The organism is Marinomonas hwangdonensis, from assembly GCF_003721245.1.
Lineage (GTDB): Bacteria > Pseudomonadota > Gammaproteobacteria > Pseudomonadales > Marinomonadaceae > Marinomonas > Marinomonas hwangdonensis.
Window position 1 is genome coordinate 576,717 of sequence record NZ_RIZG01000001.1, and the last position, 57,671, is coordinate 634,387.

51 protein-coding genes (2 of these 51 cut by a window edge) are annotated in these 57,671 nt (G+C 45.7%); 39 read left to right on the forward strand and 12 right to left on the reverse strand.

Annotation, left to right across the window (positions count from 1 at the left end; translation table 11 throughout):
• The 7 genes from paaC to EBI00_RS02700 all read left to right on the forward strand — a co-directional run.
• Positions 1 to 686, forward strand: the 3' portion of a protein-coding gene (paaC, locus tag EBI00_RS02670; protein WP_338322915.1) for a 1,2-phenylacetyl-CoA epoxidase subunit PaaC. Its footprint begins 79 nt before the window's first position; 686 of the gene's 765 nt are visible here — the last part of the coding sequence; the start codon falls outside the window, past its left edge; it ends in the stop codon at positions 684 to 686.
• Positions 673 to 1,206 carry a 1,2-phenylacetyl-CoA epoxidase subunit PaaD gene (gene paaD, locus EBI00_RS02675; RefSeq protein ID WP_123094364.1) on the forward strand — a complete coding sequence of 178 codons (534 nt, stop codon included), beginning with the start codon at positions 673 to 675 and terminating at the stop codon, positions 1,204 to 1,206. The genes paaC and paaD overlap by 14 nt, the downstream gene beginning before the upstream one ends.
• A gap of 37 nt (positions 1,207 to 1,243) precedes the next feature.
• Positions 1,244 to 2,317, forward strand: a complete 1,074-nt coding sequence (paaE, locus tag EBI00_RS02680; protein ID WP_123094365.1) for a 1,2-phenylacetyl-CoA epoxidase subunit PaaE — start codon at positions 1,244 to 1,246, stop codon at positions 2,315 to 2,317.
• A 60-nt stretch (positions 2,318 to 2,377) separates the two neighbouring features.
• Positions 2,378 to 4,432 carry a phenylacetic acid degradation bifunctional protein PaaZ gene (gene paaZ, locus EBI00_RS02685; RefSeq protein WP_123094366.1) on the forward strand — a complete coding sequence of 685 codons (2,055 nt, stop codon included), beginning with the start codon at positions 2,378 to 2,380 and terminating at the stop codon, positions 4,430 to 4,432.
• Between the two features lie 86 nt (positions 4,433 to 4,518).
• Positions 4,519 to 5,052 carry a TRAP transporter small permease gene (locus EBI00_RS02690; RefSeq protein WP_123094367.1) on the forward strand — a complete coding sequence of 178 codons (534 nt, stop codon included), beginning with the start codon at positions 4,519 to 4,521 and terminating at the stop codon, positions 5,050 to 5,052.
• A gap of 1 nt (position 5,053) precedes the next feature.
• Entirely contained in the window at positions 5,054 to 6,382 is a 1,329-nt protein-coding gene (locus EBI00_RS02695; RefSeq protein ID WP_123094368.1) for a TRAP transporter large permease, read from the forward strand.
• Positions 6,383 to 6,443: 61 nt separating this feature from the next.
• Positions 6,444 to 7,475, forward strand: a complete 1,032-nt coding sequence (locus tag EBI00_RS02700) for a TRAP transporter substrate-binding protein (RefSeq protein WP_123094369.1) — start codon at positions 6,444 to 6,446, stop codon at positions 7,473 to 7,475.
• A gap of 140 nt (positions 7,476 to 7,615) precedes the next feature.
• Here the strand turns inward: EBI00_RS02700 and EBI00_RS02705 are convergent, their stop codons facing one another.
• Positions 7,616 to 8,908 carry an NCS2 family permease gene (locus EBI00_RS02705; RefSeq protein ID WP_123094370.1) on the reverse strand — a complete coding sequence of 431 codons (1,293 nt, stop codon included), beginning with the start codon at positions 8,906 to 8,908 and terminating at the stop codon, positions 7,616 to 7,618.
• A gap of 200 nt (positions 8,909 to 9,108) precedes the next feature.
• On the reverse strand, positions 9,109 to 9,972 hold the full coding sequence (locus EBI00_RS02710) for a TraB/GumN family protein (RefSeq protein ID WP_123094371.1): 864 nt from the start codon (positions 9,970 to 9,972) through the stop codon (positions 9,109 to 9,111).
• Between the two features lie 213 nt (positions 9,973 to 10,185).
• Between EBI00_RS02710 and EBI00_RS02715 the strand changes: the two genes are divergently transcribed.
• From EBI00_RS02715 to EBI00_RS02770, 12 genes are all read left to right on the forward strand, one after another.
• Positions 10,186 to 10,710, forward strand: a complete 525-nt coding sequence (locus EBI00_RS02715) for an RNA methyltransferase (protein ID WP_123094372.1) — start codon at positions 10,186 to 10,188, stop codon at positions 10,708 to 10,710.
• A 72-nt stretch (positions 10,711 to 10,782) separates the two neighbouring features.
• Positions 10,783 to 11,814 (forward strand): CobW family GTP-binding protein, encoded by a 1,032-nt coding sequence (locus EBI00_RS02720; RefSeq protein ID WP_123094373.1) that lies wholly within the window; start codon positions 10,783 to 10,785, stop codon positions 11,812 to 11,814.
• Positions 11,815 to 11,990: 176 nt separating this feature from the next.
• Positions 11,991 to 13,796, forward strand: coding sequence for an acyl-CoA dehydrogenase C-terminal domain-containing protein (locus EBI00_RS02725; protein ID WP_123094374.1), 1,806 nt, complete (start codon positions 11,991 to 11,993; stop codon positions 13,794 to 13,796).
• Positions 13,797 to 13,906: 110 nt separating this feature from the next.
• Positions 13,907 to 14,221, forward strand: a complete 315-nt coding sequence (locus tag EBI00_RS02730; protein ID WP_123094375.1) for an SCP2 sterol-binding domain-containing protein — start codon at positions 13,907 to 13,909, stop codon at positions 14,219 to 14,221.
• A 105-nt stretch (positions 14,222 to 14,326) separates the two neighbouring features.
• The gene (locus EBI00_RS02735; protein ID WP_123094376.1) at positions 14,327 to 16,024 is read left to right on the forward strand and encodes an AMP-binding protein; all 1,698 of its coding nucleotides are present in this window, start codon (positions 14,327 to 14,329) and stop codon (positions 16,022 to 16,024) included.
• 45 nt (positions 16,025 to 16,069) lie between these two features.
• On the forward strand, positions 16,070 to 16,663 hold the full coding sequence (locus EBI00_RS02740) for a DUF2889 domain-containing protein (protein ID WP_123094377.1): 594 nt from the start codon (positions 16,070 to 16,072) through the stop codon (positions 16,661 to 16,663).
• Positions 16,656 to 17,408: an enoyl-CoA hydratase-related protein gene (locus tag EBI00_RS02745; RefSeq protein WP_123094378.1), complete on the forward strand. Its 753-nt coding sequence runs from the start codon at positions 16,656 to 16,658 to the stop codon at positions 17,406 to 17,408. Before EBI00_RS02740 ends, EBI00_RS02745 begins: the two co-directional genes overlap by 8 nt.
• Before the next feature lie 332 nt (positions 17,409 to 17,740).
• Positions 17,741 to 18,493, forward strand: a complete 753-nt coding sequence (locus EBI00_RS02750; RefSeq protein ID WP_123094379.1) for an electron transfer flavoprotein subunit beta/FixA family protein — start codon at positions 17,741 to 17,743, stop codon at positions 18,491 to 18,493.
• A complete protein-coding gene (locus tag EBI00_RS02755) occupies positions 18,490 to 19,419 on the forward strand; it encodes an electron transfer flavoprotein subunit alpha/FixB family protein (protein WP_123094380.1) in 930 nt (309 codons plus the stop codon). Before EBI00_RS02750 ends, EBI00_RS02755 begins: the two co-directional genes overlap by 4 nt.
• 144 nt (positions 19,420 to 19,563) lie before the next feature.
• A complete protein-coding gene (gene fadB / locus EBI00_RS02760; RefSeq protein WP_123094381.1) occupies positions 19,564 to 21,714 on the forward strand; it encodes a fatty acid oxidation complex subunit alpha FadB in 2,151 nt (716 codons plus the stop codon).
• 27 nt (positions 21,715 to 21,741) lie between these two features.
• A complete protein-coding gene (gene fadA, locus EBI00_RS02765) occupies positions 21,742 to 22,917 on the forward strand; it encodes an acetyl-CoA C-acyltransferase FadA (protein ID WP_123094382.1) in 1,176 nt (391 codons plus the stop codon).
• A gap of 196 nt (positions 22,918 to 23,113) precedes the next feature.
• Positions 23,114 to 24,088 (forward strand): D-2-hydroxyacid dehydrogenase family protein, encoded by a 975-nt coding sequence (locus tag EBI00_RS02770; protein ID WP_123094383.1) that lies wholly within the window; start codon positions 23,114 to 23,116, stop codon positions 24,086 to 24,088.
• Between the two features lie 4 nt (positions 24,089 to 24,092).
• On the opposite strand, the gene codA is transcribed toward EBI00_RS02770, so the two are convergent.
• Positions 24,093 to 25,352 (reverse strand): cytosine deaminase, encoded by a 1,260-nt coding sequence (gene codA, locus EBI00_RS02775; RefSeq protein WP_123094384.1) that lies wholly within the window; start codon positions 25,350 to 25,352, stop codon positions 24,093 to 24,095.
• A gap of 218 nt (positions 25,353 to 25,570) precedes the next feature.
• On the opposite strand from codA, the gene katG reads away from it, so the two are divergent.
• The 4 genes from katG to EBI00_RS16130 all read left to right on the forward strand — a co-directional run bounded on the left by katG (position 25,571) and on the right by EBI00_RS16130 (position 29,939).
• The gene (gene katG / locus EBI00_RS02780) at positions 25,571 to 27,790 is read left to right on the forward strand and encodes a catalase/peroxidase HPI (RefSeq protein WP_123094385.1); all 2,220 of its coding nucleotides are present in this window, start codon (positions 25,571 to 25,573) and stop codon (positions 27,788 to 27,790) included.
• 275 nt (positions 27,791 to 28,065) lie between these two features.
• Positions 28,066 to 29,214, forward strand: coding sequence for a PDC sensor domain-containing protein (locus EBI00_RS16120; protein WP_148039066.1), 1,149 nt, complete (start codon positions 28,066 to 28,068; stop codon positions 29,212 to 29,214).
• A 21-nt stretch (positions 29,215 to 29,235) separates the two neighbouring features.
• Positions 29,236 to 29,439: a hypothetical protein gene (locus EBI00_RS16125; RefSeq protein ID WP_148039067.1), complete on the forward strand. Its 204-nt coding sequence runs from the start codon at positions 29,236 to 29,238 to the stop codon at positions 29,437 to 29,439.
• Complete coding sequence (locus EBI00_RS16130; RefSeq protein ID WP_148039068.1) at positions 29,373 to 29,939, forward strand: methyl-accepting chemotaxis protein; 567 nt, start codon at positions 29,373 to 29,375, stop codon at positions 29,937 to 29,939. Before EBI00_RS16125 ends, EBI00_RS16130 begins: the two co-directional genes overlap by 67 nt.
• Positions 29,940 to 30,036: 97 nt before the next feature.
• Here the strand turns inward: EBI00_RS16130 and EBI00_RS02790 are convergent, their stop codons facing one another.
• Together EBI00_RS02790 and EBI00_RS02795 are read right to left on the reverse strand one after the other, a co-directional pair.
• Positions 30,037 to 30,897 (reverse strand): MurR/RpiR family transcriptional regulator, encoded by an 861-nt coding sequence (locus tag EBI00_RS02790; protein ID WP_123094386.1) that lies wholly within the window; start codon positions 30,895 to 30,897, stop codon positions 30,037 to 30,039.
• A 223-nt stretch (positions 30,898 to 31,120) separates the two neighbouring features.
• On the reverse strand, positions 31,121 to 32,080 hold the full coding sequence (locus tag EBI00_RS02795) for a sugar ABC transporter substrate-binding protein (protein WP_123094387.1): 960 nt from the start codon (positions 32,078 to 32,080) through the stop codon (positions 31,121 to 31,123).
• Positions 32,081 to 32,440: 360 nt separating this feature from the next.
• Between EBI00_RS02795 and EBI00_RS02800 the strand changes: the two genes are divergently transcribed.
• From EBI00_RS02800 to iolG, 9 genes are all read left to right on the forward strand, one after another.
• Entirely contained in the window at positions 32,441 to 33,649 is a 1,209-nt protein-coding gene (locus EBI00_RS02800) for an ABC transporter permease (RefSeq protein ID WP_174714885.1), read from the forward strand.
• A 51-nt stretch (positions 33,650 to 33,700) separates the two neighbouring features.
• Positions 33,701 to 34,498: an ATP-binding cassette domain-containing protein gene (locus tag EBI00_RS02805; protein ID WP_123094388.1), complete on the forward strand. Its 798-nt coding sequence runs from the start codon at positions 33,701 to 33,703 to the stop codon at positions 34,496 to 34,498.
• Between the two features lie 11 nt (positions 34,499 to 34,509).
• Positions 34,510 to 35,676, forward strand: coding sequence for a Gfo/Idh/MocA family protein (locus EBI00_RS02810; RefSeq protein ID WP_123094389.1), 1,167 nt, complete (start codon positions 34,510 to 34,512; stop codon positions 35,674 to 35,676).
• Positions 35,673 to 37,631, forward strand: a complete 1,959-nt coding sequence (locus EBI00_RS02815; protein WP_123094390.1) for a bifunctional 5-dehydro-2-deoxygluconokinase/5-dehydro-2-deoxyphosphogluconate aldolase — start codon at positions 35,673 to 35,675, stop codon at positions 37,629 to 37,631. Before EBI00_RS02810 ends, EBI00_RS02815 begins: the two co-directional genes overlap by 4 nt.
• Entirely contained in the window at positions 37,631 to 39,493 is a 1,863-nt protein-coding gene (gene iolD / locus EBI00_RS02820) for a 3D-(3,5/4)-trihydroxycyclohexane-1,2-dione acylhydrolase (decyclizing) (RefSeq protein ID WP_123094391.1), read from the forward strand. Before EBI00_RS02815 ends, iolD begins: the two co-directional genes overlap by 1 nt.
• Positions 39,494 to 39,560: 67 nt before the next feature.
• Entirely contained in the window at positions 39,561 to 40,493 is a 933-nt protein-coding gene (gene iolE, locus EBI00_RS02825) for a myo-inosose-2 dehydratase (protein WP_123094392.1), read from the forward strand.
• Between the two features lie 53 nt (positions 40,494 to 40,546).
• Positions 40,547 to 42,067 carry a CoA-acylating methylmalonate-semialdehyde dehydrogenase gene (locus EBI00_RS02830; RefSeq protein ID WP_123094393.1) on the forward strand — a complete coding sequence of 507 codons (1,521 nt, stop codon included), beginning with the start codon at positions 40,547 to 40,549 and terminating at the stop codon, positions 42,065 to 42,067.
• A gap of 20 nt (positions 42,068 to 42,087) precedes the next feature.
• Positions 42,088 to 42,903 carry a 5-deoxy-glucuronate isomerase gene (gene iolB / locus EBI00_RS02835; protein WP_123094394.1) on the forward strand — a complete coding sequence of 272 codons (816 nt, stop codon included), beginning with the start codon at positions 42,088 to 42,090 and terminating at the stop codon, positions 42,901 to 42,903.
• A 44-nt stretch (positions 42,904 to 42,947) separates the two neighbouring features.
• Entirely contained in the window at positions 42,948 to 43,946 is a 999-nt protein-coding gene (gene iolG, locus EBI00_RS02840; protein ID WP_123094395.1) for an inositol 2-dehydrogenase, read from the forward strand.
• Between the two features lie 89 nt (positions 43,947 to 44,035).
• On the opposite strand, the gene EBI00_RS02845 is transcribed toward iolG, so the two are convergent.
• On the reverse strand, positions 44,036 to 44,449 hold the full coding sequence (locus tag EBI00_RS02845; protein WP_123094396.1) for an acyl-CoA thioesterase: 414 nt from the start codon (positions 44,447 to 44,449) through the stop codon (positions 44,036 to 44,038).
• Positions 44,450 to 44,643: 194 nt separating this feature from the next.
• On the opposite strand from EBI00_RS02845, the gene EBI00_RS02850 reads away from it, so the two are divergent.
• The 4 genes from EBI00_RS02850 to EBI00_RS02865 all read left to right on the forward strand — a co-directional run bounded on the left by EBI00_RS02850 (position 44,644) and on the right by EBI00_RS02865 (position 47,814).
• On the forward strand, positions 44,644 to 45,183 hold the full coding sequence (locus EBI00_RS02850; RefSeq protein WP_123094397.1) for a hydrolase: 540 nt from the start codon (positions 44,644 to 44,646) through the stop codon (positions 45,181 to 45,183).
• 83 nt (positions 45,184 to 45,266) lie between these two features.
• Positions 45,267 to 45,551, forward strand: coding sequence for a hypothetical protein (locus EBI00_RS02855; RefSeq protein WP_123094398.1), 285 nt, complete (start codon positions 45,267 to 45,269; stop codon positions 45,549 to 45,551).
• Positions 45,552 to 45,882: 331 nt separating this feature from the next.
• On the forward strand, positions 45,883 to 47,187 hold the full coding sequence (fucP, locus tag EBI00_RS02860; RefSeq protein ID WP_123094399.1) for an L-fucose:H+ symporter permease: 1,305 nt from the start codon (positions 45,883 to 45,885) through the stop codon (positions 47,185 to 47,187).
• Between the two features lie 96 nt (positions 47,188 to 47,283).
• Positions 47,284 to 47,814, forward strand: a complete 531-nt coding sequence (locus tag EBI00_RS02865) for a lipocalin family protein (protein ID WP_123094400.1) — start codon at positions 47,284 to 47,286, stop codon at positions 47,812 to 47,814.
• Positions 47,815 to 47,835: 21 nt separating this feature from the next.
• Here EBI00_RS02865 and EBI00_RS02870 read toward each other — a convergent pair whose 3' ends face one another.
• Positions 47,836 to 48,384: a hypothetical protein gene (locus EBI00_RS02870; protein ID WP_123094401.1), complete on the reverse strand. Its 549-nt coding sequence runs from the start codon at positions 48,382 to 48,384 to the stop codon at positions 47,836 to 47,838.
• Positions 48,385 to 48,702: 318 nt separating this feature from the next.
• Here EBI00_RS02870 and EBI00_RS02875 point away from each other — a divergent pair, with 318 nt between their 5' ends.
• The 3 genes from EBI00_RS02875 to EBI00_RS02885 all read left to right on the forward strand — a co-directional run bounded on the left by EBI00_RS02875 (position 48,703) and on the right by EBI00_RS02885 (position 53,366).
• A complete protein-coding gene (locus tag EBI00_RS02875; protein WP_123094402.1) occupies positions 48,703 to 51,060 on the forward strand; it encodes a PAS domain-containing hybrid sensor histidine kinase/response regulator in 2,358 nt (785 codons plus the stop codon).
• 5 nt (positions 51,061 to 51,065) lie between these two features.
• Complete coding sequence (locus EBI00_RS02880; RefSeq protein ID WP_123094403.1) at positions 51,066 to 51,992, forward strand: GGDEF domain-containing response regulator; 927 nt, start codon at positions 51,066 to 51,068, stop codon at positions 51,990 to 51,992.
• A 78-nt stretch (positions 51,993 to 52,070) separates the two neighbouring features.
• Complete coding sequence (locus EBI00_RS02885; RefSeq protein WP_421930359.1) at positions 52,071 to 53,366, forward strand: DUF3422 family protein; 1,296 nt, start codon at positions 52,071 to 52,073, stop codon at positions 53,364 to 53,366.
• A gap of 99 nt (positions 53,367 to 53,465) precedes the next feature.
• On the opposite strand, the gene EBI00_RS02890 is transcribed toward EBI00_RS02885, so the two are convergent.
• The 5 genes from EBI00_RS02890 to EBI00_RS02910 form a co-directional block, all read right to left on the reverse strand.
• Positions 53,466 to 54,221: a GntR family transcriptional regulator gene (locus tag EBI00_RS02890; protein ID WP_123094405.1), complete on the reverse strand. Its 756-nt coding sequence runs from the start codon at positions 54,219 to 54,221 to the stop codon at positions 53,466 to 53,468.
• Positions 54,222 to 54,290: 69 nt separating this feature from the next.
• On the reverse strand, positions 54,291 to 55,406 hold the full coding sequence (locus EBI00_RS02895) for an ABC transporter ATP-binding protein (protein WP_123094406.1): 1,116 nt from the start codon (positions 55,404 to 55,406) through the stop codon (positions 54,291 to 54,293).
• Positions 55,407 to 55,470: 64 nt separating this feature from the next.
• Positions 55,471 to 56,334 (reverse strand): carbohydrate ABC transporter permease, encoded by an 864-nt coding sequence (locus EBI00_RS02900; RefSeq protein WP_123094407.1) that lies wholly within the window; start codon positions 56,332 to 56,334, stop codon positions 55,471 to 55,473.
• Positions 56,335 to 56,344: 10 nt separating this feature from the next.
• Complete coding sequence (locus tag EBI00_RS02905; RefSeq protein ID WP_123094408.1) at positions 56,345 to 57,280, reverse strand: carbohydrate ABC transporter permease; 936 nt, start codon at positions 57,278 to 57,280, stop codon at positions 56,345 to 56,347.
• A gap of 116 nt (positions 57,281 to 57,396) precedes the next feature.
• Positions 57,397 to 57,671: the 3' portion of an ABC transporter substrate-binding protein gene (locus EBI00_RS02910; RefSeq protein WP_123094409.1), read on the reverse strand. Its footprint extends 1,009 nt past the window's final position; 275 of the gene's 1,284 nt are visible here — the last part of the coding sequence; its start codon lies off the right edge, out of view; the stop codon is at positions 57,397 to 57,399.

Sequence of the window (57,671 nt, forward strand, 5' to 3'; positions counted from 1 at the left end):
GCGAATGGACCGGTCGTGCGCCAGCGCTTGAAGAAGAAATGGGCATGATGAACGTGGGTTTGGATTTAGTGGGCCAAGCACGTAACTGGTACGAATACGCGGCGGAGCGGATTAACGACGGTACGGACGCGGATGCGCTGGCCTTTCGTCGTGATGAGCGTGCGTTTCGCAACCTACTCTTGGTCGAGCAACCCAATGGCGACTTTGCCGTCACTATGGCGAAACAGTTCTTCTACGATGCTTGGCAATTCCACCTTTTGACCTTGTTGAAGCAAGCCAGTGATGAGCGCATTGCCGCCATTGCCACCAAGTCTTTAAAAGAGGTGACTTACCATTTACGTCGTTCTACACAATGGGTTGAGCGCTTAGGTGATGGTACGCAAGAAAGCCATGAGCGTATGGAAAAAGCCGTTGATACGGTATGGCGTTTTACCTACGAGTTAATGGAAGAAGGTGACACTGAGCGCGCTTTGTCTGCATCAGGGATACTGCCTTCGTTGGCGACGCTGCCTGAGTTATGGCGGTCAACGGTAAAACACACATTATCGAACGCGACTTTGACGCTCCCTGAACCGGCGAGTTCGTTTTATTTGAATGCACGAGCAGGGGTTCACTCGGAGCATTTGGGAACGCTGTTAGCCGAAATGCAATTTTTACAAAGAGCTTATCCCGATGCCAGCTGGTGAGTTAATAACCACTGATCAGCGAGGTCGGTCAGGCGACGATCAGGACATTCAGCGTGCTTTTCAGATATTGCATGAGGTAATGGACCCTGAAGTGCCTGTTGTCAGCGTGATGGATCTTGGCATTGTCCGAGCTGTCCGCTGGCTCGATGGCCACATTCATGTGACGGTAACCCCCACGTATTCTGGTTGCCCTGCCACCGAATACATTGAATCGTCTATTTATGATGCGCTGCAAGAGGCCGGTTTTGCTAAGCCTAAAGTGATTCAGTCGTTAGATCCTGCGTGGACAACGGATTGGATTACCGAGCAAGGCAGAGAAAGACTGAAAGCCTATGGTATTGCGCCTCCGGTCGGCAGTTCCAGTAAACGTTCTTTGTTGTCTACCGTGACCTTGGTTGAGTGCCCCAATTGCGGCAGTCAGGACACGGAGCAGTTGAGCGAATTTGGCTCTACGGCGTGTAAAGCCTTGTATCGCTGCAAGTCTTGTTTAGAACCGTTCGACTATTTTAAATGCATTTGAGCCACACAAAAATAATCATGTGGCCATGGAGATCCAGATGAACCAATTTCATTCACTGACTGTTGCCGATTTGCGTCGTGAAACGCGCGACTCTGTTTCGCTTGCTTTCGATATTCCGGCTGAGCTGGCTCAGAGTTATCAATTTAAACAGGGGCAATTTTTGACCTTGCGCACCCAAATTGACGGCCAAGAAGTGCGTCGTTCCTACTCGATTTGCAGTGGCGTTCAAGAAGGTGAAATGCGTGTTGCCATTAAACGCGTTCCAGAGGGTGTGTTTTCTACTTATGCAAATGAAGTGGTAAAAAAAGGCGATCTCATTGATGTTATGCCTCCCCTCGGTAGCTTTACCGCTGAATTAGATTCACAGCGTCACGGTGATTATTTATTGGTGGCCGCAGGCAGTGGTATTACGCCTATCTTGTCTATTGCCAAAACCACATTGGCGGCTGAGCCTTTTAGCAAAGTGACTCTGCTGTACGGCAACCGTTCGACATCTTCTACTATGTTTCGAGAGCAACTGAGCGAGCTGAAAAACACCTACATGGAACGTTTCAATGTCATTTTTATTCTCAGCCGTGAGCAGCAAGACATTGATTTGTACAACGGTCATATTGATGAAGAAAAATGCCGCGCTTTATTTGCTCGCCATATTAATGTGAATCAGCTTACTGGGGCCTTTATTTGTGGTCCTCAGTTGATGACCGAAACCGTTCGAGATGTGCTCAAAGAAGCGGGCACACCAGAAGACAAAATACATTTTGAATTGTTCGCGGCAGCGGGCAATGAGCGTAAACGAGCAGAACGTGCGCAGGCAGCAAGCCATGCAGATGTCTCTGAAATCACGGTTATCCGAGATGGCCATGCCATGACCTTCGATCTGAAGCAAAACACAGAAAACCTGCTGAATGCCGGCAATGAGCATGGGGCTGATCTGCCTTATTCCTGCCGTGCTGGGGTGTGTTCAACGTGCAAATGTAAGGTCGTTGAAGGTGAAGTGGATATGGATGTCAGCATTGGTCTTGAGGATTACGAAGTGGAAGCCGGTTATGTCTTGTCTTGTCAGTCTTATCCTGTTTCTAAAAAAGTGGTTTTGGACTTTGATCAGATTTAGTCCTGTTTACATACCTAAAAATAATAATGCAATGGTGTTATATCACCCGTGGAGAACAAAATGAGCCAGAGCCCAATTTTACAAAGTTTTATCGCCGGCGAATGGTTAGGTAACCAAGTAGGGCAAGCCATCGTCAGTCCGTTAGATGGTCAGACGATTTACCATACACACGCAGAGACGATTGATTTTGCTAAGGCGCTTGATTTTGCTCGCACCAGAGGGCGTGTATCCATGATGGCGATGGACTTCCAACGTCGTGCTTCGTGCTTACGTGACCTTGGTAAATATTTACTTGAACACAAAGAGTCTTTGTACGCGATTTCCCTTTTGACCGGTGCGACTCGCAATGACAGCTGGATAGACATTGAAGGCGGTGCCGGTACGCTGTTCGCTTATGCCAGTGTGGGGCGTCGTGAATTGCCTTCTGGCAACTTAATTCATGAAGACGATGCGTTTCCTTTAGGTCGTGAAGGGCAGTTTTATGGCTCTCATATTCTGGTACCAAGAAAAGGCGTGGCGGTACATATCAATGCGTTTAACTTCCCGATTTGGGGGATGTTAGAAAAATTCGCGGCCAATTTTTTGGCGGGTATGCCGTGTATTGTTAAACCAGGCACGTCTACGTCTTATGTGACGGAAGCCTGTGTGCGTCTGATGCAGGATTCTGGTTTGTTACCAGAGGGAAGCTTGCAGTTAGTGATTGGGCGCACAGGGGATTTACTCGACCGTTTAGATGGACAAGATGTCGTGACCTTTACCGGGTCAGCGAATACCGCTGCGAAGTTAAGAGTCACCCCAAATTTGATTAATAACTCTGTGCCGTTTAATGCAGAAGCGGATTCTTTGAACTGTGCGATTCTGGCACCTGATGTGAGTGTTGAAAGCCCAGAATTTGAGCTTTTTATCAAAGAAGTGGCTCGTGAAATGACGGTTAAGGCAGGACAAAAATGCACGGCGATTCGTCGCGTTTTGATTCCTGAAGATAAGGTAGACGTGGTTTGCGAACGTTTGTCGGCGCGTCTAGACAAGGTGACTGTGGGGGATCCTCGTCTAGATTCGGTGCGTATGGGAGCGCTGGCGTCTTTTGATCAGAAGCAAGATGTGTTGGCGCAATTAGAGGTTTTGCTTGAGTCGAGTACCTTGGTTTATGGTCATGGCAGTGACGCTGGCATTGTGGGTGATGAGGTCCAAAACGGTGCTTTCGTGAAGCCGACCTTGCTGCTCAGTAATGATCCTGATGCGCCAGGTGGTGCTCATGATATTGAAGCCTTTGGCCCTATCAGTACTTTGATGCCTTATCGTGACCTTGATCATGCGGTTGCCCTTGCGGCACGTGGTAAAGGCTCTTTGGTGACAACCTTGGTGACCGCGGACCCTCAGATCGCGAGACAAGTGGTTCCTGCTTTGGCGGTGTGGCATGGTCGTGTGCATATTTTGGACCGCGCTTCGTCGAAAGAGTCGACAGGCCATGGTTCTCCTTTGCCTATGCTTAAGCACGGTGGCCCTGGTCGAGCCGGTGGTGGTGAAGAGTTAGGTGGTTTGCGTGGGGTGAAACATTATATGCAGCGTACGGCCATACAAGGTTCACCGACCATGTTGTCAGCGGTTACCGATGAATATGTTCGTGGTGGTGATACTTTTGAGAGTGATGTGCATCCGTTCCGTCGTTACTTTGAAACCTTACGCATTGGTGAGTCTCTGTTAACGCACAGACGCACAGTGACAGAAAGTGACATTGTTAATTTTGGCTGTTTGTCTGGCGATCATTTTTATATGCACTTTGATGACATAGCGGCCCGTGACTCTCAGTTTGAACAGCGTATAGCTCATGGCTACTTTGTGTTATCGGCTGCTGCGGGTCTGTTTGTTTCTCCGGGTGAAGGCCCAGTGTTAGCAAACTATGGTTTGGATACCTTGCGCTTTATTACGCCAGTCCCGATTGGTGACACCATACGAGCACGTTTGACGTGTAAGCGTAAGATTGACCAAGGTAAGCTCAGCCCAAAAGGGGAGCCTCAAGGCGTTGTCGTTTGGGACGTGCAAGTTACTAATCAAAAAGATGAATTGGTAGCAAGTTACGACATTCTCACACTGGTAAAAAAGCAATTTAATTGACTCTTTGATTAATGTAGGACAAAGGCGGTGTTATCGCCTTTGTCCTGTTTTGCCTCATAAAAATTATAAAAAGTGTAGGAAGGGTTATGTCGATAAAAAAGTGGATTGATGAGCGTTATCCTGAACCGAATATTTACCGCTGGATTGGTTTCATATTAGAAGCCATTTCGGCGTCTGTATTGTTTTTTTTAATGATGCTGACTTGTGTGGATGTCACAGGAAGATATTTGTTTAACAACTCCGTAAACGGGGCTTTCGAGCTGACACAAATAGGGCTGGCGATATTAGTTTTTGCTCAAATGCCACTTATTACTTGGCGTGGGAACCATGTCGTAGTGGATTTGCTAGACAATTTCTTAGGCGGACGCATCGTTAAATTGCTCGGTATGTTCTCTGTGTTTGTTGTTTCTTCTGCGTTTTATTTCTTAGCTCACCGTATTTATGAACTGGCAGAGCGTTCGATTCGTCGTGGTGAAGTCACGGAATACCTCAAAATTCCAACAGGCTATTTAACGGAGTACATCGCCATCATGAGTTGGTTAACCGCCGCTTGCATGTTGACGTACGGTGCCTATCGCGTGCTGAAAGGCGATCATCAATCTCAGCAACTTGGAGACTAACATGTCAGTGGTTTTAATCGGCTTCGCCGTGCTTTTGGTTCTAATTTTGGTGGTGCGTATGCCCATTGCCTTTGCAATGGGGTTAGTGGGTTTCTTTGGTTTTGCTATGTTGCAAGGCTTGAGTTTTGACAATCTGTTTTCGTTTCGCTGGACGTCTACCCTGACACTGGCTGCTAGCCGTGTCATAGGCACAGTACAAGACTATAACTTGTCCATCATCCCCTTGTTTATTCTCATGGGGAATCTAGTGACTCGGGCAGGGTTGTCACAAGAACTTTACAATGCGGCTTATGCGTTCTTAGGCCATCGTAAAGGCGGGTTGGCGATGTCTACGGTTTTAGCCTGCGGTGGTTTTTCGGCGATTTGTGGTTCCAGTTTAGCTACGTCGGCAACCATGGCAAAAGTGGCCATGCCGCCCATGCGCAAATTTGGCTACTCAGATAGCTTGGCAACAGCGTCGATCGCAGCCGGTGGTTCACTGGGTATCTTAATTCCCCCTAGTGTGATTCTGGTGATTTATGGACTGCTAACACAAACGAGCATTCGTGAGCTTTTTGCTGCGGGATTGATACCTGGTTTATTGGGGATTCTTCTTTATTTAGGCGCGGTTCGCTATGTGGTGTGGCGTAATCCAGCCTCGGGTCCATCAGGCGAGAAAATGGGCTTTAAAGAAAGACTGATAGCGCTTAAGAGTATTTGGGGGGTCTTGTCACTTTTTATTGTGGTGATGGGGGGGATTTATCTGGGCATCTTCACTCCAACGGAGGCCGCCGGTTTCGGTGCTGGGGGCGCTTTGTTGATTGGTCTAGGACGTCGTAGATTAAGTTTTTCCAGTCTTTTTGAAGCTCTAGTCGACTCGACACGCACTTCAGCCATGCTGTTTAGTGTGGTGATTGGGGCGTTCATCTTCTCTGACTTTATCACTCGCGCGGGCTTACCGGATGCCTTGCTTGGTTTTGTGACGGCATTGGATATGAGTCCTATGCTGGTGATGATGGTGATCTTGGTAATTTATCTTATTTTGGGAATGGTGTTCGAAAGTCTTTCTATGCTGCTGTTAACCGTACCGGTCTTTTATCCATTGGTAGCGGGCATGGGGTTTGATCTTATTTGGTTTGGCATTGTGGTTGTGATTGTCATTGAGATCAGTCTGATTACGCCACCAGTGGGGATGAACGTTTTTGTGTTGAGCTCCGTCATAAAAGGCGTGTCAGCGGGCACCATTTTTAAAGGGGTAACACCTTTCTGGTGTGCCGATATTATTCGATTGTTAATTGTTGCTTTTTTTGTGCAGGTGTCATTGTTCTTGCCAAATGTGTTGTACGGCTAGTCTAGCAGGTGTGAACCTGAGTTGTGTTTCTTATAAAAATCATAAAATAGAGGAATAGAAAATGTTAACACTGAAAAAAAATCTTCTTTGGGTCGCTTGCGGTGCCTCCATGTTGGCGTCTAGTTTTGTGGGAGCCGCCACGACCTTGCATGTGGCGACTTGGTTGCCGCCAACCAGCGCGCAAAATGCCGTTGTTTGGCCTACATGGAAAAAGTGGGTTGAAGAAGCCACCGAAGGGCGAGTGGAAGTGGTCATTGAAAACTACACGGGCGACCCTAAGTCTATTTTTGATGCGGTTGAAGATGGCGTTTTTGATGTTGGCTTTAGTGTTAACTCTTATTTGCCAGGTCGATTCAAGTTGGCCAGTGTCGCAGAAATTCCTGGTGAGATTTCAGATGCTGAAGTGGGTTCTGTTGCTCTATGGAATACCTATGAAGAATATTTCACAGCCGATCAAGAATTTATGGGATTGCATTTGCTTGGGATGTTTGTGCATGGCCCTGGTCAGCTTTACACCAACTTTGATGTCAATTCGCTTGAAGATTTAAAAGGCAAAAAAATGCGCCTTGGTGGAGGTCTGGTGAATACCCTTGCTGAGCGGTTAGAAGTCACGCCTATTTCGGCCCCTGCACCTAAGTCTTATGAGCTGTTACAACAAGGCGTAGTCGATGGGACGTTTTTACCCGCTGATCAGCAAAAAACGCTGCGTTTGAGTGAGGTAACAAAGAACCTGATTCTTTTCCCGAAAGGCCTTTACACCACAGCGTTCAGCATAGTGATGAACGAAGATACCTTTGCTGATTTAAGCAAAAAAGACCGTGAGGCCATCATGAGCGTGTCTGGTGAAAAATTGTCTAGGTTGGCGGGTGCTGCATGGGGTAGTGCGGATGACGAAGGCATTGCAGAAGCAAAAGCGAACGGCGTTAATGTAGTATTTTTGTTTGAAGAAGATGCGTTAGTAAAAGAAATGCGAGCAATTTCAAAGGGCATCGATCAATCTTGGATTGATTCTGTAGCGGATCGAAAAGTGGATGCTAAATCGGCATTAGCGTTTTTTAGACAAAATGTCGATGCGTTAAGCGCGAATAAATAACGCCTTGTTGCTCCATTATTAGTTGTAATGCGGAAATAAAAAAGACAGAAACAGTGGCCTCTTTGCTAAGTAACCATCTGTTCCTGTCTTTTTTTGTGCCTATTTGAACCTTTCTGAACCTGCTTCTTTAACGGGACGTGTTAAACGAAAATAAAGAATTTCGCAATAAACAGCGCCGCCAAGACATAAACAGCGACGCTGACCGTTTTACCTTGACCAGAAAAAAGTTTAATCGCGGCATAACTGATAAACGCCAAGGCAATGCCATCTGCGATAGAAAACGTAAGTGGCATGGTGAAAGCCGCAATCAACACAGGCGCTGCTTCTGTGATGTCATCCCAATCCACATGAGACAAGCTGCCCGCCATTAGAACGGCAACGTACATTAATGCGCCTGCCGTTGCGTAAGCCGGGATAGAACCTGCTAATGGGGCAAAAAATAAGCTAAGTAAAAACAGCAAAGCAACCACAACAGCCGTAAGGCCCGTTCTGCCACCCGCGGCCACACCAGCCGCACTTTCAATGTAGCTGGTTGTCGACGATGTACCTAAACCAGCACCAACAACGGTGGCCGTAGAATCAGCAAGTAAGGCTTTTTTAATACGTGGCAATTTACCGTCTTTATCGAGTAGCTTGCCACGTTGGCCTACACCGACTAGGGTGCCGGCCGTATCAAACAAGTCAACAAAGAGGAAAGCAAAAATAACGCTTATCATGCTGATTTGAAATGCGCCTTCAATGTCCATCGCCATAAAAGTAGGCGCTAGAGAAGGTGGTGCCGATACCAAGCCACCAAACTCATTTTGTCCAAAAACCATAGAAAGAACGGTGATCAGCAGTATGCCTATCATGACGGCACCCGTTACTTTCAAGTACGCAAGGGCACAAATCACAAAGAAACCAAGCAAACCATAAATAGCCGAAGGTGCAGAAAGGTCGCCCAGTGATACTAGGGTAGCGGGATTCGTTACAATGATACCGGCATTTTTCAAGGCGATCATTGCCAAAAAGAGACCAATACCCGCTGCGATCCCCAGTTTCAGAGAGGACGGAATGGCATTAATGACCCATTCACGTATTTTAAAAATGCTGATGAAAATAAAGATAATACCAGAAAGGAAAACAGCCCCTAAAGCCTGCTCCCATGTATAGCCCATGCCTAAAACCACGCCATAGGTGAAAAAGGCGTTCAATCCCATCCCTGGGGCCATAGCAATAGGGTAATTGGCGTATAAGCCCATTATTAAACAGCCAATTGCAGCGGCTAAACAGGTTGCCACAAACACCGCACCCTGATCCATACCCGCTTGTGCCAGCATAGATGGGTTAACAAAGATGATGTAAGCCATAGTAAGGAAGGTAGTGACGCCACCAACGACTTCATTACGTACCGTCGTATTGTGTGCTTTAAGTTGAAAAAAGCGTTCGAGCATAGGGTAACCTTTAAAGTGGTGAGGGGATAAACTGCTTGTTTTGTGGTTTCATCAAGGGAATGAAAGAACACAATAATAAGCACCGAAATTATTTAATTACTGATCATTTGGTCAGGAGCAAGTTCGGTGCCAATTATAAAAAATTCGTGGTGTTTTGGGGAGAGAAAATGCAAAAAAACCGTACTAAAAGCGTATTTTCTTTACATTTTAGTGATTTTGTAGCCACGATCTCTGAGCATAACCAATAAACCATCTTCCCCAGCTAGGTGCATTGCACCAATCATGACCATTTCTACGTCGTTTGTGCTTAACATGTGTTCAATTTGGGGCATCCAATGTGCATTACGATCCGCTAGCAGTGACTGATACACGTCGGGAAACTCTTCTTTGAAATGGCCTAATTCCAGCTCAGCAAGGGCTTCCATGTCACCAGTGCGCCAACTTCTTTTTAGGCCCTTCATGGTATAAGGCATGTTTTTTATGTCTGATAAAGCGTAGTTAATTATCGCGTTACTGTCCTGTTGATTGATGGCGTCCAGCATGGCCACTTGTTCTTCAGGCGCCTCAAGCCAACCAATCGGTTTATTCTCTTGCAATGCGAGGCGCGCATAAAATTGGTCGACCCCTTCACTGGTAAAACCTAAATGCTTGAGTTCAATCATGCTCAGTGACATGGCGAGGGCACTGGGCTTGAGATTTTCGACGGCCATCATGGGGACTTGTCTAGCGGCTAAATACACAGACAGCGCGTGATACGTGTCTGTATTGATGACTTGATCAATGGTGGTGCCATCGTTGTAGGAGAGTTGTGTTTGCATATAACGGTGAAACTTGGGCGTGCTGATCGTCGCCATATTGGTCTCAAACACGATTTTATCCGCGGCTTGATAAGCATCGTTGTAGGCACTGGGTAAGGGGTAATCTTGTGGGGTTAATAAATGTATGGTGCCACCGATATACAATGAACTGATGTCAGAACTGACCTTCCAAACAGACGCACCATGGGCCTGAAAAGCGGTGAAGAGTGCCAGTAATGATAAGCCACATTTTTTAATCAACGTCATCTATTTCTCCGATGTGATGGGGTACGTCCGTATTCGCACTTTAAAAACTGACACGCAGTGTACGTGTTTACGCAATGAAAAGTCGTCAATTTATGTGGTTTTTTTGTGCATATTCATCCTATCTGTTCGGGGCAAAGCAAAGTCATCCTGTTCGGATGTTGAACGGTGGTATCATGGTGCTTTGTCAGCCATCTTGAAACTGAGTAAAAATAAATGAAACAAGAACAGGTAGTGATTGGTTTAACAAATCCTAAAAGCATAACCAACGTTGGCGCAGTAATGCGCGCGGCAGGGTGTTTTAAGGTTGATCAAGTTTGGTACTCAGGTGAGCGTTACGATCGAGCATCAAAGATGACTACGGATACCAAACAAGCGCGTTCCTACATTCCCTTGGTTAATATCCACGCGTTAAACCAGCCAAGCTTCATTGATGCGGTGGAGGAAGATGTCAAGATTGTTTGTGTTGATCTGATTCCGGGGGCGACTCCTCTGCCTGCCTTTGAGCATCCTTCTAAGGCCTTGTATATTTTCGGACCGGAAGACGGCACCATAGACCAAAAAACCGTAGATAGGGCAGATTTTGTGGTATTTATCCCAACCGTGGGGTGTTTGAATTTAGCTGCTTCAGTCAATGTTTTACTGTATGACCGCTTGGCAAAATCGTCTGCCGCGAATGCTGGCGATGCGCTTATTTTGGCGAGCAAAGACGTGAATAACAACGTTATTGTGCGTCGCTAATTTTGGGCTGATTTACTGTTCAATAGTGGGTGTTAAACATTACACAAGGTTAATAACATAAGGGCAGTATTGATGCGCTATCAAGGAATTAAGGTAACCTTAATTACGGGGTTTTTGGGGGCAGGTAAAACAACGTTAATTCGAAGTTTATTAGAAAAAGCGCCCCCTCACGAACGCTGGGCGGTGTTGGTAAACGAGTTTGGTGATATAGGACTGGATGGGGTCTTTTATGCTGATTTGGGCGTCGCCATTCGGGAAGTGCCAGGGGGCTGTGTGTGTTGTGTTACCTCTGCCGCGTTTCAACAAGGGCTGAATCAACTGGTTCGACAGTACAATCCAGACCGAATTTTTATTGAGCCATCCGGATTGGGTCACCCGAAACAAATTATAAGCAAACTCCTCGATCCCATGTATCAGGATGTTTTTCTTTTTACGGGGGCCTTTTGTGTGCTTGATGCACGGAACTTAAGCAATCCACGTTACACCGAACATGCCATATTTAATGAGCAAATCGAGTCGGCAGACGGCATTGTCTTGAGCCATGTGGATCGTTACAGCCTTGAAAACGATCAACAAGCGGAGACGTATTTTACGCAATTATTGGCCAAAGGCATTGCACCAAATATATTTCGTACTCAGCCGATGGGGCTTGATGTGCAGGCATTAGATATTCGTTTGCTAAACAATAAGGCCCCTCGTCTTTTGCATCATCATCACGATCACGACCACGACCACGACCACGACCACGACCACGACCACGACCATGCTTCGACTTTTAATGTCATCGGTCATTACAGTAAACAGCAGGGTGCGATGCAGGTGCTGGGTTGGCGATGGTCACACATGACTCGTTTCGACGAAGCAAGTGTACGATCTCATCTGGATGTCATGGCGTCTTTGCCAGAGATATATCGTATAAAAGCGGTGTTGTCTTTGGATGCTAAAACGGCTGTTTTTGTCAATGTGTCTAAAGGCGAGATCTCGATATTGCATTCTGCTTGGACGGGAGAAAGCCTTTGTGAGGTGATTGGTCACGCGGATGGCAACTGGGTAAACATGGTTAAAACGTGTTTTGATGGCGGAGAAAATACGCCATTCCTTTGAGTTAGAAAAAGGCGCTAACAGTACCCATGGATAATCTTGTAATAGCGCTGAAGTATTTTGTTACTAATCTTGGCCCCTTTTGTTATTGAGAGAATGGCGCTGATAGACGACTCTTTCTATTATCGAATGGTTCTGTTCAGAACCCATGAAACAAAAACAAAAAGAGGTCACAAGTCATGCCAGAATATAAAGCGCCCTTACGCGATATTAAGTTTGTCACTGAGGAAGTACTGGATTTCCATGGACATTACGCCAAATTGCCTGGTGCGGAAGAAGCGACACCCGATATGGTGTCGGCTATTTTGGAAGAAGGTGCTAAATTTGCGGAGCGTGTTTTGTCTCCTCTCAACCGTGTCGGTGACGAGCAAGGTTGTACCTTTAAAGACGGTGTGGTCACAACGCCAGAAGGCTTCAAAGAAGCTTACCAGCAATATGTTGAAGGCGGTTGGCCATCTTTGTCTCACCCAGCTGAAGTCGGCGGACAGGGCCTGCCAGACTCTTTGGGTATGATGGTTACGGAAATGATCGCAACGTCAAACTGGTCTTGGGGCATGTACCCAGGTCTTAGCCATGGTGCGATGAATACTATTGAATTGCATGGTACTGATGAGCAGAAGCAAACTTACCTTACTAAGTTAGTGTCCGGTGAATGGACTGGCACCATGTGTCTGACTGAGCCACATTGTGGTACCGATCTTGGTATGTTGAAAACCAAAGCGGAGCCGCAAGCCGATGGCAGTTACGCTATCACAGGGACCAAAATCTTCATCTCTGCTGGCGAGCACGACATGGCGGGCAACATAGTTCACATTGTGCTAGCACGTTTACCAGATGCGCCAGCGGGCACCAAAGGTATTTCATTGTTTATCGTGCCTAAATTTAATGCTGATGAAAACGGTGAGATCGGCACAAGAAATACTCTGTCTTGTGGTTCGATTGAGCACAAGATGGGTATCCATGGTAACGCGACTTGCGTGATGAACTTTGATGGCGCCAAAGGCTACTTGATTGGCGAACCAAACCGTGGTTTGAATTGTATGTTCGTGTTTATGAACACGGCGCGCCTTGGTACGGCACTGCAAGGTTTGGCACACGCTGAGTGGGGCCTACAGAATTCCGTTGCTTATGCGAAAGATCGTTTGCAAATGCGTGCCTTGTCTGGGGCTAAATCACCTGAAAAAGCAGCGGATGCCATTATTGTGCACCCAGATGTTCGTCGTATGCTGCTGACGCAAAAAGCCTTCGCAGAAGGCGGTCGTGCCTTTATTCATTACTGCTCTATGTTAGTGGACATTACTAAAAAAGGGTCGGTGGAAGAGAAAGCAGAAGCCGACGAACTGATGTCTTTGTTAACGCCTATTGCGAAAGCATTCTTAACGGAAACCGGTTTTGAAGCGGCAAACCAAGGCTTACAAGTGTTTGGTGGTCACGGTTACATCGCTGAGTGGGGTATGGAGCAAAACGTACGTGATTGCCGTATTGCCACCATTTACGAAGGCACCACTGGTATTCAAGCGTTAGACCTTTTGGGACGTAAAGTCTTGATGACGCAAGGGGCGACATTGCGTCGATTCACTAAAATCATCCACAAATTCTGTAAGGAAAATAAAGGAGATAAACGCCTGAAGTCGTACATTTCTGTTCTTGATAAATTGAACAGCGAGTGGGGTGATGTCACGCTGAAGATTGGCATGAAAGCCATGCGTAACAAAGAAGAAGTGGGCGCGGCGTCTGTCGATTATTTGATGTTCTCTGGTTATGTTGTGTTGGCCTACTTCTGGGCGCGCATGGCGGTCACGGCTCAAACCAAGTTAGACCAAGGTACAGATGAAGAAGGTTTCTACAAAGCCAAATTGCAAACCGCGACTTTCTATTACGAGCGCCTATTGCCTCGTACGAAAGCGCACGTAGACGCTATGTTGTCTGGTGCTGATAACTTATTGGCGATGGATGAAGAGAACTTTCTGTTTTTGAATGCGTAATATTGACTTGCTGAATGCGCTAACCTGCTTCGAAAAAAGCAGGTTAGCTGTCAGTAAATTCAAAGAACAGTCACCGTTTATTGTATAGATTAGATGAAAGAGGTCATTTTATGAGTGAAGCAAAAGCAGTATTTGAGTCAATGTTAGCCCGTTTTGATGCGGATGAAGCCGATGATATGGAAGCGGTATTTCAGTTCGACCTAGATGACGATAGCAACTATCACCTGAGCATCAATGAAGGTAAGTGCGCTATGGCAGAAGGGGAGCACGATGACCCAACCGTAACGCTAAGCATGGACCTAGACACCCTGAAAGACGTAATGAGTGGTGAACTAGATGGCATGGCTGCTTTCATGCAGGGCAAAATCCGTGCCGATGGCGACATCATGCTGGCCACTAAGCTTACCCAAATTTTCCCGCAATAAGTTTGAGTCTCTGACTGAAAGCAACCAAGCTCAATGGCATGAAACGCTATTGGGCTTTTGCGTCTGCTTATTTCTCTCCAATAAAAAAAACAAACGGAGCTTTTTATGACTACCGATACGACACAATACAGCGGCTCAATGCTGGGGCAAACGCCAGGTACTTATTTGCCTGTGTCCCTTAATCCTCACGGTTACCAATCTCTTACCGACATCTTGGCGGTCGCTGTTAAGAAATACGCCGATCGTCCTGCTTTTACCAGTGTGGGTCGGACCATTACCTATAAAGAGCTCAACGACAAGTCTGATCAGTTTGCGGCTTATTTGCAGAATGAAACGGATCTGATACCAGGCGATCGAATCGCCATTCAACTTCCTAATGTTATTCAATATCCTGTTGTGTTATTCGGCGCTATGAAAGCCGGTATGGTTGTTGTTAACACCAATCCTCTTTACACACCAAAAGAACTTGAGCATCAGTTTAACGATGCGGGAGTCAAAGCCTTGGTGGTGTTTGCCAACATGGCGCACAACGTTGAAAAAATTCTTAAAAAGACCGCGATCAAGCAGGTCATCATCACTGAAATAGCGGATTTTCATTCACCAGTAAAACGCCTGTTGGTCAATTCAGTGGTCAAATACGTCAAGAAAATGGTCGAGCCTTACCATATTCCAAGTGCCTTAACATTGAACGACGCCCTAGCTAAAGGGATAGGTAAAGCCATTGTTCCCGTTGAGAAGCGACCTGAAGACATTGCCGTGCTGCAATACACAGGAGGCACAACAGGGGTAGCAAAAGGCGCTATGTTGACGCATGCCAACTTAATTTCGAACATGTATCAGCTAAGCTCTCGATTGGAATCCATCATCGCCAACGACAAGGAGGTCTATATTGCTCCCTTGCCTTTGTACCATATTTACGCCTTCTTGATTCACGGCTTAACACTGCTTGAACGCGGCGCTCACAGTGTATTGATTCCAAATCCAAGGGACCTCCCAGGTTTTGTAAAAGAACTGAAAAAATGGCCTTTCACAGGGTTTGTTGGTTTAAATACGTTGTTTGTCGGATTGTGTAATAACGCCGATTTCAAAACGCTGAATTTTTCCCATTTAAAATTGACTTGCTCCGGCGGCATGCCGCTAACGCATGCGGCAGCAGACGAATGGAAAAAGGTCACGGGTTGCCAAATCGTGGAAGGGTACGGTTTAACAGAAACATCTCCTGTGGTGTCGTTTAACCCAATAGGCAAAGAGCGAATTGGTACTATTGGTTTGCCCGTGTCTGAAACGGACATCAAAATTCAAGGATTGAACGGTGAAGCATTGCCGCAGGGCGAATCAGGTATGCTGTGCGTGCGTGGTCCGCAAGTCATGAAGGGGTACTGGAAGCGAGAAGCAGCCACCCGTGAGGTGATGACAGAAGATGGCTTCTTGATCACCGGAGACATTGCCATGATCCATCCTGATGGGTATTTGCAAATTGTTGATCGCGCCAAAGACATGATCATAGTATCGGGCTTTAATGTGTATCCAACAGAGGTAGAAGACTGCCTGTCTTCACACCCTGCCATTTTGGAATCGGCTGCCATTGGTGTGCCAGATGAAAAAGCGGGTGAAGCAGTAAAAGCCTTTGTGGTGCTAAAAGCCAATGCCCAAAAACCGGATGTCAGTGAGCTAAGGGCTTTCTGTAAAGAAAATTTGGCGGCTTACAAGGTACCAAAATACTTTGAACTGAGAATGGAGTTGCCCAAAACGAACGTAGGTAAGGTGCTACGTCGTGCGTTGCGCGAAGAAGAGCAAGCTTAGTTTCCATGTTTCGAATAGGGTTACTTTAGTCACAGGAGAAAGAGGATGACACAGGTTGCTAAGCGTACGTTAATGCACCGACGACGTATCGAATCTTACGGTTATCTGCGCGATGATGGATTGTGGGACATCGAAGCCAAAATGCAAGACTTGAAAACCTACCAAGTCACCCGTGAGTTTGATAATAGTTCGGTGTCAGAAGGGCAACCTTTTCATGACATATCATTAACGTTAACCATTGACGACACCTTTTTAATTAAAGAGGTGTCGGTATCGATGGAGGCGTTTCCTTTTCCCAACTGCGGTGGGGCAGCACCAAACTTTTCGGTCCTAAAAGGGACACGAATTGGACCTGGATGGAATCGACGGTTAAAAGAAACCTTTAGTGGAAACGTCGGTTGTACTCATGTTCTGGAATTGTTTCCCGTGGCGGCTACCACCGCGTTTCAGACCATGTGGCAACCACTGGGTGAAAAATACCCTGAAATGGTGCCACATGCGGTGAGTAAGTTAGTCAATTCTTGTCATGGTTGGTCTGAAGAGGGGCCCATGGTCAAAAAGCTGGTGGAAGAGCAGATACTGCAATTACCAGAGTATTCTCCTACTAATGTTGCGGTTAAGGAGTCAGAAAATGAGTGATTTTGTTACTGAAAGCATAGAGTCGGGTTTGCAGACCTTGTGTTTAAATCGAGTCGATAAGAAAAACGCCATTACCTTGGACATGTATCATGCGTTAACCGAAGCGCTTCGTAACGGGCAGACTAATCCAGAGGTAAAGGCCACGTTAATTATCGGAGCTGGAAATGATTTTTCCTCTGGTAATGACATTAATGAGTTTGTGCAAATCGCTCAAAAGCCCGACAAAATGAGCACCATACTGACCTTTCTTCAAGTATTAAGCGGTTATAATAAGCCCTTAATCGCAGGCGTTGAAGGGCGTGCTGTCGGTGTTGGTGCCACTCTGTTATTGCATTGCGACATGGTGCTGGCTTCCCGTGAGGCGCGTTTGCAGTTTCCGTTTGTGCAATTGGGTTTAGTGCCAGAGGCGGCGTCCAGTTATTTACTGCCACGGCTAGTAGGTCATCAAAAAGCCTTTGAAATACTGGTGTTAAGCGATGTGCTCGGTGCAACACAGGCTCATGAATTGGGCTTGATTAATCATCTTTGTGAAGCGGGTGAAGCCCATAAATTAGCATTATTGTATGCTCAAAAGATCATTGCTTTACCGGTAGAGGCGGTGGCGTTAAGCAAGGCGTTACTAAAGCACAACGACCAAGAGGAAGTGCAAGCGGCTTTGCTAAGAGAAGGTCGAATCTTTCAGGAACGGTTAAGTTCAAAAGAAGCACATCAGGCGTTTTCTGCGTTTTTGTCACGTAACCGCTAGGTTTAAACGAATACTTAGTAAGATAAACAACTAAAAGCCCTACCCATCATGTAAGTGCTGAGTAGGGCTTTTTTGCGGTTTGAGGGCACAATTGCACTCATTCAATCTTTATCGCATTCATTCAATCTTTATCTTATTCATACAATCCTCACCATATTCATACTAAACTGCAAAGAAGAAAATCGCCTTACACATCGGCTTTACGCTGGTTTGAAGGGGGTTTTCTTTTGTGTGTGAATATTTTTGTCAGTTAACTGGCGCTTTTTTGTTATTGATGAAAATCCTTCTCAAACTACTATAGATAGCATGAAAATAAAAAACACGAGGGACTTATGAAAATCCTAGTATCGGTAAAACGAGTGATTGACTACAACGTCAAAGTTCGAGTCAAAGCTGACAACACAGCAGTTGACCTAACCAATGTCAAAATGTCCATGAATCCTTTCTGTGAAATCGCGGTTGAAGAAGCGGTTCGTTTAAAAGAAAAAGGCGTTGCCTCTGAAGTCGTCGTGGTTTCTGTTGGCTCTAAATCCTGCCAAGAAACCTTGCGTACTGCTTTGGCTTTGGGCGCTGATCGCGCCATTCAAGTGGAAACCGAAGACGGTCTAGATTCTTTGTCTGTGGCAAAACTGTTAGCCAAGGTCGCTAAAGAAGAAGCGGCGGATCTGGTCATTATGGGTAAGCAAGCCATTGATTCAGACAACAACCAAACCGGCCAAATGGTCGCTGCGCTATTGGATTACCCACAGGCGACCTTTGCCTCTGAAGTGGTCATTGAAAACGGGGAAGCACAGGTAACGCGAGAAGTGGACGGCGGTTTGCAAACCTTAGCCATTACTTTGCCTGCCGTGGTAACCACTGATTTACGCTTGAACGAGCCACGCTTCGCGTCTTTGCCAAACATTATGAAAGCCAAGAAAAAGCCGCTTGATGTCAAAACGCCAGCGGATCTTGGTGTGGAAGTGGGTTCGAACGTCAGCCTAGTGTCTGTTACACCACCTCCACAGCGTGCTGGTGGTATCAAAGTGGGTTCGGTTGCTGAGCTAGTCGATAAACTTAAAAATGAAGCGAAGGTGGTGTCATGAGCGTTTTAATCATTGCAGAACACGACAATAAAAGCCTGAAGCCTGCCACACTTAATACAGTCGCTGCGGCTTCTCAAATTGACGCCGATGTACATGTGTTGGTGGTGGGGTTTGAGTGTCAAACCGTTGTTGAACAAGCTGCTCAAGTAGCGGGTGTCAACAAGGTATTAGTGGCTGACAACGTCGTTTATGAACACCAGTTGGCGGAAAATGTATCCAAATTGATCGTTGAGATCGCGGGTGGTTATGGTCATATCCTAGCACCAGCGACAACCACAGGTAAGAACACCATGCCACGCGTTGCGGCCTTGTTAGATGTGGCTCAATTGTCTGATGTGATTAAAGTCGAAGCGCCGGATACCTTTGTGCGTCCTATTTATGCCGGTAATGCGATTGCGACGGTAAAGACAACAGACAAGGTGAAAATTTTAACCGTCCGAGCCACTGGCTTTGATCCTGTTGCCGCGACAGGGGGAAATGCCGAGCGCGAGGTACTGTCCCAGGTTATTGAGAACAAAGGCAGCCGTTTCGTTAAGGAACAATTAGCAGAGTCGGATCGCCCTGAATTAACCGCTGCCAGTGTTATTGTGTCGGGTGGTCGCGGTATGGGGAATGGCGATAACTTCAAATTGCTTGAAGGTGTTGCCGACAAGCTGGGTGCAGCGATTGGTGCGTCACGTGCGGCGGTCGATGCGGGCTTCGTTCCGAACGATTTGCAAGTCGGTCAGACAGGCAAAACTGTTGCCCCAGATCTGTATATCGCTGTCGGTATTTCTGGTGCGATTCAGCATTTGGCCGGTATGAAAGACTCTAAAGTCATTGTTGCGATCAACAAAGATGAAGAAGCGCCTATTTTCCAAGTGGCGGATTATGGCTTGGTAGCGGATTTGTTTGATGCCGTACCTGAGTTAGAAAAGAGTCTGTAAATCGGTTTGAAACACGATCGATGACACACTGAATCGATCAAAAAGAATCAGCCAGACGTTTTGTAACGTCTTGGCTGTATTAATTACCGACGACAATGTGTAAGAACGCCATTGTGGTCATAATAAAAATAATTGGAGACCAGCATGATATTCGAAGGACAAGCAGTCAAGGTTGCAGTCGATGATGCCAGAGTGGCGACTGTCACCCTGGATTTGGTCGGTGATTCGGTCAATAAGTTTAATAGCCTGACCTTGAGTGAATTGGCCTCAGCGGTTGATGCACTGAAACACCTAGATGATTTGCAAGGGGTTATTTTCGCCAGCGCGAAAGACGTATTTGTCGTAGGTGCTGATATCACTGAATTTACCTCTTGGTTCAAAATGGATGAACAAGAACTCACTGACAAGTTGCAAGACGCTCACAACATCTTTAGCGACATTGCAAACCTTCCTTGTCCAACGGTCGCTGCCATCAACGGCATTGCGTTGGGTGGTGGTATGGAATTGTGCTTGGCGTGTGATTATCGAGTCATGGCGGATTCCGCAAAAATTGGTCTACCGGAAACACAATTAGGCATTTATCCAGGGTGGGGCGGTACCGTTCGCCTACCTCGTCTTATTGGTGCAGATAACGCCTGTGAATGGATTTGCGGTGGCGCACAGAAACGCAGTGAAGACGCCCTTAAAGACGGTGCGGTTGATGCGGTTGTGCCAAAAGCCAAAGTCAACGACTCAGCACGTCACCTTATTCAGCAAGTGATAGAGGGTAAGCTTAATTACCATGCACGCCGCGACGAATTGCGTGCGCCAATGGAATTTTCTCCAATCGAAAAAATGATGATTTTCGAATCGGTTCGTGGTGTGGTTGGTGCCAAAGCAGGCAAACATTATCCTGCGCCTATGGCCGCTATTAAAACCATCGAAAAAGGCATCAGCCAAGACATCGATAAAGCCATTGAGACTGAAATCAAAGGCTTTATCAAACTGGCCAAAGGCCCGGTTGCTAAGTCGCTAGTGAATTTATTCCTAAGCGACCAACAAATTAAGAAAACCGCCAGCAAGTACACGAAAAATGCCACTCCAGTAAAACAAGCTGCGGTGTTGGGGGCTGGTATCATGGGAGGGGGTGTCGCGTATCAGTCTGCTTCTAAAGGCACGCCTATTATCATGAAAGACATTCGCCCAGAAGCCTTAGAGTTAGGCTTGAGCGAAGCCAACAAACTGTTCAATGGTCAGGTAGAGCGTGGCCGTTTAACCACCGAAAAAGCGTTTAAGGCCATGAACAGCATTGTTCCGGCATTAAGTTACGGCGAGTTTGAACACGTTGACCTAGTGGTAGAAGCGGTCGTTGAAAACGTCAAAATCAAAAAGTCTGTGTTGGCCGAAGTGGAAAGCAAAATCGCTGATACCGCCATTTTAACGTCTAACACGTCGACGATTTCTATTACGGAATTGGCAAAAGACTTGAAACGCCCAGAAAACTTCTGTGGTATGCACTTCTTTAACCCTGTGCATCGTATGCCTTTGGTGGAAGTCATTCGTGGTGAAAAAACCAGTGAAGAAGCCATTGCTAAAACGGTTGCTTACGCACAAGCCATGGGCAAAACCCCTGTTGTTGTGAATGATTGTCCGGGTTTCTTGGTGAATCGCGTCTTGTTCCCTTATTTCGCGGGTTTCTCCTTGATGATGCAGGAAGGGGCGGATTTCCGAGTGGTTGATAAAACGATGGAGAAATTCGGCTGGCCAATGGGTCCTGCTTACTTACTAGACGTGGTGGGTGTGGATACGGCGTATCATGCCGACCAAGTGATGGCAGAAGGTTTCCCTGATCGTATGAAGCACGAAGGCAAAAATGCCGTTGATCGTTTGTTCGAACTTGAGCGTTTTGGTCAGAAAAATGGCAAGGGTTTTTACAGCTATGAGCCAGATCGTAAGGGCAAACCAAAGAAAATTTTCAACGAAGAAATCAACGAGCTGCTCGCCCCTGTGGTGACGTCTCAGTCTGAATTGACCGAAGACGATATTGTTGCCCGTATGATGATTCCATTGTGCATCGAAACGGTGCGCTGCTTGGAAGGCAACATAGTGGCAACCGCAGCTGAGGCCGATATGGGCTTGATCTATGGTATTGGTTTCCCTCCGTACCTTGGTGGTGCCTTGCACTACTTAGACCAAATGGGACTGCAGGCGTTTTGTGACCTTGCAGACAAATACAGCCACTTAGGTAAGTTGTACGAGCCAACCGCAAAAATGCGTGAAATGGCCAAGAACAATGACACTTTTTACGGCGCATAATATCCCATAGGCTAAAGGAGAATTTCCATGAAACTGAATCCAAATGATGTCGTTATTATCGACGCCGTTCGCTCACCAATGGGCAAAACGAAAAACGGTGTGTTCCGTAACGTACGTGCTGAAAACTTGTCGGCGGCCTTGGTGAAAGCGCTGTTTGCCCGTAACCCAACTGTCGATCAGAAAGACGTTGAAGATTTAATCTGGGGTTGTGTAAACCAAACGCTAGAACAAGGTTTTAACATGGCGCGTGCTGTGTCTTTGTTGGCGGGTCTGCCAATCACCAGTGCCGCACAAACAGTGAACCGTTTATGTGGTTCGTCTATGTCCGCGATACACACAGCCGCTCAGGCCATTATGACAGGCCAAGGTGATGTGTTTGTTGTCGGTGGTGTTGAACACATGGGCCACGTTGGCATGATGCACGGTGTGGATGTTAACCCTGCCTTGTCTAAGCACATGGCGAAAGCGTCCATGATGATGGGGGTGACCGCGGAAATGCTTGGCAAGATGCATGGTGTGAGCCGTGAAGCGCAAGATGCTTTTGCTGTGCGTTCCCATCGTCTTGCTCACGAAGCCACGCTACAAGGTCGTTTTGCCAATGAGATCGTTTCTATTGAAGGCCACGACGCCGAAGGCAATAAAATTCTAGTGGAAGTGGATGAAGTGATTCGTCCAGAAACTTCGATGGAGTCGTTAGCGTCGCTAGCGCCTGTGTTTATGCCCAAAGTGGGTACAGTGACAGCGGGTACGTCTTCTGCGCTATCCGATGGTGCATCCGCTATGCTGATGATGTCTGCGAAAAAAGCGCAAGAGCTAGGCTTAACGCCGATTGCGAAAGTACGCAGTATGGCTGTTGCGGGATGTGATCCAGCTATTATGGGTTACGGTCCAGTGCCAGCGACAAAGAAAGCCTTGCAACGTGCGGGTTTAACCATCGCGGATATTGAGATCGTTGAATTGAATGAAGCCTTTGCGGCCCAGTCTATTCCGGTACTGAAAGATCTGAAATTGATCGATTTGGTGGACGACAAGGTGAACTTGAACGGCGGTGCCATTGCACTGGGTCACCCATTGGGTTGTTCTGGTACACGTATCTCTACCACTCTGCTTAATGTAATGCGTGAAAAAGATAAGACCCTAGGATTAGCGACCATGTGTATTGGTATGGGTCAAGGCATCGCCACAGTCTTTGAACGTGTTTAATTAAGTGATTACCAAGCGCATGATGTTGTGTGCCTCTTTGCTTTAGAACAGCAAATAACCTTCTCTGTCTTTTTGCCCCGCCTTGTGCGGGGCTTTTTTTTGCGCTGGTGTTTTGTGTCTTCTTGATCAATGATAAAGACCATTCAGTGCGTTCTCATTGGGCGTATCACAAGACATTTCTATAGAAGGCATTTTCATGAAAGTAGCAATATTAGACGATTATCAAAATGTGGTGAAAGACCTTTCTTGTTTTCAACTGCTGCATGGCCATGAGGTGCAGGTGTTTAATGAAACCTTTACCACTACAGAAGATTTAGTCGCTAACCTCAAAGACTTTGAGGTTCTTGTATTGATACGCGAGCGCACTGTGATTACGGAAGAACTACTCGCTCAATTGCCGAATTTAAAGCTGATTAGCCAAACAGGAAAAATCAGTAATCACATTGATGCCAAGCTTTGCCATAAGTACGGTGTGGCTGTGGCTGAGGGTGTGGGTTCACCTGTTGCTCCCTCTGAATTCTGCTGGGGGTTAATCATGTCAGCCAGTCGACATATTCCTGCTTACGTTACGCAATTTTCACAGGGCCATTGGCAACAGTCTGGGGCGCTAGGATTAGGCCGAGTATTAAACGGCGCGGTGTTGGGGATTTGGGGCTACGGAAAAATTGGCCAACGTATTGCGCAATACGCCAAAGTTTTTGGCATGGAGGTGCTGGTTTGGGGCAGTGAAAGCTCTAGAGCATTGGCGCAAGAACACGGATTCTCAGCCGCACAAACCAAAGCCGAATTTTTTCAAAACGCGGATATTATCACACTACATTTGCGACTCAATGACGCCACCAAGGCCATAGTGACACAAGCGGATTTGGCGTTAATGAAAGCCGATTCTCTATTGGTGAACACCAGTCGTGCTGAGCTAATTGAAAACGGTGCCTTGTATCGTGAAATGTTGTCTAACCCAACAAAACAAGCAGCGATTGACGTGTTTGAATGTGAACCGGCTAATACCCATAACGAGCCATTATTGTCACTGCCCAATGTGCTGTGTACACCGCACATTGGTTATGTTGAAAAAGCCAGTTATGAATTGTATTTTAAAATCGCGTTTGAAAACGTGCTGGCTTTTGCTGCGGGTAACCCTCAAAACCTCGTCTTAATTAAGTTGCTATAAGGTATTAGTGATTTGGTGTTTGCGCAATCCAAGGTGGCGTCATCACGGTCGCCGGTTGGCGTTGCATGATGATTTCACCATGACGAACAGAGAGTAATACTTCACCTTGCTGGCGCAGCACGCTGTAGTCGTCGTGGCCTTCCAGTAGAATAAAGTTTGCTGCGTTGCCGACTTCTATTCCATATCCCTGCAAACACAGGGTGCGAGCACTGTTGTCGGTGATCATATCCAAAGCGCTGGCGTAGTCTTGATAGCCCATCATTTGGCAGATGTGCATAGCATAATCCAAGGTGCGCAGTAGTTTGCCGTTGCCAAGGGAATACCAAGGATCGAAGATAGAGTCTTGCCCTAGGCACACATTGATATTGGCTTCTCGTAATTCTTTGACCCGGGTAACACCGCGACGTTTAGGGTAAGTATCAAAACGACCTTGCAAATGAATGCTTTCCGTCGGACACGAGATAAAGTTAATGCCGGAGTTTTTTAATAAACGAAACAGCTTAGAGCAATAGGCATTGTCATAAGAATGCATGGCGGTGGTATGGCTGGCGGTGACTTTTGGCCCCATATTGTGAAAAAGCGCTTCACAGGCTAGGAACTCTAAAAAGCGCGAATTGGGATCATCAATTTCATCGCAATGCACATCGACCAAGCGGTCATATTTTTTGGCGAGTTCTATGATGAGTTTGACGGATTTCTCACCCAATTCCCGAGTGTATTCGAAATGGGGTATACCACCGACCACGTCGGCACCTATCTGTAAAGCTTCTTCCATGAGTTTTAAGCCATTTGGGTAAGACAGCATGCCGTCTTGCGGAAAGGCCACCACTTGCAAATCAATTTTATCTTTAAGTTCATCACGCAGCGCACACAGTGTACGAACGCCGATTAACGACGGGTCTGTGGTATCCGCATGGGTGCGAATAGCCTGTACGCCGTTCTGTACTAACAGTTCTATGGTGGACAATACTCGTCGACGAATGTCCGCTTCATTAAGCATGGGTTTACGTTGGCGCCAACGTTCTATCCCTTCAAACAGAGTGCCACTTCGGTTCCATTCTGGCTCGCCAGCCGTGAGGGCGGCATCAAGGTGAATGTGTGGTTCGACAAAGGGTGCACAGATTAGCTGCCCTTTAGCGTCAATCATTTTCTCTGTCGGTGAAAGTGTGTTTTCTTGTGTTTCAATTTTACTAAAACAACCTTCGGTAATATGAAGAGAAAACAACTCAGAGCGATGGCGTAAACGGGCATTGATAATCTGCATGGTAACTCCTCAGTCATGGTGTGCTTCTATCATACTGGCATAAAGTGGCTGTGTATTTCTGAATATAGGCGAGTTTTGCTGCTGAAAAGACGATAACGAATGAGTTTTTGCGATCAGGTCTATCGGATTGTTAGTTTTTATTTATTGGTTTGTTTGGTTTTTTAAGTCTATAACTATTACAACGAAAAAGATTTAGGCAATAAGCAGGAGAAAATACGATGTCAAACGAAAGTAAATGCCCTTTTAATCATGGCGCAACAGATAATACTAGCGCTGGACAATTTGCAGGCCGTGGTACCTCGAACAAAGAGTGGTGGCCAAATCAACTTAATTTAAAAATTTTACATCAGCATTCGGCAAAATCGAATCCTATGGGCGAGGATTTCAATTATGCAGACGCTTTTAACCGTTTAGATCTAGAGGCGGTGCGTCAAGATTTGTATGCGCTGATGACAGATTCACAAGATTGGTGGCCAGCAGACTATGGTCATTATGGTCCTTTCTTTATTCGTATGGCGTGGCATAGCGCAGGGACATACCGTACAGCAGATGGTCGCGGTGGTTCCTCGTCTGGTACACAGCGTTTCGCGCCATTAAACAGCTGGCCAGATAACGTCAACTTGGATAAAGCGCGTCGATTACTTTGGCCTATCAAGCAAAAATACGGTCGTCAAATTTCTTGGGCAGATTTAATGGTGTTGGCGGGTAACTGCGCATTAGAGTCAATGGGATTTGAAACCTTTGGTTTTGCAGGCGGACGAGTCGATGTTTGGGAGCCTGAAGATGATATTTACTGGGGCACGGAAAAAACTTGGCTTGACGATGAGCGTTACACAGGTGAGCGTGATTTAGAAAACCCCCTTGCTGCCGTGCAAATGGGTCTAATTTATGTCAACCCAGAAGGCCCAAATGGTAAGCCTGATCCGCTGGCTTCTGCCCATGACATACGCGATACCTTCAAACGCATGGCGATGAACGACGAAGAAACCGTTGCCTTGGTGGCGGGTGGTCACACGTTTGGTAAAACACACGGTGCAGGTGACGCCGCTCAAGTAGGAGCCGATCCGGAAGCGGCTGGTATTACTGAGCAGGGTTTTGGATGGCGCAATAGCCAAGGTCAAGGCCACGGTGTAGATACTATTTCCAGTGGTCTAGAAGGGGCTTGGACACCAAACCCGATTCAATGGGACAACGGCTATTTTGATACGTTACTAGGCTATGATTGGGAATTAACCACCAGTCCAGCGGGTGCAACGCAATGGAAACCCAAAGGCGATGCATTATCGGATGCGGTGCCGGATGCCCATGATGCCACCAAGCGTCATGCTCCTATGATGTCTACGGCCGATATGGCATTGAAAATGGATCCCGCTTATGCGGAGATTTCTAAGCGTTTCCATGAGAACCCAGACCAACTTGCTGATGCCTTTGCTCGTGCTTGGTACAAGCTAACGCATCGTGATATGGGGCCAGTGTCTCGCTATTTAGGGCCATTGGTTCCTCAAGAAGAACTGATTTGGCAAGACCCGATTCCTGCTGTAACGCATGCTTTGGTTAATGACCAAGACGTGGCGGCACTAAAAACCAAAATATTGGCTTCTGGTTTGAATGTGTCTCAGCTGGTTTTAACCGCGTGGGCGTCAGCGTCGACGTATCGTGGTTCTGACAAGCGTGGTGGAGCAAACGGCGCTCGTATCCGTTTAGCGCCACAGAAAGACTGGCCAGCAAACCAGCCAGCACAATTGGCCTCTGTCTTGGCGACCTTAGAAAGTATCCAAGCGGATTTCAATCAGGCTCAAGCAGATGGAAAACAAATCTCTTTAGCGGATTTAATCGTGTTAGCGGGTTCTGCAGGCGTTGAGAAAGCGGCTAAGGCAGCGGGTTTTGACATCACTGTGCCTTTTACACCAGGCCGCGGTGATGCCACCCAAGAGCAAACCGATGTCGAGTCCTTTGAGGTGCTTGAACCCATCGCCGATGGTTTCCGTAATTACCAAAAAGGTCGATACACGGTTACCACAGAAGAGATGCTTTTAGACAAGGCGCAGCTACTGACCTTGTCAGCGCCAGAAATGACGGTGTTACTGGGCGGTTTACGTGTATTGAATACCAATGTGGGTCAATCTCAACATGGCGTATTCACCAAACAGCCTGAAGTGTTAAGCAATGACTTCTTTGTTAACTTGCTGGATATGAATACCCAATGGGTGGATGCATCGAAAGAAGGTGCCAAAGAAGAGGAATTTGAAGGCCGCGACCGTAAAACCGGTGCCATCAAGTGGACGGCGACCCGTGCAGACTTGATCTTTGGCTCAAACTCTCAGCTTCGTGCCATTGCAGAAGTGTACGCTTGTTCAGACTCACAAGAGCGCTTCGTAAAAGAGTTTGTTGCTGCATGGACAAAAATCATGGAGCTGGATCGTTTTGATCTCGTCTGATCGAGACTGATTTTAAAAAGACGCGATTCGCTAAGCTCTATCAACCCCGCATTCGTGAGGATAGCGGGGTTTTTTGTTGTCTTTTTTCACGAGCCGCATGGTCATTGGCGCTGGCACTTTATAACTTGCTGTTATAAGATCGCCAAAATTTTGATGTCTAAATAGATGATAAATGTTTTGTCATTTTTTTGATTAAAATAGTCTACTCTAGATTAAATCGGTTTAAAGAAATAATTAAGGTTAAACAGAATGAAAGTATCCCATAAGGTCGTGCTATGCGCGTCGATAGTTGTGGCCTTGGCCTTCAGCGCTTATTCTTGGCCTTCAGCGCTTACTCTTGGCTGCAATACAGTAATGTAAGGGCCGCCTTGTACGAAAACACCGTTACCAGCACACAAGAAAGCAGTAAAGCGCTGGCTTTTCAGGTCAATAATTGGTTAAAAGGCAAAATGGATTTGATTGAATCCATTTCTCAAACCGTGGATGCTGATTTCAGTCCTGTAATGGTGCAAAAAGCCTTTGATCTGCCCATCTACGAAAAAGAATTTCTGTTGCTGTTCGGTGGTTTAGAGAGTGACGGCACTCGATTCACCAATGACCCCAATTGGAATCCACCAGGTTGGGATGCGCGAAAACGCCCTTGGTATCCTCTAGGTCAACAGCACAAACAAGCCGTATTAACCGAGCCTTATGTATCAACAGAAGGTGATATTCTTATTTCGGTTATTGCGGATCTGTCAGACAAAGGCCAATTCAAAGGTGCCTTTGGTGGAGATTTGAGTCTTAACGTCGTGTCTGATGCCGTCAATGCACTCACCTTCAATGATACGGGCTACGCGTTTTTATTAAATAAAACCGGTAAGATTATTAGTCATCCTAATGCAGACTTGAATGGTAAACCAGTATCAGATTTATTGACAAAGACGTTTTCAACATCTGATACTGGGTTAGTTGAAAACCAGCTTAAAGATGGCACTTCCGTCCTTGTTTCTTTTAGTCCTCTTACTGGACTTTACGGTGCAGATTGGTACGTGGGCGTGGTGCTTGATGAACATAAACTTTTTGCTAGTGTGCGAGAGTTTGGTTGGATTGCCGCCATCAGTACCTTGATCGCCTCCATGTTAGTGTCCTTAGTCTTGTGTCTGGTGATCACTCGATTATTGGAACCACTACGTGCACTCTACGACTCGCTTAAAGAGATTAATGGTGGTGAGGGCGACCTGACCAAGCGTTTAGCCATTGTCAGTAATGACGAGTTTGGCGCTGTATCGCAAGAGTTCAATAAGTTTGTAGATTACTTGCAGCACCTTATTAAAGAAGTGAAAGGGCGCTCGCTGCGTGTTCGTGAAAATACGGATAAAACTTCTTTGTCATCGGCACGATCTTCTGCAGAACTTTATACTCAAGTAAGTGAACTTGAGTAGCTTGCCACGGCCATGCATGAAATGTCCGCTACCGCACATGATGTTGCCGATAACGCACAAACCGCTGCTAGCCGCGCGAATCAAGCGGATCTTTCGGCTAAAGACGGAGAGGCTATTGTCGAGAAAACCACCGCGTCTATTGCTCAGTTGACTGAGAAATGGGTGGCGTGGTCAACACCATCAATGAACTGGTTACTTACAGCAATAATATCGAGTCAATATTGACGGTCATTACGGATATTGCCGATCAAACTAACCTGCTGGCATTGAACGCGGCCATTGAGGCAGCCCGTGCGGGTGAGCAAGGTCGAGGCTTTGCGGTTGTTGCTGATGAAGTCCGTACTTTGGCGTCAAAAACGCAAGAATCGACGGATCAGATACGCAAAACCATTCAACAGCTACAAACGGGTGTGAGAGGGGCGGAAAAACTGATTCTAGAAAGCAGAGAAAGCGCTAACGAAACACAACAAATCGCTAACAAGGCGAAAGAGTCTTTAAGTGCGATCCGACTGAGCATTAATGAAATCAATGACATGACGGTTCAAATTGCGGCCGCTGCAGAAGAGCAGAGCGCAACGTCTAACGAGATTAATCGCAACACAACCAATATTCGTGATATCAGCCAGTCTGTTTCTAATTCAGCGAAAGAGCAATCTGCACTTTGTGAGACCATGGTGGAAATCACCACAGAGCAAGGCAAAGCGTTGGATAAGTTTAAGGTGTAAGCTTGAGGTTTCGAGTTAAATCGACAGTTGAAAACTGAGAAACATCGAGAATGTATCAACAGGCAAGATCGTCATGATCTTGCCTGTTTTTTTTGAATTAATGCTTCCAGTCAATTTGTTTTGTATCGCCTATACCGCCTTCGCTGTTCAGTCGATAGGCCAATGCGACCAATAACGTCTGCGCCAGTGTCATTGAGGAAGTCAGAGAACGAAACCCCATTACCTCCGCTTCTTTCACATCAAAATAGACGTCAGCAAGGGCCGCTAATGGGCTTATTTTACTGTCAGTGATGGCAATGACCTTAGCGCCCGCTTTGAGCGCATATTCACTGACACTGACGGTTTCTTTCGCGTAGGGGCTGAATGTTGTGGCAATAATGACATCGTTTTTTCGTATATTACTGGCTTGTTCAACCAACATGCCTCCACCACCATCGATTAGGTGCGTTGTCTTATTCAAATGCCGTAGGCTGTAAGCAAAGTAGCTTGAAATAGGGTAGGCACGGCGTAGTCCAATGAGATAAATATTTTGCGCGTTTTCAAGTAAATCAACGGCTTTATTAAGCATCTCTAGCGAAAAATGATGAGTCATATTGTTCATTGAAGAGGCGTTTCCACTGCTGAATTCCTCTAAAATGTAAGACGCATCAATGCGATTACTGGACGAGTTTTTGCTAAGTTTAACACGCTCACTGTAGTTAGATGTTTGCTCAACGAGGGCGTTGCGAAACACGTTCTGCATTTCGCTAAAACCGTTGTATTCGAAAGCGGCCGCAAATCGGACTAATGTAGAGGGCGGGACATCGCATTGTTCGGCAAGACTGGCAACCGTCTCAAGGGCGACAGTATTGGGGTGCTCTAATAAAAACCGAGCTACTTGCTGTAATCGCTTACTTAAACTGTCGTAGTTGCGACTGATGGCTTGCTGTAATTGTTCAAGAGTAGAAGGTGCGCCCAAAAACTGACTCCTTAAGCGAAAGAATAGAGTGTGATTAACTTGTTGCATTATAGCGTTTTATCGACGAAAAAACCGTTCCTTCCGCGCCAATATCAGTATTGACTAATAATGTTCAGTGACTGACGAATAGGATAAAAAATATAAAACTGAAAAGTGGAGTGCTCCCCCCATAAAATTTCTTTTAAAGAGGGGAGCGGCTCGTTTTGGGTTGAACTAAATCAAATTAACGGAATTCTCCTGCGTATTGTTCAACAAGTTCGATATTGTCTTTTGTGATAAACCCAGGCCCAGAGTTGACGTTGTTACTAGGAATCAACCCATAACGCGAATACAGTGTTAGGAAGCTAACAGGCAGATACCCTTGCAGATAGGGCTGCTGGTCGATGGCAAAATCGATCGTGCCTTCTTTAATCGCAGCGGATATTTCGCTACTCAAATCAAAGGTGCCAAAATAGATATCATTCAGGTTTCTATTTTTTGATAAAGCACGCAGAGTTGGGTGTGCTGAGGTTGGGCCTAGCGCTAAGATAGCATCTGTATTTGGGTTTCTTCTAAGATAGGCCGACACTTTCGTTTCTACATCGGTTGGGTCAGCACCCGCATCTATCATTTGGCTACCCAACTCAATGCCGAGTCCTTTTGCAAAGCCCATACAGCGCTCAACAGACGCCGGGTTTGTAATGTAATGGTTAACGCAAAGAAAGGATTTAACGCCTTCTTTTTTGGCGCGCTCACCTGCACCAAGACCCGCTGCAAATTCAGGCTGACCAATGTGCATCAGAGCACCCAGTGCTTTGGACTGCATCTCGGTGCCTGAGTTCATGGTAATAAAGGGTATGCCTCTCAACCTTGCTTTTTCTAACGGTCCTTCTAGCGTATCAAAGTCTGCGATAGACAGTATGATGCCGTTTGGATTCGTGGCAACCGCTTGTTCAACGATTCGAGCCATGTCAGCCAAATCCCCCGTTGGAGGGTTGCGATATTCCACGGTGACTTTCATGTCGTCACTCGCATGTTTTACCGCGTTTTTTATGACGTTCCACCAAGAGTCTGAGTCTGGTGCATGGGAAATAAACACGAAACGTTCATTTTCTGCATGAGCCGTTGTTGCAATCGACATAGCGCCGAGAGTGGCTGCGCCCGCCACAAGTACCGCCGTGCTTTTTTGTAAAAACTTTTTCATTCAAACTATCTCCGCTACCGTTCGTTATTGTTGTTATTACTTACTTTGGATTTAGTAGTTACCCCTTCTGATCTATTTATGAACAGAATTGACCTGATAATAGAATGAATATTTCATAATTGCAAATTTTTGAAATATTTAGTTTTATCTGGTTTTTTTCTATTTAAGTAATTGTTTTTAAATAGAAAATTTATTTTATTGAGGTTTATTTTGTTTGTTTAAGAAAAAAATAAAAAAATATTCGTTTTATCTGTTGAAAAAAATGAAACATTTATTCTATTATGATTTCATTGTTGAAACGATGTGTTGAGAAAAATCAGCTGCATAAAATAAATATAATAATTCAGAAGGTGAGGTGTTATGACAAATCCAACCCAATCAATCCAAGGTTCGCGTTCAATGGATGAGGTACCGAAAGCGGATGGTGTAACGAAAGCAGATAGTGCCAGAAAACCAGACAGTATGGTTAACGTTGCACCTGCTGCCGATGAACGGGTTCGAAAGGTATCCGCTTGGAAAAGAATGTTGCATCGTCCCGAGCTTGGGGCATTGTCTGGTGCAGTATTGGTGTTTGTCTTTTTCTTTTTGACCGCAGGCGACTCTGGCATGTTTGCGTCTGATGGCATCATGAACTGGACAACGGTCTCTGCCCAGTTGGGACTCATTGCGATCAGTGCCTGTCTGTTAATGATTGCGGGTGAGTTTGATTTGTCCATTGGTTCTATGATTGGTTTTGCTGGCATGATGATGACCATCCCCGCTGTGTATTGGGGGTGGCCGGTGTGGCTTGCTATATTGTTTGCTTTCACAGGTGCCATGTTCATTGGTTACTTGATTGGCTATATCGTCGTTAAAACCGGCTTACCTTCTTTTATTGTGAGTCTTGCGTTCTTGTTTATTTTGCGAGGACTCACCATTGCCCTGTCAATTCTGTTTACCAATCGAACCATAGTGAGCGGTGTGAACAACTATTCTGAAGGGGATTGGCTTGCCGCTGCCTTTGGCGGAACGATAGGGAATGGTTTTTTTGTCTGGTTAGCCGATATGGGCATTATTAGCAGTTATAACGACGGTACACCTATTGTTACTGGCGTACCTATGGTTATTGTTTGGTGTTTTTTACTTGCCGTCATTTCTAGCTGGGTTCTATTGCGCACAAAATACGGTAACTGGATTTTTGCGACGGGAGGCGACAGCAAAGCGGCTCGCAACGTAGGGGTTCCTGTCGATAAAGTGAAAATTTCTTTGTTCATGTTTACCGCGTTCACGGCCACTGTGTATGCCGCCTGCCAGGTGTTTGAATTTGGATCTGCCTCCGCTGATCGCGGTGTTTTAAAAGAGTTTGAAGCCATTATTGCGGTTGTTATTGGTGGTGCTTTGCTAACTGGCGGATACGGCTCTGTGATCGGTGCTTGTCTTGGCGCCTTGATTTTTGGTGTCGTACAAATGGGCATATTCTTTACCGGTATTGATTCAGATTGGTTCCGCGTCTTTTTGGGCTCCATGTTGTTAATCGCGGTTTTGTTCAACAACTACATTCGTAAAAAAGTAACCGAAGCAAAGCATTAGGCTGTGTTTCCAACAAAACTTACTTTTTAGCCAGAGAATTTGGAGAATAAAATGAGCGAATTTGTTATCGAATTGAAAAATGTGAGCCGTTATTTTGGTTCAGTAATCGCCCTAAAAGACATCAACATGAAGGTCAAGTTAGGTGAGGTGCATTGTTTGTTAGGTGACAACGGTGCCGGAAAATCCACCTTGATTAAAACCCTAGCTGGTGTGCACGCCCCAAGTGAAGGGGAATATTATCTAGACGGCGAGCCGGTGGTGTTTAAATCCCCCGTCCAAGCATTGGATGCAGGCATAGCGACTGTGTACCAAGATCTTGCTTTAGTGCCGTTAATGAGTGTGACACGAAACTTTTTTATGGGCCGTGAAATAACCAAAGGCCGAGGCATTTTTCAACGCTTTGATATTGAAAAAGCCAATCAAATTGCCCAGGCGGGTATGGCGGAAATGGGCATTCATGTGCGTGACCCTTCTCAAGCCATTGGCACCATGTCTGGTGGTGAAAAACAATGTTTGGCCATTGCCCGTGCGATTCATTTTGGTGCCAAGGTATTGATCCTAGATGAACCCACCGCAGCACTTGGGGTAAAGCAATCGGCCAACGTACTGAAAGTCGTGGCGAAAGCCAAGGCAAGAGGATTGGCGGTGATCTTGATTACCCATAACGTTCATCATGCGTATCCGATCGCTGATCGCTTTACCTTGTTAAACCGAGGTCAAAGTCTGGGTTCTTTTATGAAGTCTGAAGTCAGCCGCGAAGATGTGTTGGAAATGATGGCGGGCGGTCAAGAACTGGATGAATTAACCGCTGAGCTAGAAGAATTTAGCCGTTTGGATGCTACCGCATAAGGAGCGCCACTATGACAGTAAAACAAATGCGTGTTGGTTTGGTGGGGTCTGGGTATATGGGGAAAGCCCATGCGGTTGCCTATCGAAATGCCATGGCGGCGTTTGCCATTCCACAAGGTCAATTGCACTGCGAAATGTTGGCGGATGCCACACCGGAGTTGGCTGCAGTAAAAGCCTTAGAACTGGGTTTTAACCGCTCAACAGGAGATTGGAAGACATTAATGAGTGATCCTGACATTGATGTGGTCGATATTTGCGCCCCCAATTTTTTACACAAAGAGATCGCGCTTGCTGCTATTGCCGCAGGCAAGCATGTTTACAGTGAAAAACCATTGGCACTCAATGCCGCTGACGCCAAAGAGATGACCGAAGCGGCAGAGCGAGCAGGGGTAAAAACACTGGTGGGGTTTAATTACATTAAAAACCCCACGGTACAGTTTGCTAAACAGCTAATTGCTCGTGGCGATATTGGCGAAGTAGTGCATTTTCGTGGTGTGTTCAATGAAGACTATCTTGCGGATGCCACTTTACCTTTCAGTTGGCGTTTGCAAAAAGCGTTTGCGGGAACCGGAGCGCTGAACGATTTAGCCTCACATTTGGTGCAGCTAGCAACGCATTTAGTGGCGCCTATTACTTCGTTGTGCGCGGACCTTAAAATTGTTCATCAGCACCGTCCACTGTCTCAAACGTCAGACGATTCGAAAGCCGGTGTTGGTGAAGTGGAAAACGACGATCAAGCTCATATGATGGTGCGTTTTGCGAACGGGGCTCAGGGTACGTTGGAAGTGTCGCGTATCGCATGGGGTCGCAAAAATGGTTTGTCGTTTGAGGTAACGGGCACTAAAGGGAGTTTGATTTTTGATCAAGAGACCTTGTCAGAGTTGTCTTTATACATAGCCGAAGGGCATCCCCAAACGCAAGGGTTTAAGCGTATTTTGGTCGGTCCTGAACACCCAGACTATCAAGCGTTTTGTGTGTCAGCAGGTCATGGCTTGGGCTTCAATGATATGAAAGCCGTGGAAGTTCGGGATTTGTTTCAAGGCATAGTGAACGACGCCTCTTTATGGCCAGATTTCAGAGCCGCAACTCAGGTAAATATCATTCTCGACAGCGTGGTTGAATCCGTTGATAAAAGAGGGTGGGTTGAGGTCGAGCAATATGATGGGGATCGAAAATGAAGAATAAAAAATTAGATGTAATCTGCTTGGGACGCGCCGCGGTTGACCTCTACTCGGAACAAATTGGCGCTCCGCTAGAAGATGTGAACAGTTTCAAAAAATACCTTGGAGGCTCGTCGGCGAATATCGCCTTTGGTGCAGCGCGCATGGGGTTGAAATCGGCCATGCTGACGCGAGTCGGCGACGAACACATGGGGCGATTTGTGCGCCAAGAATTAGCCAGAGCGGGCGTGGACGTTTCTCATGTCGTCACGGATAAAGAGCGTTTAACCGGCTTGGTATTATTAGGCATTAAAGACAAAGACACGTTTCCCTTGATTTTTTATCGTGAAAACTGCGCGGACATGGCGATCAGTGAAAGCGACTTTGATGAGCCCTACATTGCTTCGGCAAAGGCGTTATTGATTACGGGCACGCATTTTTCTACCAAAGGCACAGATCAAGCAGCCAGAACGGCGATTCAGTTCGCTAAAGCTAATGACACAAAAGTCGTGGTCGACATCGATTATCGGCCAGTATTGTGGGGATTGACAGGGAAAGGTGAGGGCGAAAATCGCTTTGTATCAAACGATTCTGTTACCCAGCATTTGCTGGCTATTATGCCCTTGTGCGATTTGGTCGTGGGTACTGAAGAAGAGTTTCATATTGCGGGTGGCTGTGAAGATACCATTGAGTGCTTAAAGCGCATTCGCAAAGTGTCCTCGGCTGAATTTGTGGTCAAGCGAGGTGCCTTAGGTTGCTCTGTGTTTAAAGGTGAGATTCCTGACACCTTAGACGACGGTATCACGCGTTACGGCGTCACTGTGGATGTGTTGAATGTGCTCGGTGCTGGTGATGCCTTTATGAGTGGTTATTTGCGTGGCTGGATTCCAGGTGAAGCGACGGAAAACGCCTGTGACTACGCGAATGCGTGTGGAGCGATTGTGGTGTCTCGCCATGGTTGTTCGCCTGCTATGCCAAGCCTTGAAGAGTTGGACTATTACCTAGCCAATCGCAATGACATTCCAAGGCCTGATCTTGATCCAGTGCTGAACTATTTGCATCGGGTCACGACTCAGCGCATGTTGCGTGAAGCGCCAACAAAAGAATGGCAAGACATGTGTATTTTGGCTTTCGATCATAGACGTCAATTTGTCGATATGTGCCGTGAAGCGGGCGCACCCTTGTCACAAATAGCGAAAGCAAAGAAATTGATTCTACAAGCGGCTTATCAAGGAGCTTCTGCTTTAGAAGGTAAAGTCGGCGGCACAGGAATCTTGGCCGATGGTACATTTGCCCAAGACGTTTTGAATGACATTACTGGAAAAGATTTTTGGATCGCTCGACCTGTGGAGTTACCCAGCAGCCGCCCATTGCGCTTTGAACTTGGCAATAACGTCGGACAAGCGATTGCTACCTGGCCTGCCAATCATATCGTGAAATGCCTCGTGTTTTATCATCCAGATGATGACGTCGGTTTGCGTAATGAACAAGAACAAAAAGTCATGGACTTGTATCGTGCTTGCTGCACAACGGGCCATGAATTGCTGGTGGAGATCATTCCGCCGGCGGGATCTGAGGTCAAAGACGATACCTTGTCTCGTTCCATTGAGCGTTTCTATAACTTGGGCGTATTTCCTGATTGGTGGAAGCTGCCATCGCCCAGTAAAGCTGCTTGGCAAAATATCAGTGACCTGATTAAAACTCGTGCACCCTATTGTCGTGGTGTCGTTTTGTTGGGGTTAGACGCGCCTGTTGAAGCTTTAAAAGCGGGTTTCGAAGCTGCCGCAGGACAAGACATTTGTAAGGGTTTTGCCATTGGTCGAACGTTGTTTTCTGAGCCAGTAAAAGCTTGGTTAAGAAAAGACATTGATGATGCCGTGTTTGTTGAGCGTGTAACGCAAAACTACTTAGAAATGAGTGCATTGTGGCAGCAGCGAAACGACAGCCAGATGATGAAAAGGAAGGAGGCATGATGGACACGATACGTTTAACAATGGCACAGGCCTTGGTCAAACATTTGCAAGCGCAATTCACGGTAGTGGATGGCATGGAAGTGCCTTTATTTGGCGGTGCTTGGGCGATTTTTGGGCATGGTAACGTGGCTGGTTTGGGCGAAGCTTTGGCTCACGTCAAAGACGACTTCACCACCTTTCGAGCGCACAATGAACAAGGTATGGCGCTGGCGGCTTGTGCTTACGCGAAGCAACATCGTCGTCAACGTATTATGGCTTGCACGTCTTCGATTGGTCCCGGTGCGCTAAACATGGTGACGGCGGCGGGTATGGCGATGGCGAACCGTTTGCCTGTGTTGTTTTTGCCCGGTGATGTGTTTGCAACGAGAACGCCAGATCCAGTCTTGCAACAGGTCGAGCATTTTAACGACCCTACCATGTCGGTGAACGATTGTTTTCGTCCTGTATCGCGTTATTTCGATCGCATCAACCGACCAGAGCAACTGATTACTAGCTTGCCTGTGGCGATCAATACCATGTTAGATCCAGCCACGTGCGGACCAGCCACCTTAGCATTGCCGCAAGATGTGCAGACTATGGCGTTTGATTATCCGGTGAGTTTTTTTGCGAAAAAAGTTCATAAACCGCGTCGAAATCGCGCCGATGTGGATCAGTTGGCGGCAGCGGTTGCCGCGATCAAGCAGGCGAAAAAACCACTAATCTTGCTTGGTGGCGGTGTGCATTACAGCTTAGCGCTTGAAGAGGCCACTGCCTTGATTGAGCGATGCCATATTCCCGCTTGTGAAACGCAAGCAGGCAAAGGCGCATTGCCTTGGGATCATGAATTTAACCTTGGTGCCGTGGGTGTCACGGGGTCCAATGCCGCCAATACGGCCGCGCAAGAAGCCGATTTAATCATCGCAATTGGTACGCGTTTGCAAGATTTTACGTCGGCATCGCGCACCTTGTTTGCCAATCCAGACCACACGCTATTAAGCATCAACATAACGTCTTTTGATGCTGAAAAACACAATGCTATGCCCTTAATTGGTGATGCAAAAGTCACCTTACAAGAGTTATTGGCCGAGGTTGAAGGTTATCAAACGCCAGCGACGTGGAGTGACAAGGTGAAAGCCTTGAATCTTGATTGGCTCGCCGCAGTGGATCACATTACGGCCTTGCCAACAGAAGCAAGCGATCAAGGTTATTTGCCAACTGATGCGAATGTGATTGGTGTGATAAATCGCGCAGCAAGCGCCAACAGCACCTTAGTGCAAGCAGCGGGTGGTTTGCCTGGTGAATTACACAAATTGTGGCGTACTTCGTCAGACCTTGGTTATCACGTGGAATACGGTTTTTCCTGTATGGGGTACGAGCTTGCTGGTGGTCTTGGGGTAAAAATGGCAACGCCAGAGCGCGAAGTGATTGTGATGGTGGGAGATGGCAGTTATTTGATGCTGAACTCTGAAATCGCCACCTCGGTGATGTTGGGTTTAAAGCTCATCATCGTTGTTTTGGACAACCGCGGTTACGCCTGTATCAATCGCTTACAACAAGCCTGTGGTGGCGAGTCATTCAATAATTTATTGCAGCATTGCCATAGCGTCGAAGCCGGCGCACCCAAGACCGACTTTGCCGCTCATGCCAAAGCACTAGGGGCGAATGCCGAGCAAGTCGCTTGTCTTGCCGATTTAGAGCACGCTCTGGCGCGAGCCAAAGCCAGTGACAAAACCTATGTGATCGCCATCGACACAGACCCAATGCCAAGTACACAAGAGGGTGGTGCTTGGTGGGATGTGGCGGTGCCAGAAGTGTCGAATCGAGAGCAAGTAATCGAGGCCGAGCGTCGGTACAAAATAGCCAAACAACAGCAACCTTATTAACTATCATTGTTACTTTCACTTTTAAATAGAAAGTAGAAAAAATGAACAGAGATCTTGGAGCAATGTCATGAACAGCACGAATAAAAATAACAACGCGGTAACCGAATCAAAGATCCGAATTGGCATCAACCCACTGACTTGGACTAATGATGATTTGCCATCTTTGGGTGCCGATACCCCGCTAGAAGTGTGTTTGAGCGAAGCGCGTCAGGCCGGTTATAGCGGCATTGAATTAGGCAATAAATTCCCCCGTGATGCCAGTGTGCTTGGACCAATCCTCAAGCAACACGACTTATCTTTGGTGTCTGGTTGGTACAGTGCACGCTTATTAGAACGTAGCGTGGAAGACGAAATTGCGGCCATGCAGGACCATCTTAATCTACTAAAAGCCTTGGGTTCTAACGTCATGGTATTTGCCGAAGTCAGTGGCTGTGTTCATGGGAACCAATCCGTGTCTTTGTCACAACGTCCACGTATGACTCAAAGCCAGTGGGAGGAATACGCCAAACGCATGACGGCCGTCGCAGACTATATGACATCGGAAGGCGTAAAAATGGCCTATCACCATCACATGGGCACCGTGATCGAAACCGCAGAAGAAGTCGATAAGCTCATGCAAATGACAGGCGATAATGTGGGTTTATTGTTGGATACCGGACACATCACTTTTGCCGGTGGCAATGCGTTGGCGATGGCGATAAAACACGCCAAACGTATTGTTCATGTGCATTGTAAAGACATTCGCCCCGCGGTTTTGCAAGATAACCTAAACCGTGACAGTGCTTTTTTGAACGCGGTTCTGGATGGTGTGTATACCGTGCCAGGAGATGGCAGCATTGACTATTTTCCTATTTTTGAAGTGCTGAAAGCCGCCGATTATCACGGCTGGATTGTGGTGGAAGCAGAGCAAGATCCGGCGATTGCCCATCCATTAACCTATGCGACAAAAGGCTATGAGTATTTGTCAGCAAACTTAGCAAAGGCCGGTTTTCATTTTTAATCTGACACGGGTCATTCACGTACTTTAAGAGATAAAAAAGAAGAGAGAATACAATGTCGAATAATGTCATGGGTAACTTCATCAATAACCAGAGGGTAGCAAGTGCTTCCTCACGCCAGGCCAAGGTCTTTAATCCTGCAACGGGTGACGTGTTCTTACAGGTTGCCTTGAGTACCGTTGAAGAAACACAAGGGGCGATTGCCGCTGCACAAACCGCGTTTGAAACCTGGTCTCAGGTAACGCCATTAAATCGCGCTCGTGTACTTTTTAAGTTCAAAGCCTTGGTAGAAGAACATAGCCATGAGTTGGCGGAATTGATTTCTAGCGAACATGGCAAAGTCTATTCCGACGCCATGGGCGAATTGACCCGAGGTCTGGAAGTGGTGGAATTTGCTTGTGGTATTCCTCATCTTCAAAAAGGCGAACACAGCCTAAATGTAGGGCGAGGTGTCGATAGCTATAGCTTGATGCAGCCGCTAGGCGTTTGTGCCGGTATCAGTCCATTCAATTTCCCCGCCATGGTGCCCATGTGGATGTTCCCTGTGTCCATCGCCTGTGGCAATACCTTCGTGATGAAACCGTCTGAGAAAGACCCAAGTACCATTATGCGTCTTGCTGAATTATTAAAAGAAGCGGGTTTGCCAGACGGCGTGTTTAACGTGGTTAACGGCGATAAAGAATCAGTCGATGTCTTGCTGACCGACGAACGTATTCAAGCGGTGAGCTTTGTTGGTTCTACGCCAATCGCAGAATACATTTATGCCACGGCGAGTGCTCACGGCAAACGTGTTCAAGCGCTTGGCGGTGCAAAAAACCATATGTTGGTGATGCCTGATGCTGATCCTAGTCAAGTGGTGAACTCACTGATGGGTGCGGCTTACGGCTCCGCTGGAGAGCGTTGTATGGCGATCTCGGTTGCTGTGTGTGTCGGTGATGACGTGGCCGATAATCTGATTACCAAGTTGAAAACAGAAATTTCCACCATGACGATAGGGCCAGGTTTGTACAAGCAATTTGGCATGGAAGAAGAACCGCACATGGGGCCGCTAATCAGCAAAGAGCATGCGCAAAAGGTGCGTGATTACATTACTTCAGGTGTTGAAGAAGGTGCTACCTTGGTGGTCGATGGCCGTGATTTTGTGCGTAAAAATCACGAGCAAGGTTATTTTGTCGGACCAACCCTATTTGATCATGTGAAAGCGGGTATGCGCATTTATGATGAAGAGATCTTCGGCCCCGTTTTGTGTGTGGTGCGAGTAGCGTCCTATGAAGAAGGCTTGGCACTTATCAATCAACATGAATACGGTAACGGCACGGCGATTTTCACTCGTGACGGAGATACGGCACGACAGTTTACCGAGAAGGTTCAAGTCGGCATGGTGGGAGTAAACGTACCCATTCCTGTGCCAATGGCCTTCCATAGTTTTGGTGGTTGGAAGCGTTCATTGTTTGGACCTCTGCATATGCACGGGCCAGATGGCGTACGTTTTTACACTCGCATGAAAACCATTACCGCGCGCTGGCCAACAGGCTTACGTGCCGGTGCTGAGTTCTCAATGCCAACCATGAAATAATACGTTTCGAGGTTTTTAACATGTCCCATTTACTTAGTAAAAAAAGCCAGCAAGCAGGGCAGTCACAGACTCAATTAGTGACACCTAAAAGTGCCAACTGGCAGTATGTTGGCTTTGAAGCCCATCAGCTTAAAGCAGGGGAGTCGGTTGTTATTCAAACTGGAACCGATGAAGTCTGTGCGGTGATTCTATCGGGGAAAGCCAATGCCAGTACCAAGCTGGAAGCTTGGCAGAACATTGGTGAGCGCATGAGTGTGTTCGAGCAAAAGGCCCCTTATTCTGTGTATTCCCCGGCGCAAGACGAAATACACATTGACGCCATTACGGATGTGGAAGTCGCCTTTTGCAAGGCACCGGGGAAAGGCGGATTTTCAGCGAAATTGATCACCCCTGAGCAATGCCAGTACGAAACGCGAGGTGTTGCCAGCAACACTCGGCATGTGTGTAATATCTTATTTGGTAACGAGCCTGCTGATAGCTTGCTAGTCTGTGAAGTCATCACGCCAAGTGGCGGCTGGTCTAGCTATCCGCCGCACAAGCATGATACCGATGCGGCGCCTGCAGAAACACAATTGGAAGAAACCTATTACCACAAAATAGATCCGCCACAAGGCTTTGCTTTCCAACGGGTTTATACCGATGACCGCAGCATTGATGAAACCATGGCCGTGGAAGATGGTGATCTAGTCATGGTTCCGGAAGGTTATCATCCGGTTGGCGTGCCACACGGTTATCAATCCTATTATTTAAACGTCATGGCGGGGCCAAGTCGTAACTGGATTTTCCATAATGATCCAGATCACGCTTGGATTATTGAACGAGATAAGAAAGCTTAAAACACACAGATTATTGAATAAAAATAACACTAAGGATGAAGGTCATGTTGAATTTTGCTTTGTTTGGGGCGGGTCGAATCGGAAAGATGCACGCTCAAAATATTCAGGCGTTTGCTCAATCTAGCTTAAAATATGTCTTTGATGTCTATGGGCCGGCGGCTGAGGCTGTTGCGAAAGCCACCGGTGCCAAGGTGGCTGACAGTGTAGACGTGGCTTTGGCCGATCCAGATGTGGATGCGGTATTAATTGCCACCAGTACGGACACCCATGTGGAGCTGATTATTAAAGCGGCCAAAGCGGGTAAAGCCATTTTATGTGAAAAGCCGATAGATCTAGACACAGCGACAGTAAACGCCTGTTTAGAGCAAATTAAAGATTGCCACGTGCCTATTCAGATTGGTTTTAATCGCCGCTACGATCCAAGCCATGCGGCTGTCGTCAAAGCCGCACAAGATGGCAGTATTGGCAAGTTAGAGCAGATCATCATCACAAGTCGAGATCCAGGTATGGCCCCCGTAGAATACCTCAAATCGTCTGGTGGTATTTTCCGTGACATGATCATTCATGATTTTGATATGGCGCGTTTTGTATTAGGTGAAGAAATTGTCGAGTTACAAGCCTTTGGCAGCGCCATGGTGGATGAAAAGATCACCGAAATTGGCGATGTCGATAGTGTGATGGTCATCATGAAAAGCCAATCTGGCCGCTTGATTCATATCAACGGTTCACGTCGCGCGATATATGGTTACGATCAACGGGTGGAAGCGTTTGGCTCAGAAGGCATGGTGATTTCAAACAACCAAACACCAACCTCAGTTACTCGCTACACCAAAGACACAACGCAAGTAAAAGATCCGCTTTATAACTTCTTTATCGATCGTTATGTGGATGCCTACAACTTGCAGCTAACCTCTTTTATTGAAAATGTTCTTGCGAAGAACCCTGTATCTCCAAGTTTCGAAGATGGACGTCGTGCCCAAATGCTCGCTGATGCCGCACAGAAATCACTGGAAACAGGGCAGAAAGTGACCTTGAGCTGGTAGCAAGGTGATTTAGCAGAAGGACTTAAAAAGGGCCGCGTCGACGTGCCCTTTTTTATTACCGATTCTGCTGGACTTTATCGAATGACTATCTATTTAAGTGACGCTATAGACAGCTCGACTTTTTGCCTGAAGTCGTCAGGGAAGGGAATGGCGGCTTTGGCGGCTTTAGAGACACAGACATAGGTGACATCGGCTTCCACAACAATGTCATCCGTTTGCACATTAACTATGGTTTGTTTCATTGTGACACTGCGATTACCCATTTTCGTATAGTGGGTTTGAACTTCGAGCAGGTCACCAAAATTGGCTTCGGATTTAAAGTTAATGTTGATATTGACCACAGGCCAGACCAGATCCTGTTGCATCCAATCATTACTATCAAAGAACTCATCAAAAAATGCCCAGCGACCTTCTTCCATAAATTCTAGATAACGGGCATTGTTTACATGTTGAAAAAGGTCTAGATGATAACCGCGTACTTTGATTCGTGTTTTGTTCAGCATGTCATTTCCTTTTCAAAAAACTTAGCCCAACAGGGTACGATGCTTTAATCATCAAACAAATAGCAAAATCGCTCGACTTCACTGACAAGCTCTTTGGATGAGCTATGCTTATAGCAGGTGTTAAAAAGACAGGGCGATAAAAAGGTTTCAGTATGAGACGGTCAAAATAACAACAATATCAGCAGGAGAAAGGCATGTTAACAAAAGAGAAAACGGGTTTGATTGTGGTCGATGTGCAAGGAAAGTTAGCGACCATTGTTGATGATAGTGAGCGTTACATCACGAATTTAGTTAAGTTGGTGAAAGCGGCCAAGCTACTCGAGTTGCCGATCTTGTGGCTTGAGCAAAACCCTGAAAAGCTGGGGAAAACAGTGCCTGAGTTAACAGACGCATTGGCGTCGATCAGCCCAATTACCAAATATACCTTTAGCGGCTGTGGTGAGCCTGCTTTTGTCGAGGCCGTTAAAAAAGCGAAGGTGAATACTTGGTTGGTGAGTGGTATTGAAACCCATATTTGTGTGTATCAGACGTCGTTGGAATTACTAAACATGGGTTACATGGTTGAGCTTGTCAGTGATTGTGTGTCATCACGCACGGTATCAAACAAAGAATTAGCGTTAGCAAAACTGGCTCGCAAAGGGGCTGAAGTAACGAGTTTAGAAATGTGTTTATTCGAGTTAATCAGGGATTGTCGGTCAGATCAATTTAAAGAGGCACTGAGTCTGATTAAATAACTCCCAGTTTTTCCCTTATTAGTGGTTTAATTCACTCATGGTTTTTCATTGAGTTTTTATATTACTCCTTTTAGGCAGGCACTATGAATTTAGATAAGTCGAAAAAGCGCATCGCAAAGAAAGTGAAAATGGGTTTCAAGGGTTATCCGCAATTATCCATTGCTTATTTTGGTGATACCACAGAAACCGCCACAGAAGTGGTGGTGACTTTTATTGCTGAAGAAGGTGCAGAGCCACAGGAGCAGCGTTTTGTAGGGCTGAGTGAGGTCCGCGAAGACGAAGTAATTCAATCTGCTTTAGTAAAAATTATGGAGCGCACGGATGCAAAAAGTGTCATGGAAATGCAAGGGGTACAGTTAAAAAACTAACCGTCTTTGTGTGTCTAATTCAGCGTGCATTTGTTGTTAAGTGAACGTTAAGTCATGAATATTTCATTTATGTTAATGAATTAGGTAAGAAAAAACTAATCGGTAAGTAAGGCGTTAAGTTTTGCTTAGGCAGACTCATTTTTAAAGAAAGTTGATGGTAGGATCTCGGGCCTTGTGTTTGATGTTGGTCGTAGTCGCGGTCTGAATAGGGGAGGGATAACTCCACTGTACAGGCCAAATACTGCGGTTAGCCATTATCAATGTCTGATGGTAGCGAGTGCATAAGCACATCTTTCCATCCAACTATAAAATAATAGATGTTGTCTGCTTTATGAAAAATCAAAATACAGCTCCTCAAGAATCCCTGTCTGCTCAGTTCGTTTACCCGAACATGAAAATCGCCTTTATTTTATTGATTACCTGCTTTGCCGCATGGGGAGTCGCCGCCAATATGACGGATCCTTTGGTGAAGGTATTCAGTAAAATCTTCACTATGAGTACGTTTGAATCGGCTTTAGTGCAATTTGCTTATTATGGCGCGTATTTTTGCTTGGCGCTGCCTGCGGCGTTTATCAATGCCCGTTATTCTTATAAAGCAGGGGTCTTAACCGGTTTGGCCTTGGCTATTTTAGGTGCCTTGGCGTTTTATCCTGCCAGTGTGTCTATGACATACGGTTTCTTTTTGGCCGCTCTTTTTATTCTAGCGGCTGGTTTATCTATCTTAGAAACCTCCGCAAATCCTTTTGTGATGGCGATGGGGCCAGAAGGCAGTGCGACGCGCCGTTTAAATTTGGCTCAAGCCTTTAATCCTGTAGGAACCAATATTGGGGTCTTTTTAGCCGCGACCTTGATCTTGCCTAACCTGAATGTGGCGACGGCCGAAGACAGAGCCAATATGGCGCCAGAAATGCTGCGCGATATCCAATCAGCTGAATTGCATGGCGTGATGACACCTTATGTCGGTATGGCATTCGTGTTGATGATTATTTGGGTGCTGATTTATTTCATGCGAGTGCCAAAGTCAACCAGTACAGTTAAAATTGAATCTATTGAACCCATTGATTTTAAAGCGACGCTTTGCCGTTTATTCGCCAGAAAGCAGTATCGCTGGGGCGTGGTTGCTCAGTTCTTTAACGTGGCTGCACAGACATGTACTTGGACCTTTACCATTCAGTATGTACAAGAAACATTGGGCGGCACAGAGGCCAGCGCGTCGGATTATTTACAGTACAGCTTGTTGATCTTTTTAGTGTCTCGTTTTGTGATGACCTGGTTGATGGGCTACTTCCGCCCAGCCGTGTTGCTGACTATTTTAGCCGTTTTGGGCAGCCTATTGTGTCTTTATGCGGTTATGGCGCCTGGCGTGTCAGGTGTGTGGGCAATTGTCTCCATCTCGGCTTGTTTGTCTTTGATGTTCCCAACGATTTACGGCATTGCTCTAAATGGTCTTGATAAAGACACTAAATTTGGCTCCGCAGGCTTAGTCATGGCCATTCTAGGTGGCGCTATTATGCCATTGGTTCAAGGTGCCACCATTGATGAATACGGTGCTATTGTTTCTTATGTTGTTCCCGCAGTATGCTTCTTAGTGGTTGCATTCTATGGCTTGTTTTCAGTGAAAAACACTTCGGTTTAATCACTGATCATAGCGAATACCAAAAAGCCTCGCAGATGCGGGGTTTTTTTGTGCAAATGTGCTAAGTTGATCTCTCGTTTTTATCAGGTAGGTGACATGAAATATTTCATACTTATGGTGGTGGTTTTGTTGGCAGGCTGCACGAGTGCACCGAAAAATATCGACCCTGTTACACCGTTTGACGTTGAGCGATATTTAGGTACTTGGTACGAAATCGTTCGTCAGGATCATTCCTTTGAAAGGGGGTTGTCCGATGTCACTGCTGTCTATACCAAACGTACAGATGGTGGTATTGATGTGCTAAATCGCGGATATGCTTCGCAAAAACAAGAGTGGAAAGAAGCCCAAGGGAAAGCCTATTTCGTTGATTCTCCTAATACAGGTCATTTAAAAGTATCTTTTTTCGGGCCTTTTTACGGTGCATATGTAATCTTTGAGTTAGACCAAAAAGACTATCAATACGCCATGATTTCTGGTCCTAATCGCGATTATTTCTGGCTGTTATCAAGAACGCCAACCATGCCAGAAGTCACAAAGCGCAAATTATTGGCCAAAGCAGAAGCTTTAGGATTTTCGATAGATAAATTAATTCACGTCGTTCAGAGTCGTAAAGCGCCCGCTAATTAGTTTTACAAAATAGGCGGGGCTTTAGAAAAGTGAGCAGGTCACGGTTTTCTTTGTTACAGGGCTTGAGCAAACTTCTTTGTAGGCTATTGGGCTTTGAATCAGTGCATAATGGGCATCTGAATTCCTGCATGAAGTAAGGAAATCGTCATACCGTTGGTTGAAGTTTGCTCTGGTGATTTCATAATTCATTGTTGCGTCATTAAGGTTATATTCGTCAGTCATCCCTTCTGTTTTTACCTGTTGGATTAAGTAGGTGAGCTCGTTATACCTCCGTCTAATTTGATGGCAATAAGCACTATTAGGAGTGGTTTCGGCACATTCTGTCATGTTTATTTCCAAATCAGCTTGCTCTGTTTGATATCTTTCTAAGTAATTTTCTGATGGACCATTTTTTCTTTGTATTAATTCTGATTGAAGAGATAGAGCATCCAATCTGTTCTTTGCAGTCTGTAATCGTTCTTCTTGTAGTAAGCATTCTTTTCCAAAAGCGATTAAGTCGTTGCCATGCACAAGGTTGATAAAAGTACAACCTAGTGCAAGAACGCTGTATTTAATGGTCGAGTGGGGCATGAAATGGCAGATCCTATTTGTTTTTTACACTTTTTATATACGGTCATCGCTGTTTTCCCAAGTATACACTGTGTTTTACTGAAGAAAGTGTTAATGATTGTCTATCTGGTGAGAGTCTATTCATCAGTATGCTTGGCTTTATTGATATCTTATGTCATAACTCTCTTCATTAGATAAAGTGAATGGAGTCAGTAAGTATGTCTCCAGCCATAATTTATGAGTCGTAAAAGCTATGATGCCAGTGCTTTTGTTCTTTTTTGCTGGTTCGCTAACTTAACAAGGGATGCGACTGTTATTTTTAGATTGTGAGGAAAATAAATGCGCTTAGGTGATGCATTCAATAAAGAAGAACATAACCAAACCATTATCGACTGTTTTCTCGAAATGTGGCGTTACTCTGCTGATTTGATGTTCATCATGGCGGTAGAGGAAGGTGAAGAATTTTCTTTATACGATAATAATCCAGCCTCTAAGGAAGTGATGGGTCTAGAAAAAGCCTCAGACATACATAGACTTAACTTAAGAGTGCAGTTTGGTAACGCAATGGCAGAGCAAGTCTATGCTACCTATCGCCAGGTATTGAAAGGTGCAGCGCCTGTTTCAATTGAGCAAGTAGGTGTGCGTGGCGACGGGAGTCGCATTTATTTTGATACCTTGTTTGTGCCAATTTTTGATTCATTGGGTCAGCCTATTTTCGTTTGTGGTGTGAGCCGTGATATTACAAAAATCAAAGAAGCCGAGGCGATTGCATTACAGGCCAATGAAAAACTGCTCGAGTATAGTGCCGCCCTTGAGGCGATTAACCACGAGCTAGACCGTAAAGTACAAGATCGAACCAAAGAGTTAGAAAAAGCCAAACGCTTAGTTGAAGAGTCATTAGAAGCAAAGTCCTCCTTTGTCGCTAGAATGAGCCATGAAATTCGCACGCCAATAAATGCCGTTATTGGATTAAGCAATCTCTGTTTAAAAATGCCTTTGGCTCATGAGCAAAAAAGTTATCTGAACACCATCCTATCTTCTGGGCAAAACTTGCTCAGTCTTGTCAACGATGTGCTCGATTTTTCTAAAATGGAAGCAGGAAAAATGGGGCTAGAAGTGGTTCCTTTTTCTCCTAAAAAGATTGTTCAGTATGCGATTGACCTCAATACAGTAAACGCAGAAGAAAAAAAACTGGCTGTGACGATAGATATTTCTCCCTCGTTACCGGCGATGCTGTTAGGTGATCCATTACGTATACAGCAAGTGTTGGTTAATCTTGTGACCAATGCGGTTAAGTTTACTGAGCGAGGGGGTATTTGTGTACGAATGTATACCGATGACATTAAAGGGAAGCATATCGTTCTAAGGTGCGACGTAATTGATACGGGAATTGGTATAGCAAAGACGTATTTGGATCAATTATTCCAATCTTTCCAGCAGGCCGACGAGAGTATTACTCGCCAGTTTGGCGGGACTGGATTGGGTTTAACGATATCCCGTCAACTTTGCGAGCTGATGGGAGGTGATATTTGGGTTCATAGTGAACTAGGTCAAGGTTCTACCTTTAGTTTTACGCTTCCTCTCAATATCAGCACATCTGACTCAATGTCTTTTAATGATGATGTTTTACATAATTCATTTAAAAAGGCGAACGATATCCCAAACCTATCTCAATACAATGTGTTGTTGGCAGAAGATAATGCCATTAATCAAAAAGTTATATTAGGTTATTTAAATGATACTTTTATCAATATCGATTTGGTTAATAATGGTGAAGAAGCGGTACGCCAGCTAGAAAATAAAAAGTACGATCTAGTATTAATGGATATTCAAATGCCCGTTATGGATGGCTTAACGGCGGCTCGACGCATTAGTGAATCGCAGTCGTATGGCAATATGCCGGTTATTGCGATGACCGCTGATGTGTCTGATGAGGCGAAAAAAAAATCAAAACAAGCGGGTATGGTCGCGCATCTTGATAAACCAATTAAACAATTTGAACTTTACCAAGTCTTAAAAAAACACCTCAATGTACCAAGACAGCCTATTTTCTCGCAACCTCATGACTTTTTTGGGTCTAAATACGCATCTTCTTACAGTGATATATTGTCTAAACTTTCAGCAATCGATACATTGGTTGTTCAAAGTGCAATCGACAACCTCGGTGGGAAAACCAGTTTATATCTTGATTTGGTCAAAGCGTTTTATATTAAATATAAATCGTTTTCGTTAGGTCAATGTTTAGAAAATGATTTAGTCGGCATCCTTCATTCTTTAAAATCTAACTCAGCGTATATAGGAGCCTTTAATTTGTCATCTCATTGCGCAGAAATAGAAAAACACCTGCTTCAAGGTATCTTGACTCCAGAGCGTCTTAATCGGCTTGAAGTGATGCTTAAGAGTTTAGTAAAGACGCTACACATTGTCTTAACGTCGTACTCTCTTCCGACTGAAAGTAGTAAGGAGGAAACGGAGCCGAGTAAAAATGATTTAGTGATTCTGCTACAGACTATTCTGCCTTTGTTAAAAAAATCTGATTTTTTTGTAGAGAATCATTTTAGTTTGTTACGGAAAGTGGTCATGGATACAGGGTACGCTTTAGATATTGAAAATTTAATTTATGATGTGAAAAATATTGAGTTTGAGAAGGCTTCTATCAAAGCGGCTCAGCTTATCTTAGAACTTCAAGGTGATTAGAAACGATGACAGATAGACAAAGTGTTTTAGTCATTGATGACGAGAAAATCAACCTGCAAATCATCGGCGATATACTCAGAGATGAGGTTAGCGTTATGCTAGCCAAAAGCGGTGAGCAAGGCATCAGAAAAGCGATAGACTATAGGCCAGATTTGATTTTACTGGATGTTGTTATGCCGGATATGGATGGTTTTGAAACCATGAATCGTCTTCGTCATGATGCTCGAACAAGCTTTATCCCAGTTATTTTTATTACCGCATTGGATGATTCAAGCCACGAAGAAAAAGCCCTTTTAATGGGGGCTAGTGATTATATTCAAAAACCATTACATACTAATATTGTACAGGCTCGCGTTCGTCTTCATTTACAGCTTGTTAAGCAACGCAACATGTTGGAAAAACTTGCTAACATTGATCCTTTAACATCGCTTGCCAACCGTCGTAAATATCAAGAGGTCATAGAGCAAGAATGGCAAAGAGCCATAACAGATAACACCAGCCTTTCTTTGCTAGTGATCGATATAGATAATTTCAAACAATATAACGACTGTTATGGTCACGCCACTGGCGATAAAGTGCTTCAGCAAGTGGCTACTGTATTAGCAAGCCACCTTATCGATAATCGTTTAGTCGCAAGATATGGTGGCGAAGAGTTTGTAGTTTTGCTTTCTGGCTGCTCGCAAGAAGAATCAGAACGTGTGGCCCGCCGATGTATGGAAGACGTTGAGGAACTTAACTTGATTTACACCCATGAAGATTTTAGCGGCAAAGTGACCGTCAGTGTTGGCGGATGCACCATGTTTCCTGGACCAAATTGTCGTACTGAGGATTTTTTTAATGCAGCGGACGAGATGCTAGGTCTGGCGAAGAGAAGCGGTAAAAACAAAATATTGTGGAAATTACCAAGCAACCCGCACACAATTACGGAGTGATATACATTTCTACGTTGCTCAATAAAAGGTTTGTTAAATAACACAATGATTAAGGTTAATAACTCGTACGGATTAGAGATGCATCCATTACGCGATGCGCTTTACGCTGAGCTACATTCTCGCCCATTCCAAGTACTTCCAAGTCCTGCCAGAGTCAGCTATTTGGCTGTCATGGTTAGATCAGAGCAAAAACAGCCCGAGTTTGAGCATTTTTGTTCACTTTATCGGTATTTTGGCGGTGTGCCACCAAAAGAGGATGGGGTTTGTTTTGAGGTGGACTTTGGTGATTTTAAAATACGCCGTGATAAGCATCTAGAATTTACCTCTTACATGGTGACGCATCGCCAAGTCGACTCAAGTTTACCTTTTTTTGATCAAACGGCTTTGTCGTGCTTGCCTTCAGATTGGTTGTCGGCTATTCCAGGTGAAACTATCGCTGCATTTCATGTGGCAGTTGAGGATGCGCGCACTATCCCAGAAGCGGATATTGCTTTGGTTAAAGGTCATTTTGAAGGTATGCGTTTAGTGGGAAGTCGACCTCAAAATGGTGATGCTCAAGTGTGGACCAGTTTTCGCTTGCACAGCGATGGTTGTGGACGCTTCTTGATTTACAATAAAGGTATGAGTGACAGCCAGCTAGGCCGAATGGTTCAGCGGGTAGTAGAAATTGAAACGTATCGCCTATTGGCCTTATTGGCATTGCCTATGGCTCGTCGATACAATGCAAAGCTGGTGACTATGGATGAGCAGCTTGCCCGTACAACGAGCAATTTAGCTGACGCAACAGAATCGCTCGACGAGCAGGCTTTATTGAGTGAGTTGATCGAGATGGCCGCTTGGGTTGAAGCGACTCGTGCAAAAACAGCGTTTCGATTCAGTGCCACACGCGCTTACCATGACCTTGTCATCAAAAATCTAAATGAACTGAAAGAAGATGAGGTATCGGGTCATTTAACGCTCACAGAATTTATGACTCGGCGCTTAACACCAGCCGTACGAACGTGTAAAACAACTGGCGAACATCTTGAAAACTTATCCATGCGTATTGATCGAGTGTCCGATATGATGCGTACTCAAGTGGAAATGTCGATTCAATCCCAAAATCAACAACTGCTCACATCCATGGATCGACGATCAAAAATTCAACTTGCCATGCAGCATACTGTCGAAGGCTTGTCTGTTGCCGCCATCAGTTATTACAGCGTAGGCTTATTAAAATTTCTAATTGAAGCGGTTTACGATAAAGGTGTGAGTTTTGATAAAAGCCTAGTAATTGGTTTGTCTGTGCCGCTGGTTGTGGGTGGTGTATGGTTTGCCACTCGTAGAATTCATAAACGCTTTTTATTGCTGGCTAAGGCCAAAGAAGAAAAGTAGCCGTTGTTGATTTTTTTAACCATACATATAAAAAGGCTTTCTATTGTTACTCTAGAAAGCCTTTTTTGTCGTTAGAGGTATGTTTCGTTAAGATTTTTATCAAACCGTATTATGAATCTCGGCAACGAAGTCGTAAGAATCGCCAGGAAACCATGAACGCGTAAACTCGATAGGCGTACCGTCTTGTGTTACAGCGGTACGTTCAATATAAAGCACAGCGCTGAGTTCTGGAATGTCGAGCAATTGGGCCCGCTGTTCATCAATGCTAATAGCACGAAGACGCTGAAACGCACGAACAGGGCGGCAGCCTTGTTGTTCTAGCAGATCGTACAATGATCCTTCCATCGCAAAAGGATTGAGAATGTAATTACTTGGAATCGTCGCCAATTCAAGCGCCATGGGTTTACCATCGGCGTAACGCAAACGATAAAAACGCACGACTTCTTGCTCTGCTGTTAGCTTAAGCGCTTTGCATTCATCTTCGTGAGGCATACCCAACGAACGATCTAGCCATTTTGATGTGATGGCTTTTCCGCGCGCTTTCATGACTTCTGTAAAGCTACGCAAGTGATTCAGCGGCTGCTCAACTCGTTCGCTGACAAAGGTTCCTGCGCCTTGGCGTTGAGTCAATACGTCTTCTTTTACCAACTCGTCGATGGCTCTGCGCACGGTGACGCGAGAAACATCAAGATACTTGGCAAGGTCTCGCTCTGGTGGGAGCGTGTCTCCGCCAAGCACTCGACCTGCAGAAATAGACGCGAGAATGGCTTTTTTTACCTGCATATAGAGAGGAATGCCTTTTTCTCTCAATGCTTGGGCTTCGCCAAATAATTCATTAACCCGATTTTTGTCCATATCACTGTCCTGAACGGGAAGGGGCTCCCGTATTCGTACTTGTTTTTCTAAGGGCTAAGTATGTCAGCTCTAAAGGGGGATAGCCGCAGAGGTATGCGCGTTAACTCTCGTTAAAGCCTTGCCTTGGTGGTCAAATAAATACAAGCGATTAGGTTGAATACCAAAGGTGATTTTGTCACCCGCTTGGTGTTGGTTATCGCCGTCCACTTTAAGTACCATTTCGCCTTCTTGACCGATTTCGATATATAAATAAGACAGTTCACCAAGGTGTTCTATCAAGGTGACTGTGCCTTCAACGGTATTATGTTCGCATTCGAGCGCAATATGCTCTGGGCGTATGCCAATTTGTACTAGGTCGCCTTTGTTCAACGACGAAGTATCAACGCAAGCCTGAACAACGCGGCCGGATTCTAGCACAAGTTGCGTGTTCTCCGGATCAGGCTGGCTGATTTTTGCAGTTAAAAAGTTCATCTTTGGCGACCCAATAAAAGCAGCAACAAATTGGGTTTTTGGGTGATGATACAAGTCCAAAGGAGCGCCGACTTGTTCAACACGACCCTTGTTCATGACGACGATTTTATCGCCCAATGTCATGGCTTCGACTTGATCGTGAGTCACATAAACTACCGTGGCTTTTAGTTCCTGATGAAGCTTGCCAAGTTCGACACGTGTTTGAACCCGTAACGAAGCGTCTAAGTTAGATAGAGGTTCATCAAATAAGAAGACCTTTGGATCACGAACAATGGCACGGCCGATGGCGACACGCTGACGCTGGCCACCAGACAGCTCTCGTGGTAATCGCTCCAATAGATGATCAATCTTCAGTTTCTTTGCCGCTTCCATTACCTTGTTGTTCACAAACGCTTTGTCTTTGCCGGAAATCTTTAAGCCAAACGCCATGTTTTTGAACACGTTCATATGCGGATACAAGGCATAAGATTGAAAGACCATCGCAATGCCGCGCTTAGCAGGAGAGCGTCCATTAACGCGTTCTTCATCGATATATAAGTCGCCTTCGGTGATGTCTTCCAATCCAGAAAGCAAACGTAATAAAGTTGATTTACCGCAACCGGATTCACCAATCAACACGACAAATTCGCCGTCTTTGATATCAAGGTCGATGCCATGAAGTACGTCCACATCGCCAAAGCGCTTTTTAATATTGTTAAGTTTTACGCTAGCCATAGTTATAAATCTCCAACGAAGCACTTTGCATATGAGGTAAGTGTGCAAAGCGCTTTCATAAATATTATTTGACTGCTCCGCTCGTTAAGCCGCGGATCAATTGTCGTGAAAAAATGGTGTACAGGATAAGCACAGGAACGATTGCCAAGGTTAATGCAGACAATACCGAGTTCCAGTCAGTAACGTATTGGCCAACAAATTGCTGCACGCCAAGCGTGATAGTGCGTGTTTCTTCACCCGGTGCGAGTATCAGTGGGAACCATAAATCGTTCCAAATCGGAATCATGGTAAAGACAGCGACTGTGGCCATGGCGGGCTTCAGTAGCGGTAAGATCACACAAAAGAAAATCTTGTATTCGCTCACTGAGTCACAACGCGCGGCTTCCGTAAGTTCCTTGGGAATAGTGCGCACAAACTCCGATAATATGTACACAGCAAGGGGTAAGCCTTGAGCTATGTACACCAGCACCAGGGCTGTTAGTGTATTTACCAGATTGAGATTGACCATCAGGCTCAAAATACTCACCGTGCCTAGACGGATTGGAATCATGATGCCCATCGCAAACAAAAAGGTAATCAGCAAATTGCCCTTAAATTTGTATTCCGTTAGTGCCCAAGCGGCCATAGCGCCAAGTAAAAGTACCAAGCCAACGGCCAAAATAGTGACGACCAAACTGTTCCAAGAATACAGCCCAAAGTCTGATCTGAGTAGCACCTGCTCAAAGCCCACCAGCGTAAAGGAGCTGCTGTCTGGTAACCCCAGCGGATCACGGAAAATGGCACGACGTTCTTTAAAGGAGTTGATCACAACGACAATAATTGGAAAGAGGGCAATCACGGTATAGGCCAACAACACGGCGTGTATGGTGACACTTTTAGGGACCTGTCTCATTCCAGAGGAAGGCATAAAACGGCTAAATAGTTTCATCATGGCCTCCTTAGAATTGGAATCGCTGAATGCGACGTTGAATAAAGAAGAGGAACAACATAACACCCACCAAAATGATCAAAAACATCAGTGTTGCTACTGCGGCCCCCATGGATGCACTGCCTTGTTGAAGCTGGAAGCCAAAAAAGGTGCGATAGAAGAAAGTGCCCATTAGATCGGTCGAAAAGTTGGGGCCAGCAAGAGCACCCTTGACAGCATATATCAGCTCAAATGCATTGAAGTTCGCCACAAACGTCAGAATAGATACCATGGCAATAGTGGGCAAAATGAGGGGGAGTTTAATATGCCAAAAAGTTTGGAATGAATTGGCACCATCTACCACACTAGCATCAACAATATCGTCCGGAATATTGAGTAGGGTGGCATAAATCAACATCATCGGAATGCCAACAAACTGCCACACTGAGATAAAAGCCAAAGTAATTAATGCACTGCTTTCTTTGCCCAGCCATGCATCGAAGTATTCACCAAGACCAATGCTGTATAGAAAGTTTTCTGAAATACCCCAAATTGGGCTAAGCAAAAGTTGCCATACAAAACCAATGATGACCACAGACAACATGGTTGGCATGAAGATAAGCGTTCTATAAGTGCCGGATAAACGCAATTTAGGCGAACTTAACAAAACCGCTAAAATCAAACCAATGGGGTTTTGTACCAGCATATGGATTGCGAAAAAGGTGAAGTTGTTACTGAGTGCGTTCCAAAAAGCGTGGGACCAAGCATCGTCAGTGATCAAGGTTATAAAATTCTGTAAGCCGACAAAATGACTCTGGCCTTGTTGCTCGTTGTATAAACTTAAGACAAGCGTATCGAGCAAAGGGTAAACACTGAAAATAACGTAAATAAGCAACCCTGGCCCTAGGAAAAAGACCAAATGCCACGGAAAAGGTTTCTTTTCGTCATGTTGGTTGGATGGATTCATAGTTCATCTCAAATGGTAATTAGTTTTAACCCCCTCCAAATCTCTTAGCAGGGCAAGGAGTAGGTTGTCTGTTCCCTCCTCTTATGTTCAAGAGGAGGGTCAGGTTTGGTTTTAGCTTATTGTTGTGGTTTGTACCATTGGGCTAAACCATCTTGTGCTTCTTTGGCGGCCGCTTCTGGTGTCATTGTGCCGTTAATCACTTGAGCACTGACGTTCCAAAGTTGGTTTTCTAGGTTTGGTGTACCACGAGACAAGATCTGATAGGAGTTGCGAATGGTTGATTCGCACTGCTGACGCCAGCTCATAAACTCTTGTGCCACAGGATCTTTGATGTCGATTTGATGATTAGACAGAGGGAAAAAGCCGGGTACTTCATTAGCGTACAAGGTAG

Excerpts from the sequence above, each read along its gene's own strand:
- EBI00_RS02720 (WP_123094373.1), top strand. The coding sequence starts at position 10,783 with ATGCGCTATCAAGGAATTAAGGTAACCTTAATTACGGGGTTTTTGGGG.
- EBI00_RS02805 (WP_123094388.1), top strand. The coding sequence starts at position 33,701 with ATGAGCGAATTTGTTATCGAATTGAAAAATGTGAGCCGTTATTTTGGT.
- paaD (WP_123094364.1), top strand. The coding sequence starts at position 673 with ATGCCAGCTGGTGAGTTAATAACCACTGATCAGCGAGGTCGGTCAGGC.
- paaE (WP_123094365.1), top strand. The coding sequence starts at position 1,244 with ATGAACCAATTTCATTCACTGACTGTTGCCGATTTGCGTCGTGAAACG.
- EBI00_RS02770 (WP_123094383.1), top strand. The coding sequence starts at position 23,114 with ATGAAAGTAGCAATATTAGACGATTATCAAAATGTGGTGAAAGACCTT.
- EBI00_RS02855 (WP_123094398.1), top strand. The coding sequence starts at position 45,267 with ATGAATTTAGATAAGTCGAAAAAGCGCATCGCAAAGAAAGTGAAAATG.
- EBI00_RS02730 (WP_123094375.1), top strand. The coding sequence starts at position 13,907 with ATGAGTGAAGCAAAAGCAGTATTTGAGTCAATGTTAGCCCGTTTTGAT.
- EBI00_RS02735 (WP_123094376.1), top strand. The coding sequence starts at position 14,327 with ATGACTACCGATACGACACAATACAGCGGCTCAATGCTGGGGCAAACG.
- EBI00_RS02690 (WP_123094367.1), top strand. The coding sequence starts at position 4,519 with ATGTCGATAAAAAAGTGGATTGATGAGCGTTATCCTGAACCGAATATT.
- EBI00_RS02850 (WP_123094397.1), top strand. The coding sequence starts at position 44,644 with ATGTTAACAAAAGAGAAAACGGGTTTGATTGTGGTCGATGTGCAAGGA.
- EBI00_RS02905 (WP_123094408.1), bottom strand. The coding sequence starts at position 57,280 with ATGAATCCATCCAACCAACATGACGAAAAGAAACCTTTTCCGTGGCAT.
- EBI00_RS02800 (WP_174714885.1), top strand. The coding sequence starts at position 32,441 with ATGACAAATCCAACCCAATCAATCCAAGGTTCGCGTTCAATGGATGAG.
- EBI00_RS02885 (WP_421930359.1), top strand. The coding sequence starts at position 52,071 with ATGCATCCATTACGCGATGCGCTTTACGCTGAGCTACATTCTCGCCCA.
- fucP (WP_123094399.1), top strand. The coding sequence starts at position 45,883 with ATGAAAAATCAAAATACAGCTCCTCAAGAATCCCTGTCTGCTCAGTTC.
- EBI00_RS02705 (WP_123094370.1), bottom strand. The coding sequence starts at position 8,908 with ATGCTCGAACGCTTTTTTCAACTTAAAGCACACAATACGACGGTACGT.
- fadB (WP_123094381.1), top strand. The coding sequence starts at position 19,564 with ATGATATTCGAAGGACAAGCAGTCAAGGTTGCAGTCGATGATGCCAGA.
- EBI00_RS16130 (WP_148039068.1), top strand. The coding sequence starts at position 29,373 with ATGGGTGGCGTGGTCAACACCATCAATGAACTGGTTACTTACAGCAAT.
- EBI00_RS02890 (WP_123094405.1), bottom strand. The coding sequence starts at position 54,221 with ATGGACAAAAATCGGGTTAATGAATTATTTGGCGAAGCCCAAGCATTG.
- codA (WP_123094384.1), bottom strand. The coding sequence starts at position 25,352 with ATGCAGATTATCAATGCCCGTTTACGCCATCGCTCTGAGTTGTTTTCT.
- EBI00_RS02710 (WP_123094371.1), bottom strand. The coding sequence starts at position 9,972 with ATGACGTTGATTAAAAAATGTGGCTTATCATTACTGGCACTCTTCACC.
- EBI00_RS02845 (WP_123094396.1), bottom strand. The coding sequence starts at position 44,449 with ATGCTGAACAAAACACGAATCAAAGTACGCGGTTATCATCTAGACCTT.
- EBI00_RS16120 (WP_148039066.1), top strand. The coding sequence starts at position 28,066 with ATGCGCGTCGATAGTTGTGGCCTTGGCCTTCAGCGCTTATTCTTGGCC.
- EBI00_RS02815 (WP_123094390.1), top strand. The coding sequence starts at position 35,673 with ATGAAGAATAAAAAATTAGATGTAATCTGCTTGGGACGCGCCGCGGTT.
- EBI00_RS02695 (WP_123094368.1), top strand. The coding sequence starts at position 5,054 with ATGTCAGTGGTTTTAATCGGCTTCGCCGTGCTTTTGGTTCTAATTTTG.
- EBI00_RS02870 (WP_123094401.1), bottom strand. The coding sequence starts at position 48,384 with ATGCCCCACTCGACCATTAAATACAGCGTTCTTGCACTAGGTTGTACT.
- EBI00_RS02875 (WP_123094402.1), top strand. The coding sequence starts at position 48,703 with ATGCGCTTAGGTGATGCATTCAATAAAGAAGAACATAACCAAACCATT.
- EBI00_RS02830 (WP_123094393.1), top strand. The coding sequence starts at position 40,547 with ATGTCGAATAATGTCATGGGTAACTTCATCAATAACCAGAGGGTAGCA.
- EBI00_RS02725 (WP_123094374.1), top strand. The coding sequence starts at position 11,991 with ATGCCAGAATATAAAGCGCCCTTACGCGATATTAAGTTTGTCACTGAG.
- EBI00_RS02715 (WP_123094372.1), top strand. The coding sequence starts at position 10,186 with ATGAAACAAGAACAGGTAGTGATTGGTTTAACAAATCCTAAAAGCATA.
- katG (WP_123094385.1), top strand. The coding sequence starts at position 25,571 with ATGTCAAACGAAAGTAAATGCCCTTTTAATCATGGCGCAACAGATAAT.
- paaZ (WP_123094366.1), top strand. The coding sequence starts at position 2,378 with ATGAGCCAGAGCCCAATTTTACAAAGTTTTATCGCCGGCGAATGGTTA.
- iolD (WP_123094391.1), top strand. The coding sequence starts at position 37,631 with ATGGACACGATACGTTTAACAATGGCACAGGCCTTGGTCAAACATTTG.
- EBI00_RS02740 (WP_123094377.1), top strand. The coding sequence starts at position 16,070 with ATGACACAGGTTGCTAAGCGTACGTTAATGCACCGACGACGTATCGAA.
- EBI00_RS02700 (WP_123094369.1), top strand. The coding sequence starts at position 6,444 with ATGTTAACACTGAAAAAAAATCTTCTTTGGGTCGCTTGCGGTGCCTCC.
- EBI00_RS02865 (WP_123094400.1), top strand. The coding sequence starts at position 47,284 with ATGAAATATTTCATACTTATGGTGGTGGTTTTGTTGGCAGGCTGCACG.
- EBI00_RS02810 (WP_123094389.1), top strand. The coding sequence starts at position 34,510 with ATGACAGTAAAACAAATGCGTGTTGGTTTGGTGGGGTCTGGGTATATG.
- EBI00_RS02755 (WP_123094380.1), top strand. The coding sequence starts at position 18,490 with ATGAGCGTTTTAATCATTGCAGAACACGACAATAAAAGCCTGAAGCCT.
- EBI00_RS02795 (WP_123094387.1), bottom strand. The coding sequence starts at position 32,080 with ATGAAAAAGTTTTTACAAAAAAGCACGGCGGTACTTGTGGCGGGCGCA.
- fadA (WP_123094382.1), top strand. The coding sequence starts at position 21,742 with ATGAAACTGAATCCAAATGATGTCGTTATTATCGACGCCGTTCGCTCA.
- iolB (WP_123094394.1), top strand. The coding sequence starts at position 42,088 with ATGTCCCATTTACTTAGTAAAAAAAGCCAGCAAGCAGGGCAGTCACAG.
- EBI00_RS02900 (WP_123094407.1), bottom strand. The coding sequence starts at position 56,334 with ATGAAACTATTTAGCCGTTTTATGCCTTCCTCTGGAATGAGACAGGTC.
- EBI00_RS16125 (WP_148039067.1), top strand. The coding sequence starts at position 29,236 with ATGTCCGCTACCGCACATGATGTTGCCGATAACGCACAAACCGCTGCT.
- iolG (WP_123094395.1), top strand. The coding sequence starts at position 42,948 with ATGTTGAATTTTGCTTTGTTTGGGGCGGGTCGAATCGGAAAGATGCAC.
- EBI00_RS02750 (WP_123094379.1), top strand. The coding sequence starts at position 17,741 with ATGAAAATCCTAGTATCGGTAAAACGAGTGATTGACTACAACGTCAAA.
- EBI00_RS02895 (WP_123094406.1), bottom strand. The coding sequence starts at position 55,406 with ATGGCTAGCGTAAAACTTAACAATATTAAAAAGCGCTTTGGCGATGTG.
- EBI00_RS02745 (WP_123094378.1), top strand. The coding sequence starts at position 16,656 with ATGAGTGATTTTGTTACTGAAAGCATAGAGTCGGGTTTGCAGACCTTG.
- EBI00_RS02880 (WP_123094403.1), top strand. The coding sequence starts at position 51,066 with ATGACAGATAGACAAAGTGTTTTAGTCATTGATGACGAGAAAATCAAC.
- iolE (WP_123094392.1), top strand. The coding sequence starts at position 39,561 with ATGAACAGCACGAATAAAAATAACAACGCGGTAACCGAATCAAAGATC.